Here is a 57,063-nt window from a genome sequence, read left to right as displayed (position 1 = left end):
GCCGAACCCCAGCCCTGATCGACGCGCAGCGAGGCGACGACATCGGGGAAGTTCGTGCCGAGCAGCGTCGAGGCGCCACCGGGGGAGACAACGCCGTTCTCGCGGCCACCGGTGCCGGTGATGCGGTCTTCGAGCGAGATCGTCGCCGAGAAGCCCGAACCGAAGGTAGCGGTGTAGGCCAACAGGTTGAGACGCGAGTCAGCCGTACGGACCGTCGAGAACGTCCAGTCGTTGGCGTAGAAGTCGAAGAACGACTGAGCGCGACCGGCGGTGATCGGGCCGAACTGGATGAAGGCCAGATCGAGGTTCGAAGCGGTCGAGTTGGAGGTCAGGCCACCGGCAGCGACAGCAGCGTTCGAACGACCAGCGCCCGGGGACACGATGCCCTGGTTGCCGCCGACCGTGCTGTTGTAGAAGCCGGAGCTGACGGTCAGCTCATAGCGGAAGAAGGTGCGCAGCGTGCCATAGGCAGTCGCGGTGCGGGCGTCGACGTTCAGACGACCGCGCGAGCGGGAGCCGTAGCCGTCGTTGGTGTCGCCGTAACGCGAACCGATGGTGTACTCAGCGCGAACACGACCACCGACGCGAAGGCAGGTGTCGGTGCCCGGGATGTAGAAGAAGCCCGCGCCGTAAGCGGAGCAAACGCGAACGTATTCGACCGGTGCGGCCTTCCGCGAAGGAAGGTCGGCGGCCTGTGCCCCGGCAACCGCGGCGATGCCGGCGGCGGAACCGAGGAGGAGGCTCTTTACGAGCTTCATTTGATAACCTCCAAAAGAGTTTCGAGACCCTCGGGCTTCGGCGTGTCCCTTGCCGGCGGCCCCAGGAGACCAAACCGGCGAACCCGCCTATCCCGGTCTTTCGCCCGCGTCCCCGAACCGTTCGGAGGCGAAGACGAAAAACAGCGACCGGGAACGTCCCGCCGCACAGTCACCATTACGAATGCCCGGCCGCCGATCAACCATGATCACGCCACAGTCCCCGCCGTTGACCCGCTTTGCCCCCCGGTGTTGCACCTCGGCCACGCTTTGAGGGTCGAACTTAAGAGAGCGTTAACCGCATAGGGCCGTTTGCAGACTTCCAGAGCCGCCTATCGGCCATTCCGGCTGCGAATCTGCGGCGTGATCTCGACGATCGAGTCGGAGCGTCAGTATTCCCACTCGGCCCCGACACCGACCGCGGCGCTGCCATCGGCATTGGTCTCGGCCTGGAGCTTCAGGCGGCGGGTCACGTCGATGCCGACGGAGACGCCGCTGTCCTCCGGCTTCGCGCCGGCCTTCACGCCAAGCGTGATGTTGTCGGTGAGCGCGCGCGAGACACCGACCGTCGGCCCGCCCGGCCCCATTTGGACATCGAGGTTGTCGACGCCGAGCGAGCGACGGATGCGCTCGAAGACATCGTCGCCGCCCGCGCCGGAGAACTGCGCCGCGGTCTGGGCAAGCTGCAGCGCCTGGAAGGGCGAGAGCGAGCCGGAAGCGCGGGCGAAGAGCAGGCGCGAGAGCACCTCGTCCGGGGGCAGCTCGGGCGAGGAGGAGAAGGTGAATTCCGGCGCCGACGCCTCGCCGGAGATGATGATCCGCGCGGTGACGTCGGCGGCGCGGGTCTCGGCGACGAAGTCGAGCGTCGGCATCACGTCGCCGGAGAAGGTGATGCGGCCACGGCTGAAGTCGAGGCGCTGGCTGGCGAGGCTGAGCCGCCCGCGCCGGAGATCGAAGCCACCGGTCAGCGCTGGCGCGGCAGAGGTGCCGCCGACGCGCAGATCGCCGCCGAGCTCGGCATCGATGCCGCGGCCACGAATGAAGACGCGCCCCGGTGCCGAGACGGCAATGTCGAGCACGGCATCGAAGGCCGGCGCACGGCCGCCCTTGCGCGCCGCGACGGCGCGAGCCTTGCGCTCGGCGGCGAGGCGAGCCGCAGCCTGTCCCTTGGCGTTGACGTGGCGGATGCCGTCGACCGGCCGCGAGCTCGACGGCAGGCGGTCCGGCACGGCGACCTCGATGGTCGCGACATCGACGCGCCCGGCGATTCGCGGCCGCTGCGCCAGCGGACCCGCCAGCTCGAGATTGAGATCGGTGACTGCCCTGACGAGACCGCTGTCGACGAGCTGGGCCCGCTTGCCCTCGATGCGAATCGTGCCGGGGAAGCCAGCCTCAGGATCGAGTTTGACATTGCCGCGGGCCGAGAGCGTGCCGCCGCCCGGTGTCTGCGCCGCAAAGCGCTCGATCACGAGTTCGGGCCCATTGGCCGCGACGCGCGCTTCGAGCCCGGTCAGCTTCACGCCCTGAAGAGCGTCGTTGAAGCTGCCGCCGGAGAGGGTCGCGCCGCCGGAGAAGCGCGGCGCAGCGAGCGTGCCGCCGGCGCGCAGGTCGAGCGCGAGCTGGCCGGTCAGCCGCCTGCCGTCGGCGGCGAGCTGGGTGTTGGCGAGCGCGGCATCGGCTCGGCCTTGAACAGAAAGGTCGAGCGCGCCGTCACCACCGAGCGGCGCGGTACCCTTGGCGGTCACGCTGACGAAGCGGCCGGCGTTCAGGCTGGCGTCGAGACTGGTCTGACGCCCATTGAGCGCGCCTTGTCCGGCGATCTCGATCGGCGGCAGGCCGGCGGAGCGGGTCTGGGGAGCGACGAGGCGGGCGATGCGGACGCGCCACGGGCCTGTCGGCGCTTCGGGCGTGCCCTTGATCGTCGCCTCGGCATCGAGCGTGCCGGAGAGATCGAGCGTCGGCGAAGCCAGGCGCGCGGCCGAGAGCGGCACGTTCTGCGCGGCGAAGCGCAGATCGAGCGCCCTGCCGGCCTCGCCATCGAGCGTGATCCGGCCGCCATCGAGCGCGATGGCAAGGTCGCGGATCGCGACGCCGCCATCGATCGCGGTGAAGCTCGCCGGCTTCGCCAGCGCGATCCGGCGGCCGTCGCGGGTGGCCGTGAAGCTGGCGAGATCGAAGCGCAAGGGATCGGCGACCGAGAGCCGGCCCTTGGAGGCCAGCGAGAAGCCGCGCGCCGTGGCGTCGAGGCTGATGTCGCTGGCGTCGGAGGCGCCGGTCGAGACCAGTCGGATCGCGCTCACCGGTTCACCGACGATGACAGCGCGGTCAATCTGGACATTGCCATTGATCAGCGGCTTGCGCAGCGCATCGGCGATGGCGACCGCGGCATCGAGCCGGTCAATCGAAAGACTAGGCGCAACAAGCTTCTGGGCGTTGGCCTTCAGATCGAGATTCTGGCCGCCATTGGGGCGCGTGAGCTTGAGATCGGCCTCGATGCGGCCACCCAGCTTTGTCAGCGCCAACGCCGAGAGATCGTCGAGATTGCGAGCGGCGAGCTTGAGAGTGCCGTCGGCGAGATTGGCGCCGTCGAGATCGAGCGTGCCGTTGAGGGCGGCCGACCCGATCGCGATGTCGAGCTGCGGCAGGCTCCAGCCGCCGCTGTCTCCCTTCGCGAATCGCAGGGTTCCCGTCGCCGGCTTGCCCTCGATCTCGCCGGACAGGCGCGCATCGCCGGACAGCATCCCTTGCAGATCGCGGAGATTGGCATCGAGTGCCAGACGCGGCACCGGCCGGCCGAGCGCGGTCGCATTGGTGATGCCCGCCTTCAGCCTGGCGTCGAGCTTGTCGAGCGGGCCGGTCAGCGTCGCATCGAAAGCGCCCTGCCCCGACAGTTTCGGATCGGCACGGCGCAGATCTGGAATCGCAATGTTGGCGCGCAGGCTCGACCCTTGCGCGGCGAGCGCGCCGTCGGCCGTCGCCGCGACATGGGTTCCGGCAATGCGCAGGCCGTTGACGATGAGGCCGCCGCTGCCCGGCACCCTGACCTCGCCGCCGAGCGTGAGCTTGCCGGCGAGCAGCCGGTCGAGCGCCTCCTGGCCGAGCGTCAGTGCTTCGGCCCCACCATCGAGCTTGACGGCGTAGAGTCGTTTCTTCGGCTCGGCGTCGACATCGGCGCTGACGGCGGCCGAGCCCTTGAGCGGGCGGCCGGCGAGCATGCTGAGCCGCGAGAGATCGGGCAACCGCGCCTGCACCTTGCCGAGGATGCGAGCCGGATCGAGACGGCCGGCATAGCCGAGCTCCGCTCCGCCGAAGCTGAGCCTCAACGTCTCGAACTCGCCGCCCCCGCCTTCTGAAGCGGTGCCGCGCAAGGTGAAGCGCAGGCGGTCGCCGATGAAGCGCGCGAGCCCGGGATCAGCGAGAGCGACCCCGGAGGCCTCGCCATCGGAGACCAGCACGGTGCGCGTCGCCGGATCGTTGAGGGCGCCGGTCGGCGTCGCGGTGAAGGTGAAGTCGAGCTTGCCGAGCTTACCGGCCGGAACGCTCGCGCCCTCCGCCTGCAGGCTGGCGTTGATACGCGGGCCGGCGGCCGGGCCCTTGATCGTCGCGTCGAAGGCGAGCTTGGCGATCTCGGCGCCGGAGGCGACGGTACGGCCCTCGGCATTGGGGCGGGCGGCGGCAGTGATCTTGAAATCGAGATTTTTGTCGGCGCCGTAGCGCCCGCTGACGTCGAGCCGGGCCAAGGCCGAGACCAGCGTCATCTGGTCGACGGAGACGGCTCCGCTATCGGGTAGACCGACAGTGCCGTCGAGCCGGGTCGAGCCCTCGAACACTGGCGCGACCGGCGGTGGCATCAGGCCGGCGATACGCGAATCGAGCGCGAGCAGGAGCAGCCTGCCTGCGCCTTGGCGGCTGAGATCGGCGGTGCCGTTGGCGCCGATGGTCGGGCCGGCGGTAAAGGCGAGCGTTGCGCGGAAACGATCGAGCGGGCCATCGCCGGTGAGGTCGAGCTTGACTGGCGGCCTATCTGGCAGGTCGGCGATGGTCGAGATCAGTCCGCCCGCCGGCTCGTCGAGCTTGAGCGCGAGCTGGAGCTGCGTCGACTGCGGCACGAAGCGCAGGTTGACGTCGAGCGTGCCGCCCATGTCGAGCCGGCGCCCGGCAAGCCGGAAATCGAGCCCCTCGTTCGGTGGGCCGAGGCGGGCCGCGCCGGTCGCCGAAAGCCTGGCGGGCGCGCCGATCACGGTCGGGCCCAGCGCCAGCTCACCGAGCTGGAAGGCCTCGATGATCACCTTGAGCGGCAATTCGGGCAGGATCGGCCCGGCATTGGCCTGCGCCGCGGCAGCGGCGGGATCCGGCAGCGGCTTGCGCAGGATCTCAAGCTTGCCGATCTCGAGCCGATTGACCTCAAGCCGGCGCAGCAGCAGCGCCGAGCGAGTCCAGACCAGCCGGGCGCGGTCGAGTCGCAGCCAGGGGCCATCGCGATCGGAAATGACGATGTCGCGGATGGTCGCGTCGGAGGAAAGCGCACCGTCGACCGCGCCGATCGAGACCTGGCTGCCATCAGTCGTGAGCGCCTTCGAGATCAAATCGGCGATGACGCCGCGATCGCCGGCGTTCTGCGCGAAACCGCCGAGGCCGGTGACCAGGACCAGCGCCGCGGCGATGACGAGCGCCGCGAGTCCGGCAAGAAGTCGAGAGATGCGGAGCGCGCCCATCAGAAGGCCTGCCCGATGCTGATATAGAGAGCGACCGGCTTGTCGCCCTTGCGCGGGTTGAGCGGGGCGGCGACGTCGACGCGGATCGGCCCGATCGGCGTGTAGTAGCGCAGGCCGAGGCCGGCGGCGTACTGCATCTTCTCCTTGAAGTTCGGGATCTGCGACTCGAAGGCCATGCCGGCGTCGAAGAACGGCACGATGCCGATGGTGTTGGTGATCTTGATGCGGGCCTCGACCGAGGCCTCGAACAGGCTGCGCCCCCCGGTCAGCCGATTGAGCGGGCCGAGTGGCGAGAGCGTGCGATAGGCATAGCCGCGTACCGAGCCACCGCCGCCGGCATAGAAGCGCCGTGTCGCCGGCACCTCGTCGAGGGCAGCGCCGGCGATCGAACCCAGCCCGATCCGGCCGGCGAGCACGTAGCGGGCATCCTCGTCGAGGGCGTAATAGCCGGAGACCGATGCTTTGCTCTGGATGAAGGGCGCGTCGCTGTCGCCGAAGGCGGCATAGGGCGTGACCGAGGCGGCGACCCTGATGCCGCGGGTCGGGTCGAGCTGGCTGTCGGTCGAATCGTAGCGCAGCGACAGCGGCACGCCGAGCAGCATGTAGTCGACCTGGCCGAGCACGTCGCTGGTCTGGCCACGCTCGGCCTCGATGCCGGCCTGGATCGAGAAGACGTCGCTGAAGCGGTGGCGGATGGTGGTGGTGATGTTGGCGTAGCGCGCCGTGTAGCCACCATAGCGGTTGGTGCCGACGCGCTCGCGCACGCCGCTCGCGTCGATCAGGAGGTCGTTGCGGCTGCCGCCGAGCGCCGGCTTCAGGAAGCTCGCCGAGAAGCGGGCGCCGAGATCGGTCGGCTCGAAATCGCCGAAGCGCTGGACCTTGGTGCCGTCGATGCGTGGCGCGAAGAAGACGGACGCTTCGAGCCGCAGGCGCTCGGCGCCGCCGAACAGGTTGCGGTGTTCCCAATAGGTCTTCACCGCCGGGCCATCGATCGTCGAATAGCGGGCGGAGAAGCCGAGCAGGCGCTTGGGCCGTTCGTTGACCTCGACGAAGATCGGCAGATTGCCGGCCTGGTCGAGCGTGGTGCTTTCGCGGATGCGCACCGAGCCGACGGCAGGGATCGTCGCGATCGACTTGCGCGTATCCGTCAGCGCCTTGGGCGAATAGGGCTCGCCCGGCTCGAGATAGATGAAGGAGCGGATCACCTCGGCCGGAATGTCGCCGGTCTCGGTGACCGAGACGTCGCCGAAGCCGGCGACGGGACCGGGATCGACCACGAGTGCGACGTCCATCGTCTTGGCGGCATGGTCGACGACCGGGCGGACCTCGACGACCCGGGCGAGCGGGCGGGACTTGCCACGCCAGTAATCGACCAGCGCGGCCTGAGCCGCCCGGATCGACGAGGAGGTCGCGGGCGCGCCGGGCACGAGGCCCGAGACCTTGCCAGGGTCGGGAATCACCGCGGTCGGATCGCGACGGGCGCCCGGAACGATGTCGACATTGCGCAGCGAAAAGAGCGGCCCGGGGTCGACCGTGACCACGACTGGCGCCGGGGCGCGGTTGCGATAGCGCTCCGCGGCCGGGGCGAGGCCCGGCGGTGGCTCGCCGGCCTGTGTCACCGCGACACCATCGACCGCGATCGCGACCTGCGCATTGAAATAACCCTGGGCCCAGAGCGCATCGATCAGCGGATTGATGTCGGCGGCGGCGCGGCGGGCCAGAGTCTCGCCGTCCGGTGGCGCATCCTCGCGCAGGCGATAGAGCAGAGAGGCGTCCTGCAGGCTACGCTTCAGCGCGCTGGCATCGGGCACATCGCCGAGCTCGAACTTGAGCTCGTAAGGAACTGTCGCCTCGCTGACCGGCGGCGGCTTGTCCTTGCTGCCGAAGAGATTGAAGACGTCGAGCGATGACAGGTCGAAGGCATGCGCAGGCGAGACATCACCGACAAGAATCGCCGCGAAAGCGCAGACGCCCCCGCCAGCTAGTCCGATCCCCCGCCTCCGCCATGACCGCATCAAACCTCCAACCCCACTCAACTAAAACGCAGCGAATGCGTTGATTTTGTGATCGCGCCTCCAATTGATCACAATTCGACGCTCGGGATTAGCGCACGTTCAACCGAAAACCTGAACGAACCGTTGGCCATCCGGACTTTACCGAACGACCAACGATCGGATCGCTGCCTGATCTCAGTCGCCCTGCTCGGCCAGCGCGAAGGAGATCGCCGTGACCGGGTCGAGACGGGCAATCACTGGCCCGACCGTCGGCGCAAGCACGCCGCCGCAGAGGCTGCCGGTGGTGATGATCTGGCCGGCCTTGAGCGGGCCGAGCGGCCCCTCGACCGGACGGTTGGCCCAGGCGAGCGCGGTGACCAGCGGGTCGCCATTGGCGTGCAGCGCCTGGCGCTCATAGAGCACGTCGCCGTCGAGCTCGACCGTGCAGGTCAGTGCCGGAACGTCGTCGAAGATGCTGAAAGGGACCTCGGGGCCGATGAGGTAGCCGCCATGGCCCATGGCGTCGGCGAGCCAGAGCGGGAACGGCACATTGGTCCAGTCGGCGATGCGGCTCTCGACGATCTCGATGCCGACAAGGGCGGCGTCGCAATGCTCGATCAACTCTTCGCGCGTGTAGGGCTGGCCGGGCCGCAGCGGCATGTCGCGCCCGAGCCGGATGGCGAGCTCGATCTCGACGCGCAGCTCGGCGCCGTGCACGCCGCGATAGGTGTCGCCGGATTTGAGCCAGGGGCCAGGCATCAGCCCAGCCATCGGCCGGCCGCCCTCGCCAAGCGAGACCTTCCAGCCGGCGAGCGGATAGCCCATGCCCTGGTTGACCTCGGCCTGCGCCGCGAAGCCGGCGTCGACATCGGCGGGAACCGGCAAGGTCGCGATATCGATCAGCTTGTGGCCACGGCGAGCGCCGATGAAGGCGCCAGCAAGAGTCTCGGTCGTCACAGCCATGGTCGTCTCGTCCCTGTCGCCATCGCGGCGGCTGCCCGCCGCCTCATGCTCTCTGGCTACAGCATCGACCGGCTTCCGGGAACCCGGAGATCGCGCGCCGATCATCGACAGCTGCGCATCTGCGCGCTATTTGCGGCTGGCGAGTACGACGCCGAACACGGCGACCGCCATGCCGACGAGCTGGATCGGCGTCAGGGTCTCGCCGAAAAGCAGCCAGGCTTCGACCGCAACGGCCGGCGGCACGAGATAGAGGAAGGTCGCGATGCGCGAGACCTGACCACGGCGGATCAGCACGAGATAGAGCCCGATTCCGCCGAGCGAGAGCGCCAGCACCGACCAGGCCAGCACCAGGCCCATGGTCAAGTTCCACTCGATCCGCATCGGCTCGAGCAAATAGGCGAAGGGCAGCGTGAACAGGAAGGCGGCGATGTATTGCACCGCCGTCACCGTACGCAGATCGCCCTCGACGATGCGCGCCTTCTGCCAGAACGAGCCGAAGGTGACGGCAAACATGCCGACGACGTTGACGATGATCGGCAGCGCCACCGCCTGCAGCGCCTCGGGCGCGACGCCGACCAGCTTCGGCTCCAGCACCAGCGCGATTCCGACGAAGCCGAAGACGATGCCGAGCCAGCGGATCGACGAGATGCGCTCGCGCATGATCATTGGCGCGAACAGCGCGGTGAGCACCGGCTGCAAACCGGCGATCAGCCCGGAAACGCCGGCCGGCAGCCCGTGACGCACCGCCCACCAGACGCCGCCGAGATAGACGGCGTGGAGCAGGATGCCAGCAATGGCGCAATCGATGATGGCGCGCCGGCTCTTCGGCCAGGGTGCACCAAGGGCGAAGGCCAATGCAGCGAGCGCAAGGCCGGCACAGGCGAAACGGACCGAAAGGAAGGTCAGCGCATCGGAATAGCGTGCCGAATAGCCGGCGACGATCCAGCCGCTCGACCAGAGGAAGACGAAGAGCACCGGCGACAGGCGCAGGAAGAGCGGGGAATCGAACATTGCGGCGACCTTCTAGGCGCCTGATAGGCTGGTTTCAGGCAGTTGTCGCCGCATGCGGACGCCTTGAGGGTATGTTCCGAACGCGACGAGGCCGATGAGGCCGCCTCTCTCCCCGGAACGGGGGAGAGATGGAGAGGGGCCAGCGCGACATCGAACCAGCGTCGGCGCGATGCCCCCTCCCAATCCTCCCCCGTTCCGGGAGAGGGCTCCCGCGCTCTTGCCGGGCAGAGGGAGACCTGATCCGGCTTGGCGGCGCACACCTCTTGCCACCGGCGGTGCAACCGCCACAATCACCGCCCTGCCTCGCCCGAGACCTGTATGTCGCTGCGCTCAGTCCCCGCCCTCGCCTTCGAGCGCTTCATCGCCCATGACGGCTGGGCGATCGCCAGCCACATCGCACTGTCGATGCTGATGTCGCTGTTCCCGTTCCTGATCCTGGTCACCGCGCTCGGCGGCTTCTTCGGCTCGCAGGCGGCGGCCGACGAAGCGGCGCAGTTGCTGCTCGAAGCCTGGCCGCGCGAGGTCGCCGAGCCGATCGCGCGCGAGGTCCGCTCGGTGCTGACCGCGGTGCGCAAGGACGCACTGACGCTCGGCGCGATCCTCGCCCTCTACTTCTCCTCCTCGGGGGTCGAGGCTGTCAGGATCGGGCTCAATCGCGCCTACGAGGCCTATGAATGGCGCAGTTGGTGGCGCACAAGGCTGGAATCGATCGCCTATGTGATCGGCGGCGCGGTCTTCATGCTCGCTTTCTCACTGCTGGTCGTGCTCGGCCCGCTGCTCTGGCGCGGCATCGTCGGCTTCGCCCCGGCCATCGCCCCGCTCGGCTTCATGCTCGCCTTCCTGCGCATCGCGGGCGCGACCGTGCTGGTGGTGCTGGCGCTCAGCGTCGCGCACAAGCTGCTGCCGGCGCGGGCGCCGCATATCGGCGCGATGTGGCCGGGCATCCTGACGACGCTGGTGGTCTGGCTCGTCGGCGGCATTGCCTTCGGCTGGTATCTCGATTCCTTCGCCGGCGCCTATGTCACCACCTATGCCGGCCTCGCCACCGCGATGATCGCGCTCGTCTTCCTGTATTGGCTGGCGGCGATCTTCCTCTATGGCGCCGAGCTCAACGCCGCGATCGCGCTGAGCCGGGCACCTGAGAAATCGCCGGGGGATGTGCTGGCCAAGCTGTGAACCATCGTCCACCGCCGCGGGTGCCGAGTGGCTGAAAGCGGTGGGGGACGCCTTGTTGTGAACGGCCGTTCAAGCCGGCCGATTGACTGCTCCAGCCCACGCGCAACCTATCGCGACGCCGCCGAGCGAGGCGGTCACCGATGAGGCTTCACCATGACATTCAAGCTTTCGGCGCTGCTCCTGGCGGGCAGCGTGCTGGCCAGCGCGGCTGCTTTCGCGCAGAGCGCCGACGACAAGAAATGGGTCAACCAGTGCCTGAGCGACAACAAGGACGCGAAGGTCGCGGCCAGCGTCGTCAACACCTACTGCACCTGCATGAACGGCAAGATGAGTGACAACGAGACCCGCTCGATCACGCAGTGGGAGAAGGCCAACCCGAATGCCCGCAAGGCCTGCGAGCAGGAAGCCGGCTGGAGCTGAGCAGGTCTGGAATTTGAGGCGGCCGGCCTAGGCCGGCCGCGCCGGACCTCAGCCGGCGGCGCGGCGCAGGACTGGTTCGAGCCTAGCCAATGCTCCGGGTATCTCGTCGGCCCCAATCGTCCCGAAGCCAAAGGCGAGCCCGGCCGATGCGGGCGCTCCGACGGCGTAGCGCTCGAGCCATTCGACCGCGACACCTGCCTCCGCCGCCGCATTTGCGACGGCCGCCCCCGACAGTCCGGACTTGAACCGAGCCGAGAGATGCAGCCCCGCCTCGGAGGCGACCGGCGTCAGCCAGGCGGCGAGATCGCCATTCAAAGCCGTTAGAAGCGCCGCGCGGCGCTCGCCGTAGAGCCGGCGCATCCGGCGGACATGACGGGCGAGATGGCCCTCGGCGATGAAGGCTGCGAGCGCGCCCTGATCGGTGAGCGGGACGTGCCAGTCGACCGCCTGCCTGGCGGCGAGCAGCGCGGCCCTCGCCCAGTCCGGAACGACGGCAAAGCCGAGCCGGAGGCCGGGAAACAGCGTCTTCGAGAAGGTTCCGACATAGAAGACGAGCCCATCGCGATCGAGGGTCTGCAAGGCATCGAGTGGGCGGCCGCCATAGCGGAACTCGCTGTCGTAATCATCCTCGACGACGACCGCGCCGCTCGCCTTGGCGAAACCGAGCAGCGCCAGACGCCTCGGCAGTGACATCGCCACGCCGAGCGGGAACTGATGCGAGGGCGAGACGCAGACGATGTTCGCCTCTGCCGGCAGCGCCTCGACGACGAGTCCGTCATCGTCGACCGGCACGGGCACGATCCGCGCGCCTGCCGCAGCGAAAGCGAGGCGCAGCGGCGGATAGCCGGGATTCTCGACCGCGACGACCGTCCGGCCGGGCGTCACCAGAATCCGCGCGATCAGGTCGAAAGCCTGCTGCGCGCCGGCGGTCACGACGACGTCGCCGGCCTGCGCCGCCACGGCGCGGGTGAAGGAGACATGGGCGGCGATGGCCGCGCGCAGATCGAGGCGGCCTGCCGGCTCGCCATAACCCTCGCCGCGCCGGGCAACAGCACGCAAGGCGCGTGCATGCAGGCGTTGCCAGATGGCGAGCGGCATCATCCGGATATCGGGCGTGCCAAGGCGAAGGTCGAAGCGGACCGGCCGCTCCGGCCCGGCCGTCGGCATGGTGCCGGGCCGGCGCCAATACGCGGCGAGGCGACCATCGACCTTGTCCTCCGCAGCGGCTGGCCGACGGGGGGCCCGGAGTGGACGCAAGGGCGCGACATAGATGCCGGAGCCCGCTTTGGCCTCGACGTAGCCTTCGGCCAGCAGCATGTCGTAGGCCGCGAGCACGGTATTGCGCGACAGGCAGAGCGCCTCGGCCAGGACGCGTGTCGCCGGCAGGCGCAAACCGGCCGCAAGGCGGCCGTCGCGAATGGCGGCGGCGAGCTGACGGTGCAGCGCCTCGCGCCGGCCTGTCTTGGGGATCGCCAGCGCGATCCCAAGAATTGGTACCATCGATATTCTCGAAACCGGAACTTCAATGGTACCAGAATGAGTCGCATGGTCGAGCCTCGTCACGGAGGCGACGATGAGTGTCCAGATGTCCCAGGCGCTGCCCGGCCAACCCTCTCCTGCCCTGCCCGGCAGCACCACGCTGCTGCTCGGGCAGATGCTGCTCTGCTCCTGCCTGTGGGGCTCGTCCTTCCTGCTGATGAAACTGATCGGCGCGGAGATTTCGCCGCTGGCGCTGACCGCGCTGCGCGGCCTGATGGGCGCGGCGCTGCTCGGGCTCTGGCTCGGCTTGCGCGGCGAGACCGTGCTGCCGCAAGGCCGCGAATGGCGCGACTGGGCCGTGCTCGGCCTGCTGCAGGGCGCAATTCCGAACACGCTGACCGCCTATGCACTGACGCAGATCACCGCGTCGCTGACCTCGCTGATCCAGGCCTGCACGCCACTGATCGTCGCGATGCTGGCGCATCTGCTGTTCGCCGACGAGCGCCTGTCGGCGAAGCGGGCGCTCGGCGTGCTGATCGGTTTCTCGGGCATGGCGATCCTGCTCGGTCCCGCCGCCTTCGCCACGGGGTCGCCGAGCGCCATGGGCACGCTCGCCATGGCGGCGACTGCGCTGAGCTATGCGCTCGGAAACCTCTATGTCCGCGGCATCCCGAAGGTTGAGCCGGCGCGGCTGGCGCTCGGCCAGCAGGTCTTTTCGGGATTGCCGACGCTTGTCCTCGTGCTCGGCCTCTCCGGCCCGGCCGCCTTTGCCGCGGCGCCCGGCCTCGCTCTGCCGCTGCTGGCGCTCGGCATCTTCGCCACCGCGCTGCCGATCCTGCTCTACATGATGATCCTGCGCAGCGCCGGACCGGTGCTCGGCTCGATGAACGGCTATCTCGTGCCGTTCTGGACGATCCTGATGGGCGTCACCCTGCTCGGCGAAAGCGTCGGCCTGCGCGAGATCACCGGTGGCCTCGTGGTGCTGACCGGCCTCGTCATCGTCTCGCTGACGCGGCGGCCGACGCCAGCCGTCAAGGCGTGAGCGCAGCGAGGCCGTCGCGGTAGCGGCGGCTGCCCACATAGCTCTCGCCGGTATCCATTTCGACGTCGAAATCGCCCGAGGGCCGGCCGGCGATGCGCCGGATGCGGCTCCGATTGACCAGCCGGGTCCGGTGGATGCGGGCGAAGCCCAGCCGGCGCAGGCGCTCCTCCTCGGCCTGCAGCGTGGCGCGGATCAGGTGGCGCTTGCCGCTCTCCAGGCAGTATTCGACATAGTTTCCGGCCGAGACCACGGCAACGATCTCGGCCGGTTCTAGCCGCAGATTGATCGTGCCGTCGCGCAGCCAGAAGCCTGAGGCGACAGGTTTCGCATCGGCGGCGATCCTGTGCGGCGTCGGACGCCGCGCCCACAGTTCGGCGAGCCAGAACAACCCTGCCAGCAGCAGATAAACGAGAATGTCCTTGCGCAGCTCGTAGAGCAGATTCCCGGGCGAGAGACCAAAGCTGTAGTCGCCGGCTCCCGCGATCCAGTAGCCGAGCTTGCGCAGCAGAATCATGCCGGCGACGTGCAGGGCCGAGAAGGCCAACGCGGCGACAGCATGGAGCGCGATCAACGCCGCTGGACCGAACGGCTTCGTCAACGAGGCCAGAACCAGCCGGCGCACCAGCGGGGCAAGCGCCACGATGACGACGCCGCTCGACGCCTCCCAGAGGAAGGGCTGCCAGAAGGGCACCGCGCGGCCGTAACGTGTGAGATCGTGCAGGGTCGAGAAGGCGTTGACGGCGCAGGTCGCGGCCGTTCCGGCAGCGATCAGGAGATACAGCGTCCACGCCGGAAGGCCGCGGGCGGCGCGTTGGAGCGCCGATGCCTCGCCATTCGTCACGGCATCGCCGCCGCTCGTCCCGGCCCTCTGGCTTTCGTCACGCAGCATCGGCTGCTCGTCCCGCACCGTCTCGACCTCGACCAGGCCATGCTGGCCTGCTCAGGGCGAGCAAGGGATAGCCGCCATGCCTGCGCAAACCAACCATTCCCCGCCACAGATTGCTGAACGCCGGCTCGATCTCGACTGGATCAGGATCGGCGCCTTCGGGCTGCTGATCCTCTACCATGTCGGCATGCTCTACGTGTCATGGGGCTTCCATGTGAAGAGCGCCCATAGGCTGCGCGAGCTCGAGCCATTGATGCTCCTGCTCAACCCCTGGCGGATGGCGCTGCTCTTCCTGGTCTCGGGCGCCGCGACCCGGTTCATGCTGGGCAAATACGAGATCGGGGCATTCGCACGGCGGCGCTCGGCCCGGCTGCTGATCCCCCTCGCCTTCGGCATGCTGGCGGTGGTGCCGCCGCAATCCTGGGCGGAAGTCGTCGAAAAACTCGGTTTTTCCGGCAGCTATCTCGACTTCTGGCTGCGCCATTATCTCGCCTTCGACCAGGGCTTCTGCCCGATCGAGAACGGCCGGCAGGCCTGCATCATCCTGCCGACCTGGAACCATCTCTGGTTCGTCGCCTATCTCTTTCTCTACACTATGGCGCTCGCCGGGCTGGTCGCGCTCGCGCCTAGCCTCGCCGCGCGTGGCAAGCGGCTGCTGGAGCGGTCTCTGCCCGGTGTTCTGCTTTTGCTCGGGCCGGCGCTGCTGCTCGGCCTCAACCGCTTCCTGATCTTTCCTGTTGCGCCGCCGAGCCACATCGTCGTCGGCGACTGGTACCAGCACGTCCTCTACGGCTTTTGCTTCCTGTTCGGCTTCCTCGCCGCGCGCTCGCAAGTGCTGGCCGAGCGAACCGAGCGGCTGCGCTGGCTCGCACTCGCCCTCGCCATCGCAGCCTTCCTGGCCATGCTCTGGCTGCGGGCCCAGCCTCCCGGCGATCTGCGCCGTCTCGCCGGGCCATTCGTCTACGGCCTCGACCAATGGTGCTGGATCGTCGCCATCCTCGGCTTTGCCCGCCGGCACCTCTCGCGGCGCGACGGGCCGGCCCGTCGTTACCTCGTCGAGGCGGTGTTCTGCTGGTACCTCGTCCACCAGAGCGCGATCATCCTCGCCGCGCACTGGCTGAAGCCGCTCGCCCTGCCGGCCGGGCAGGAAGCGTCGCTGGTCATCGCGATCACAGCACTGAGCTGCTTCGCGAGCTACGAGATCGCCCGGCGCATCGGCTGGCTCCGGCCGCTGTTCGGAATCGCGACGGGCAGGCGCAAGCGCCCGTCCGTTTCCCGGCGTCAGCCTTCCAGCGCCTCGGCTACGTCCTCATAGGTGCGCAGGCCGGTGCGCGGGGCGTAGACCAGCACGGCCATGTTGCCAGGCGCATGCTCATTCTTCCACATCTTGTGGTGGGCGAGCGGGATCTTGTCCCAGGGGAAGACCTCGGACATGCAGGGGTCGACGCGGCGGTCGATGACGAACTGGTTGGCGGCGCTCGCCTGCTTGAGATGGGCGAAATGCGAGCCCTGCACGCGCTTCTGGCGCATCCAGACATAGCGGGCGTCGAAGGTGATGTTGAAGCCCGAGGTGCCAGCGCAGAAGACGACCATGCCGCCGCGCTTGGCGACGAGACAGGAAACCGGGAAGGTCGCCTCGCCCGGATGCTCGAAGACGATGTCGACATCCTTCTTGCCGGTGATGTCCCAGATCGCCTTGCCGAACTTGCGGGCTTCCTTGGTCCAGTCGTTGTATTCGGGCGAGTTGACCGTGGGCATCTGGCCCCAGCAGTTGAAATCCTTGCGGTTGATTACGCCCTTGGCGCCGAGGCCGAGCACGTAGTCGCGCTTGCTCTCGTCCGAGATCACGCCGATGGCGTTGGCGCCCGAGGCGGCGCAGAGCTGCACGCCAAAGACGCCGAGGCCGCCCGAGGCGCCCCAGATCAAGACGTTGTCGCCCGGCTTGATCGTATGCGGGGCGTGGCCGAACAGCATGCGGTAGGCGGTCGCCAGGGTCAGCGTGTAGCAGGCCGATTCCTCCCAGGAGAGGTGCTTCGGCTTCAGCATCAATTGGCGCGACTGCACCCGGCAGAACTGCGCGAAGGAGCCGTCCGGCGTCTCATAGCCCCAGATGCGCTGGGAGGAGGAGAACATCGGGTCGCCGCCATTGCACTCCTCGTCGTCGCCATCGTCCTGGTTGCAGTGGACGATGACCTCGTCGCCGACCTTCCAGCGCTTCACCTTGGAGCCGACGGCCCAGACGATGCCCGAGGCATCGGAGCCGGCGATGTGCAACGAGCCCTTATGGACGTCGAAAGGCGAGATCGGCTGACCGAGCCCGGCCCAGATGCCGTTGTAGTTGACGCCGCCGGCCATCACGAGCAGCAGCACCTCCTCTTCGCCGATCGACCAGGTCGGCACCACCTCGACCTGGAAACTGTCCTGTGGCGGACCATGGCGCTCGCGGCGGATCGTCCAGGCGTACATGCTGGCCGGGACATGGCCGAGCGGCGGCAGCTCGCCGAGCTCGTAAAGATCCTTCAATGCGGGCTTCGCAACAGGCTGCGGCTTCGACATTCGCTCTCTCCCTTTTCGCCACGCCTCATCTGGTGGCGTTACAGGCATCATGCAGACCATTGCTGCGCTGCGCCATAGTTCTATCGAATTATGCTGCAGCGCAAAAACAAGAGGAAAAGGCTGCGCCCGGCATCCCCTTGCCTGACGACAAGGTAGCGCCGATACAGCCGCAATGGACATGATTCGTGAGCTTCACGGCACAAATGTGCTGATCTGCGCCGAAGACGGCCCCCCGCTCGCGAGCGAGCGCGACGCCAACGATTTCCTTGGCGCCGCCTGGGCGGCCGAAGCAACGATGGTGGCGATCCCCGTCGCGCGGCTCGATCCCGCCTTCTTCCAGCTCGCGACGCGGCTCGCCGGCGAGGTCGCGCAGAAATTCGTCAATTATCGCGTCCGCTTGGCCATCGTCGGCGACATCTCGGCCCGTTGCGCGCAGAGCAAGGCCCTGCGCGACTTCGTCTATGAGAGCAATCGGGGGCAGACGCTCTGGTTCGTCGAGGATCTCGCAGCCCTCGACGCCCGGCTCGCGGCCTGAGGGCGATCAGGCCGGACGGCTCGCCGCCAGCATGTAGTTGACGTCGAGATCTCGCGAGCGCGACCAGCGATCGGCGAGCGGGTTGTAGGCGACGCCCTCGCGGGCGAAGACCGAGAGACCGCCGGTCTCGATCGCGGCTTCCAACTCGTCGGGCGTCACGAACTTCTCCCAGTCATGGGTGCCGCGCGGCAGCCAGCGCAGGACGTATTCGGCGCCGACTATGGCGAGCGCGTAGGATTTCAGCGTGCGGTTCAGCGTCGCCATCACGAGCAGGCCGCCCGGCTTCACCGCCGCGCAGCAGGAGGCGACGAAGGCATCGACATCGGCGACATGCTCGACCACCTCCATGGCGAGCACGATGTCGAACCGTGCGCCCGAGGCCACGACCGCCTCGATCGTCTCTTCGCGATAGTCGACGTCGACGCCGGCCTTCTGCGCATGTGCTCGCGCCACCGCGATATTGGTCGTTGCCGGGTCGAGCCCCGTCACCTGAGCTCCCAGCCGCGCCAGCGGCTCGGAGAGCACGCCACCGCCGCAGCCGATATCGACGATGCTCAGATCCTTCAGGGCCTGCAGCGATTTCGGATCGCGACCCTGCCGCTCGCAGACGAGGTCGCGGATGAAGGCAAGCCTGACAGGATTGAACTTGTGCAGCACCGCCATCGGCCCCTTCGGGTCCCACCAGCTTTTCGCCAGCGCATCGAAGCGCGCGACCTCGGCGGGGTCGATGGTGGAACCTTCGCGTGCCGCTGCCGTCATCGCCCTTGATATCCCGTTTACGCGTGTCTCGAACGCGGCCGCATTGACACTTTCGGTGCTGCCCGTCATCTACACCCGCCCTTCGCCTGGCGCGAGGGCGCTATTTGTCCCGGCACCGCGCCGGGTCCGTTGCTGAGAGCTCTTGGACGTCATGGCCCGTCTGGTGATGAAATTCGGCGGCACTTCGGTCGCCACTGTCGAGCGCATCAAGAACGCGGCCCGTCACGTCAAACGCGAATTCGACGCCGGCAACCAGGTCGCGGTCGTGGTCTCGGCGATGTCGGGCAAGACCAACGAGCTGGTCGCCTGGGCCAAGGAAGCTTCGGCCCTGCACGATCCGGCTGAGTACGACGTCGTCGTCGCCTCGGGCGAGCAGGTCACCTCCGGGTTGATGGCGATCGTGCTGCAGGAGATGGGCCTCCCCGCCCGCTCCTGGCAGGGCTGGCAGATCCCGCTCTACGGCTCGGACGCGCATGGTTCGGCGCGCATCGAGGGCGTCGACGGTGCCGGCATCCTCGCCGGCTTCGACCGCAACCGCGAAATCGCCGTCTGCTCCGGCTTCCAGGGCGTCAACCCGCGCAGCCACCGAATCGTCACGCTCGGCCGCGGCGGCTCGGACACCAGCGCGGTCGCGCTCGCCGCCGGCCTCAAGGCCGATCGCTGCGACATCTACACCGATGTCGACGGCGTCTATACGACCGATCCCCGCGTCGTGCCGAAGGCGCGGCGCATGGACAAGGTCTCGTTCGAAGAGATGCTGGAGATGGCCTCCCTCGGCTCGAAGGTGCTGCAGGTGCGCTCGGTCGAGATCGCCATGGTCCAGCGCGTGCCGACCTATGTGCGCTCTTCCTTCGACGACCCCGACAATCCCAATCCCGGCACCCTCATCTGCGACGAGGACGACATCGTGGAACAGCAGATCGTCACCGGCATCGCGTTCTCGCGCGACGAAGCCCAGATCACGCTCCGGCGCGTCGCCGACCAGCCCGGCGTCGCCGCGGCGATCTTCGGACCGCTGGCCGACGCCAACATCAATGTCGACATGATCATCCAGGTCGTCTCTGACGACCAGGCGACCACCGACATCACTTTCACCGTGCCGACCGCCGATTACGAGCGCGCCAAGGGCCTGCTCGAATCGAAGCATGACACCATCGCCTACCAGGACATCCAGGGCGCGACCGACGTGGTGAAGATCTCGGCGATCGGCGTCGGCATGCGCAGCCATGCCGGTGTCGCGGCGCGCGCCTTCCGGGCGCTGGCCGAGAAGGGCATCAACATCCGCGCCATCACCACCTCCGAGATCAAGTTCTCGGTGCTGATCGATGCCGCCTATACCGAACTCGCGGTCCGCACCCTGCACTCGCTCTACGGGCTCGACGCGGCCTGAGTTTTATGGCGGCGCGTGCGTCATCGCCTCGTCAGCGCCGCCATATGGTCACGAAATGACCTGATCGCTTCCAGCCTCTGATCCCATTTTTAGGGTCAAATTGCTTCCTCATCCGCAACCGATGGAAGGAAGCTCCCATGCGCATGATCACGATCGCCGTCGCAAGCGCCGCCACTATTCTGGCCGGCGCCGCCAATGCCCAGGCACCAGCGACGGAGCGCCCTGCGGTCCAGCCGCCCGCGACGTCGCAAGAGGCTCCAGCCTCTGCACCGACGATCACGTCTGTGAAGGTCGTCGCGCTCGACGAACTGCCGGAGAACACCAAGGCGCAGGTGAACCAGCTCGTGGCCACGCGCACCGCGGACGAGCTCGAGAAGCTGCGCCAGGCGATCGAGAAGGCGCCCGCCGTGAAGTCCGCCGTCGAGGCGAAGGGCTTCTCGTCACGCGATGTCGTGCTGGCGCAGGTGAACAATGAGGGCGAGCTGACGATCGTGACGCGAAAGGCCGGCTGACCGGATTCGGCTCTAGATCATGCGATTTCACGCGGAATCACACCGTCATCCTGGACAAGCGGCGAAGCCGCGCAGATCCAGGATCCATCGTAAGGTACCGAACCCTACGATGGATCCCGGGACGCCCTTTAGGCGCCCAGGATGACGATGGTGGTTCCGTGTAAAGTCCACACGTTCTAGGTCCAGAACGGCTTCGTCGCCTCGAATGTGCGCCAGCGCTTCTTGAGTGTGCGGCCGGCCTCGATGGTGTGGCGGGACTGCCAGCCATGCACAGCGCCGGCGGCGAACTGGAGTTCCGGCCCGGTCGCCTTGCCCTTGCGCAGATCAGCGAGCAGGTCCTGCGTCGTCGCCGCGTCATTGGCGAGGCCGAGCGCGTCCTGCAAACGCGACAGCCGGGCGAGGTATTTACGCGTTAGCGAGCCGTCGTGAAGCGGCAGGAAGAACTCGGCGGTATAGCGCAGCTTCTTCAGCGCGAGCCGCAACTCGTGGCGCGCCTCGGGATGGAGGCTGCCAAAGCCGCGGCCGCGCTTCAGCGCCTTGCGATGGGTCTGTTCCAGCACCCGCCCCGCGAAATTGGCCGCCGGCTCGGCCAGCACTGTCATGGTCTCGCTGGCGAGCCCGCTCCGCCAACCGCGGCGCTCGATCAAGGCACCGAACGAGAGAAGGAAGCGGCTCGTGCGCGCATCCGCCAGACGCTCCTCGACAGCGGCATAGCTCCTGGCCTGAAACGGTTCGGCTGCCGTCCGAAGCACCGACAGTCCCGCATCGTCGAGGCCCTCGGCCTCTATATCCGGCACCGTCTGGGTGATGAAGACGTCCCAGTTGCGGGCCGGCCCGAGGACATGGCCGAGGCGCTTCGCTTCCTGTCCGATCGGCACCAGCGCCGGCGATGCGACCTCGCGCTTGAAGATCGCGAGTGCCGAGCGCAGGCGGCGCAGCGAGACCCGCAGCTGATGCACTGCTTCCGGCCCCGAGCGCGCGGCGACGGGCGCGAGATTGCCGAGCAGTTGCGTATAGGTGTTGCCGAGGATCGCGGCGATCGCCGCGTCGGCATTGTCCTGCTCGGCGATCTCGACGGGCTTGGCCTTGACCGCCCGCGGCAGGCGCGAGAAGGCGAGACCATAGCCGCGTGCCGATTTGCTGCGCGTCTCTACCTGCAGCGGCACAATATCGAGCATGGCGAGCCCGAACTCGTAGAGCACCGCCGCCTCGCCTTCTTTCAGCTCAAGCTCGACCTCACTCACCGGCAGGCTGTTCTCGCCGGCCTCGATCGTGCCGTCGTCGAAAGCGATCTCGAGCAGCGCGCCGGCATAATCGAGCCGGCGGACGCGTCGCCTGATGCGCGTGGCGAAGACCGGCGCGAGCTGGCCGGCCGCGAGGCTGGCGAGCGGTTCGCCGATCTCGGCGAGCGGCAGCAAGGCGAGATCGAGCGCTCCGTCCGGCAGCGCGACCTCCCATTCGTCGCGCACCAGCGGACCGCCCGAACCGGAGCGCTTCAGGGTCTGGACATGGCGCTTGCCGCTGCGGCGCACGCGCAGCGACAGGCCGTTGCGGTCGAGCAGGCGGTCTGCCGTGTCGTAATAGACCGCGTCGAGCCGGCGCGTGACGCCCTGGTTGCGGGCATGGCGAGCGATCAAATCCGCGCCGCGCAATGTCTCCAGCGCTTCCGGCGAAGCGGACAGCTTGAGCTCGATCTCGCGCGGCGGCGGCTTCAGCGGCGCGGCAGGCGCTCCGTCATCGGGCTGGGCGACATCCTCTCTCGGCACGGCGTCCAAGGCTTCTCTCCACTGGGCAGTGCGTGAGCCCGGACAGTAGCGTCGCCGGCAGCAGCTTGTCACCACTTCGCCCGGAGACGATGCCCCGGGCGAAGTGGTGCGGCGTCAGAGAGCCCGCCGGATCGCGGTCTCGACGGGCGAATATGCCGCGTCCTCCCGGTCGAGGCGAAGCGGCTCGCGCGGCAGCAGAGGCGGCTGCGCCATGAAGCGCGGCGTCATGCCACGATGCGGCTGCGCGGAATGCACCAGGAAAGGATGGCAGAGATAGACCGTGCCGGCCTCCCCCGTTGCCAGCACCTCATCGCGCCCGGCGCTGCTGGCGAAGCCATCGGCAGCGAGATCGCGCAGCGACAGCCCGGCCTCGCCCGCCGGCGCGAGCTGCCGGGCGATATCACGATGCGAGCCTGCCCTGATGCGCGTCGGCGCATCGTCTTCGCCGACATCGGAGAACAGGAAGAGCATCAGCAGCGCCCTGCCCTTCGAGGCGAGATTGACTCGCCAGTTCATGAAGTCGGGATCGTCGAAACCGAAGCTGACATCGACATGCCAGCCGGCATCACCCGGATCCTCCGGCGAGGGAAAGCGCACCGGAAAGGTGCCCATCGCGCGGCACGGCAGCCAGCGCCCGGCACCGACGAGTTGGTCGAAGGCAGAATGCAGGCGTGGCGTGTTTGCCGCCGCGACGAAAGGCGCGTCGCTGTACATACCGAGCCGGTTCACCGGCTTCGTCCAGCTGGCGGGATCGCTCGGATCGCAGCCGAGATCGCGCCAGAGGATGGCGCGAGCCTCGTCGGCGAGCGCCGACGAAAAGGCATGGTCGAGCCGAACGAAGCCGTGCTCGACGAAATGGGCGATCTGCGCGTCGTCGAGGACGCGCGCACCAAATTCAGGGTGAGCCATTGAGGTTGAGTCTTTCGATATCGGCCAGCCGAAGCGCCCGCCGCGCGGGCAGGCTGGCAAGGGACCCTCGAACGCAAAAAAGCGTCCGTTTGCAGACCGGAGCGCGAAATACGCGTCAGGTCCGCAGGAAGGTCAGGCGAGATCGAAGACGGCGAACATCATCATGGTGCACATAGTATCGCAGCCGTCAGCGGTGCGATCAACCCGCGAGACATCACTTGAGCCGAAAGGCGCGCTGGCCAAGCCAGCCGCCGCGCTGCCACCATGCGGCCCTCCCGGATTCGGGCCCGGATACTGAATGCGGATCGCCATCCTCTCCGACATCCATGCCAACCGCGAGGCGTTCGAGGCGGTGCTGGCGGCTGTGCGCCGCCTCGAGCCCGACCGGCTGGTGCTGCTCGGCGACATCGTCGGCTACGGCCCCGAGCCAGGCTTCTGCGTCGATGCGGCGCGGGAGCTCGTCGCTGCCGGCGCCATCTCGATCCGCGGCAATCATGACGAAGCCGCCGTGCACGGTCCCTCCGGCATGACGCCGAACGCCCATGAGGCGGCGCTCTGGACCAGGGCACAGCTCAGCGCCGAACAGAGCGCCTTCCTGGGCGATCTACCGCTGGCGGCAGAGCTCGACGGCACGCTCTTCGTCCACGCCAGCGCCCGCGATCCCGCCGCCTGGCACTATGTCCGCGACCTCAAAAGCGCCGATGCCTGCCTCGCAGCGACGGAGGCGCGGACGGTGGTCTGCGGCCACACCCATCTGCCGACGATCTTCTACGCCAGGGCCGGGCGCGAGCCGGTGGCGTTCATCCCGCTGCGCAACGTGGCGGCGCCGCTCTCGGCCGTGCACCGGCATGTCGTCGTGGTCGGCGCCGTCGGCCAGCCGCGCGACGGCGATCCGGCCGCCTGCTTTGCCCTGCTCGATACGCAGGCGCGCGAGGTCACCATGGTGCGCGTGCCCTATGACACGCAGGAAACCGCGCGGAAGATCAAGGCGGCCGGCCTGCCGGACTGGCTCGGCCTGCGCCTGCAGATCGGCAGATAGGGGGCAAGATGGAACGGCCTGGGATCGGCTCGGTGATCGACGGTTTCACGCTCGGCGAGCGGCTGAAAGCCGGCGGCATGGCGACGCTCTGGCGCGCCACCCACCCGGATCATGCCGGCCCGCTGGTGCTGAAGATTCCGGTGCTCGATCCTGGCGCCGACGTCTCGGCGATCGTCGGCTACGAGACCGAGGTGCTGATCCACAAGCGCCTGTCCGGCCCGCATGTGCCGCGCTTTGTCGCGTCCGGCGATCTCGCCCGCATTCCCTTCATCGCCATGGGCTTCGTCCCCGGCGAGAGCCTGGCCGAGCGGATCAAGCAGGCGCCGCTGCCTTTCGCCGAGGTCCAGCGCATTGGCATCGCGATCGCGGTGGCGCTCGCCGATCTGCATCGCCAGAACGTTGTCCATCTCGACCTCAAGCCCGAGAACGTGGTCCTGACAGAGTCGGGCACAGTGCTGCTCGATTTCGGCCTCGCCCGCCATGCCGAACTGCCGGACCTGCTCGGCGAAGAAAGCCGCGAGCCGATGGGGACGGCGGCCTATATCGCGCCGGAACAGGTGCTGGGCGAACGCTCCGACCCGGCGAGCGATCTCTTCGCGCTCGGCTGCATCCTCTACCAGATGGCGTCGGGCGAGGAGCCGTTCGGCCGGCCGAAGACCGTGCCCGGCATGAAGCGGCGGCTCTATCACGCGCCCAAACCCTTGCGCGCCGTCAACGAGCAGGCGCCGGCCTGGCTCGAAGCGATCATATCCCGCTGCCTCGAGGTCGATCGCGGCCGGCGCTATGCCGATGCCGGCAAGCTCGCCTTCGACCTGCGCCATCCCGAGCAGGTCACCGTTTCGCGCAAGCGCCGGACCGCCGAGGAGCGCGGCCTCGGCAAGCGGCTGGTCGACCTGTTCCAGAAGCGCGACGAAGCCGAGGTCACCGGCGCGCCGACGGTGGCACGGCGCAAGGCCGGGCCCTCGATCGTGCTCTCCGCCGTCGATCTCTCGGAAGGGCCGGATGCGCTCGCCGCGGCGATCCTGGCCGAGACCAGCCGGCTGCTCGCGGCACGGCCGGATTCCTCGCTCGCCTGCCTCACGGTGCTCAGGACGGAGATCATCGGCGAGACCAGGACCGTCGATGCCGAGGGCCGCTCGCTCTATATCGGCCGGCTGGTGGCGCTGAAGGACTGGGCGCGGCCGCTGCATCTGCCCGAGGACCGGGTCAGCTACCATGTCATCGAGGCGGTCAGCCCGGCCGACGCGGTCCTGCGCTATGCCGAGCATAACGACATCGACCATATCGTGCTCGGCGCCCGCTCCTCCTCGCCGTTACGGCGCCATCTCGGCAGTGTCTCGACCAAGGTCGTGGCGGAGGCACTGTGCTCGGTTTCGGTGGTCCGGGTGAAGGGCGGCAGCGAGGAGTGAGCCAACACGCGTTGACCTCCCCGCCTCTGCCTCCGAATATGCCGGCCATGCCGGCCACCCCCTCCGCCCCGCCCGAATTCGATCCCGCCCGGCTCGATGCCTTCCTGCGCTCCGCGCTGCCCGGGCGAGCCGACGGACCCATGGCGATCGAACGGATCAGCGGCGGCCAGTCGAACCCGACCTTCTTCGTCTCCTATCCCGATGCCGGCACGCGGCTCGTCCTGCGCAAGAAGCCGCCGGGGCCGTTGTTGCCCTCGGCTCATGCCGTCGAGCGTGAATACCGCATCCTCAAGGCGCTCGCCGGCTCGGCCGTGCCGGTCCCGCCGGTGCTGCTGCTGCATGAGGCGGACGACGTCGTCGGCACGCCGTTCTACCTGATGGAGCGGCTCGACGGCCGTGTCTTCCACGACACCGCCTTGCCCGGTGCGAAGCCTGACGAGCGCCGAGCCATGTACTTCGCCATGGCCGAGGCGCTGGCGGCGCTGCACGGCTTCGACTGGCAGGGCGCCGGCCTCGCCGATTTCGGCAAGCCCGGCAATTACTATGCCCGGCAGCTCACGCGCTGGGGCCGGCAATGGCGCGAAACGAAGACGCGCGACATCCCCGCGATCGACCGGTTGATCGACTGGCTCGGCAGCAATCTCGACGAGACGCCGGAGACCAGCATCGTCCATGGCGATTTCCGCCTGGGCAACCTGATGTTCGCGCCGAACGAGCCGCGCATCGTCGCGGTGCTCGACTGGGAGCTCTCGACGCTCGGCCACCCGCTCTCCGATGTCGCCTTCTCCTGCCTGCCCTGGCATTCGACGCCGGACATGTATGCCGGCATCGTCGGGCTCGATCGCGAGGCGCTCGGCATCCCGACGCAAGACGAATACATCGCCCGCTATTGCGCCGCCGCCGGCGGGGCGCTGGGGCCGGGCCTCTTCCACCTCGCCTTCTCGCTGTTCCGCTTCGCCGTCATCCTCGACGGCATCGCAGCGCGGGCGAAGACAGGGAACGCCGCCGCCGAGAATGCGGTGGCGGTCGGCGCGATGGCGGAGAGTTTTGCGTTGCGGGCGGAAGCGTTGGTCGAGGGCGCGGAGTGAAGGGCGCGGGGAACCCGTTTCCCGAGTGGTTTCCTCTGCGACACCAAATTGAGGCGCGGGAACCCCTCCCCCTTGTGGGGAGGGGCAGGGGTGGGGGGCGGAAAGTCGGAGCTCCTTGCCGCGAGACCGGCCGATCCGCTTGCTACAGACAACCGCGCACCCGGTCGTTCGCCCCCATCCCCATACCCTTCCCCACAAGGGGGGAAGGGAGGAGCCTCGCCTTGCATTTTGCAGAGGTATCCATCCGGGAGAAGGGTTCCCCGAGCATGACGCCCTGGACTAGAGGAGAGCACCATGGATTTCGCCTATTCGGCCAGGGTCGAGGAACTGCGCGCCAGCTTACAGGCCTTCATGGATGCCCACGTCCAGCCGGCCGACGCCGCCTGGAAGCACGAGGTCGAGGCCGGACGCTATCCGAGCGCGCTGATCGACGGCCTCAAGGCCAAGGCGAAGGCCGAGGGGCTCTGGAACCTCTTCCTGCCGGCACTGAAACCGGACGAGCCCGGCACGCGGCTGAGCAACCTCGAATACGCCCCGCTCGCCGAGATCATGGGCCGGATCTACTGGTCGTCGGAGGTGTTCAACTGCAACGCCCCCGACACCGGCAACATGGAAATCCTGCACATGTTCGCGACGCAAGAGCAGCGCGAACGCTGGCTGAACCCGCTGCTCAACGGCGAGATCCGCTCCTGCGTCGGGATCACCGAGCCCGGCGTCGCCTCCTCCGACCCGACCAACCTGCAGACCACGATCATCCGCGACGGCGACCATTACGTCGTCAACGGCCGCAAATGGTGGACGACCGGTGCGCTGCACCCGAAGGTCAGGTTCTGCATCGTCATGGGCCTGTCCGATCCGCGCCCCGAGGCCGATCCGCACAAGCGCCACAGCATGATCATCGTGCCGATGGATTCGCCCGGCCTCAGCGTGATGCGCAACCTGCCGCTGCTGAACCATTATTCGCTCGAGGGCCACACCGAGACCGACTTCACTGAGGTCAGGGTGCCGGCGGCAAACCTGCTCGGTGAGGAGGGCGCAGGGTTCGCCCTGGCGCAGGCGCGGCTCGGGCCGGGGCGCATCCACCATTGCATGCGCTCGATCGGCCAATGCGAGGTCGCGCTCGAACTGATGGTCGAACGCGCGCTGGAGCGAAAGGCCTTCGGCCGCAACCTTTCCGACTACGCCAATGTCCAGGACTGGATCGCGGAGGGCCGCATGGAGATCGACCAGGCCCGCCTGCTCTGCCTGCGCGCCGCCTGGATGATGGACAAATACGGCAACAAGGCCGCGCGCACCGAGGTCTCGGCGATCAAGGTCGCGGCGACGCGGCTGCAGACCAAGATCGCCGACCGGGCGATGCAGGTTTTTGGCGCCGGCGGGCTCTCCAACGATACCCCGCTCGCCTTCATCTACAGCTGGGGCCGGGCCCTGCGCTTCATCGACGGGCCGGACGAGGTCCACCTGCGCACCATCGCCCGCGCCGAGATCAGGAAGCGCAAGGAGAGCAACCGCAGCACCTTCGCGGAACAGGGCGTGCTGCGGCCGTATGTGAAGGGGTAGCGGCAGCCACTCCGATCGACCGATCGCAGGCTCTCAATCGGCCGCGACAGGCGGTCCGGCGAGCTGAACCGCAACCGTGCCGAACCAGCGCGTCTCGACCTCGAAGCGCAAGGGCAGCGGAAATTCGCCGCCCTCGCGCAGCGCGATCAGGACCGAGCCCTTCAAAGGCCGCATCGCCGCCTCGCGATCATCGTCATGCCGGAAGCCGGCGATCGTCCGGACGGTGAAGCCGCAGCGCAGCGCGCGACCATTCAGGGCGCCCTGGTCGCTCACCTGCACCTTCGCCGACGAGGTCATGACCGCGAGCGAGCGGCGGCGGCCGTCATAGATCGCCGTCGAGCCGTCGCAGCCTTCAGTCTCCGCCACCTTCCTGAGCATGCCGGCGACGCCGGAGAGCGAGTCGACCGTGCCGCGGATCAGCTCGGCCGGAACGGCCTCGCGGTCCTCGTTCGACGGCTCCTGCCGCCGGATCGTCGGCACGCCGCGCGGATAGTGCAATTCGCTGACATAGGCCCGGCCCCGCCATGAGCCGTTCGCAGCATAGAGCCGCGGTTCGGGACCGCTGCGGCCCCAGCGGCCTTCCACCTTGCCGGATTGCTCGGCAGCCCCGACGAGCTGGGCCGCCCGGTAGGGCCGCGTGCGGATCTCGATGCGATAGCCGGCGCGATCCAGCATCGAGGTCACCTCGATCTCGCCCAGCGAGACCCCGCCCAGCACCGTGACGTCGTAGCGAAGGCGCATCTCGCGCGCCGAGGCGGCCGAGGGCGCGGCGCAGGCGAACGCGCCGGCGATCAGGGCGCCTGCCGCGATGGCCCTTGGGCGGGCCTGTCTCGATGCGATGCCGGTCAAGGAAGGGCCCTCCCGCCGCGCTCGGGCATCAGCGCCGTCGTTGGAGAGGCTGCGTAGCCCCGCAGCCCCTCGGCGTCGTCGCTGTCGAAGTCGCGCCCGAGCATCCGCATCATCCCGCACGAGACCGGCTGGTCCCCTTCCCTCAGCGTGACCGCCCGGTGTCACAGGGCCATGGCCGAGGCGATGTGCCGTTGTAGCGCGGACGACGAGAGCCCCGCCATGCACGAAGGCGCGACGCGTTGCAGACGCAGATCTGGCGGTGCAGGGCGTCAGTGCCGGCGGGCTCTCCAACGACAATAACGCCTCGACAGTCAGTCTCGTCGGAAGACCATTTGGCGCTCCAACGCTAGGCTTGAACGTCTACGGGCGGTGCGTCAATCTTTTGGTTTGTCCCAATGCCAGCGGCGTGGCACCCGCACAGGCATTAGCTTTTGACCAGGCATCGTGCCACCGGCCATGTCGAGACGATGCATCTTGTAGCGCGCGACTAGACGCTCGGTTTGAAGGTGCTTGATATGGGAGTAGATCTCGCCCTCGGCGTGCTGCGCGCGAAGGGCGTTTCGGTGATTGATGAAGTCGCGCCCGGCAATGAAAATATTCGGCAGCTCCTTCTTCCACGACATAAGAAGCAGTCGTTTCGGACTTAAGGGGAATGAGACTTCGACATCCTTGTCCTTAAAGCCGAACTCCTGACGGCGAACCGAACCAGTGAGAACGACGCGGCAGACCGGTTGGTCAGACGTGATCAGGAACCCATTGGCGGGTTCGGCGATCGTCCATGTCATATCGTGGATCAGAGGCGTGATCAGTTTCGCATTCTCGAAAATATCGAGCGTGCGATGCTTGGGCATGAGCATTTCATACCCGCTCGGATCAAGCATGCCTGCTTTGAGCGCAGCTCGCTCCTCAGTCGACAGGGTCTTGTTTTCCTCAGCCTCGAACTTGCGGATGAAAGTATCGAACGCGCCGAGGTGATTGGCCGTCATAAAGGTTCTGAGCTGGAGGAACCTGCTCTGCATCTCAGCCGCCATACGACGAGCAGGCCGTGTCCTGAAATACATGGTTGCCAGGAATCCGGCGAACGCGACACGCTCAGCGCCTCTTGGTATTTCGGCGCGTAGGAGCTTGCGATAGGGTTCTTCCGCACTGCTTTCGACCCTCGATAGCGTCTGCTCAACCCAAGTATCGTGAGTTCCGTCCTCGTTTTCGTATGAATAGAAGTGGCGTTCAACGCCGATAGCATCGGGCATCCCCGAGCGCGGTTCACCGCCCTTTTGAGGTAGGTCCAGACGTGACCGTGTGGATTGGTGCCGGCGAAACGATGAAGATGCATCACAGGAATAATGTGCTGCATCACCGTTACGGGGGGCTTTTTGGTCTTCTCCATCTCTTATTCTTCATGCCACTGTGCGCGGCGCATCTAGCTGATCACGATAGGCGTTGTAGCTGGTGCTTCACGCCAACTTTGCGACACCGGGAACGCTACACCAAATAGCATCATCGTTGCAGCCAGCCCAAGACAACCGAAGCCCCACCATGCACTCGGGCATGACGGGGCTGTGGCTGAGGCAGATGCCGACAGGATCGCGGGCCACCCCGCAACCCTGCCGCCCCCTACCCTAAGCCGCCTCGGCGAGGTGCTCCTTCCCCTCCTCCCCATGCTGCCGCAGCGGCTTGTTGCCCGAGAGCTTGCGCATCAGCACGTAGAAGACCGGCGTCAGGAAGATGCCGAAGGCGGTGACGCCGATCATGCCGGCGAAGACCGCGATGCCCATGGCCTGGCGCATCTCGGCGCCCGCCCCGGTCGAGAGCACGAGGGGCACCACGCCCATGACGAAGGCGAGCGAGGTCATCAGGATCGGCCGCAGGCGCAGGCGGCTGGCCTCGATCGCGGCCTCGACCGGCGTGCGGCCCTCGAATTCGAGCTCGCGCGCGAATTCGACGATCAGGATGGCGTTCTTGGCCGATAGTCCGACCAGGACGACGAGGCCGATCTGGGTGAAGACGTTGTTGTCGCCGCCGCTCCACCAGACGCCGGCCATCGCCGCCATCAGGCCCATCGGGATGATCAAGAGGATCGCGACCGGCAGGGTCAGGCTCTCGTACTGCGCCGCCAGCACCAGGAAGACGAGCAGGATCGCAACCGGGAAGACGAGCATGGCGGAGTTGCCGGCCAGGATCTCCTGATAGGTCAGCTCGGTCCATTCGAAGGCGAAGCCCTTGGGCAAAGTCTCCGCGGCGATGCGCTCGACCGCATCCTGCGCCTGGCCCGAGGAGAAGCCCGGGGCCGGGCCGGCATTGATGTCGGCGCTGAGGAAGCCGTTATAGCGCATCGCCCGTTCGGGGCCGGAATCGGTGCGGACATTGAGCACGGCCGAGAGCGGCACCATCTCGCCCGAGTTCGAGCGGACCTTGAGTTTGCCGATGTCCTCCTGATAGGCGCGGTAAGGCGCATCGGCCTGGACGCGCACCGTGTAGGTGCGGCCGAACTTGTTGAAGTCGTTCACATAGGACGAGCCGAGATAGATCTGCAGCGTCTCGAAGACATCGGTGACGGGAACGCCGAGCTGGCGCGCCTTGGTGCGATCGATGTCGGCATAGAGCTGCGGCACGTTGACCTGGAAGCTCGAGAACATGCCGGCGAGCTCGGGCGCCACGGCCGCCTTGGCCATGAAGGCCTTGGTCGCCTCGTCGAGCGCCTTGTAGCCGAGGCCGGCGCGGTCCTCGATCTGCAGCTTGAAGCCGCCGATGGTGCCGAGGCCCTGGACGGGCGGCGGCGGGAACATCGCGATGAACGCCTCCTTGATGCCGGCGAACTCCTTGTTGAGCTGCATGGCGATGGCGTTGCCCGAGAGCTCGGGCGTCTTGCGCTGGTCGAACGGCTTTAAGGCCACGAAGACGATGCCGGCATTGGACGAGTTGGTGAAGCCGTTGATCGACAGGCCCGGAAACGAGATCGCGTTCTCGACGCCGGGATGCTTCAGGGCGATCGCGTCCATCTTGCGGATGACGTCCTCGGTGCGGTCGAGCGTCGCCGCGTCGGGAAGCTGCGCGAAGCCGACGAGGTACTGCTTGTCCTGGCCCGGCACGAAGCCCGACGGCACCTTCTGGAAGAGCACGACGGTCAGGCCGACGAGGCCGGCATAGACCACGAGCATCACCGTCTTGCGGCCGAGGATGCGGGTGACGCCGCCGCCATAGGCCTCCGAGGAGCGGTTGAAGAAGCGGTTGAAGCCGCGGAAGAACCAGCCGAACAGGAAATCCATGCCGCGGGTCAGCGCATCCTTGGGGGCGTCATGGCCACGCAGCAGCAATGCGGCCAGCGCCGGCGACAAGGTCAGCGAGTTGATCGCCGAGATCACCGTCGAGATCGCGATGGTGAGCGCGAACTGGCGATAGAACTGGCCGGTCAGGCCGCTGATGAAGGCGAGCGGCACGAAGACCGCGACGAGGACGAGCGCGATCGCGATGATCGGCCCTGAGACCTCGCGCATCGCCTTGTAGGTCGCTTCCCGGGGCGAGAGCCCGTTCTCGATGTTGCGCTCGACATTCTCGACCACGACGATGGCGTCGTCGACGACGATGCCGATCGCCAGCACGAGGCCGAACAGCGAGAGCGCGTTGATCGAGAAGCCGAGCAGGTACATCACCGCGAAGGTGCCGACGACCGAGATCGGCACGGCGACCAGCGGGATGATCGAGGCGCGCCAGGTCTGCAAGAAGACGATGACGACGAGCACGACCAGCGCGATCGCCTCGAGCAGCGTGGTGATCACCGCCTTGATCGAGGCGCGCACGAACTGGGTTGTGTCGTAGACGATCGAGTAGTCGACGCCTTCCGGCATGTTCTGCTTGATCTCGCGCATCGTCTCCTGGACGCGGTCGGCGATGGCGATGGCGTTCGAGTTCGGCGCCTGGAAGATCGGCACCGCGACGGCCGACTTGCCGTTGAGCAGCGAGCGCAGCGCATAGTCGGCGGCGCCGAGCTCGATGCGGGAGACGTCCTTCAGGCGGACGACGGCGCCGCTCGCGGCGGTCTTGACGATGATCTCGCCGAACTCCTCCTCGCTGGCGAGGCGGCCCTGCGCGTTCACCGAGAGCTGCAGGTCGAGCCCCGGCCCGCTCGGCGAGGCGCCAATGACGCCGGCCGCGGCCTGGACGTTCTGGGCGCGGATCTCGCGGACGATGTCGGAGGGCGAGAGGGCGTGCTCGGCGACCTTCTGCGGGTCGAGCCAGACGCGCATCGAATAGTCGCCCGAGCCGAAGAGCTGGACCTGGCCGACGCCGTCGATGCGCGCCAGCCGGTCCTTGACGTTGAGGACGGCGTAGTTGCGCAGATAGGTCATGTCGTAGCGACCGTTCGGCGAAGTGATGTGCACCACCATCGTCAGGTCCGGCGAGCTCTTGATGGTGGTGACGCCGAGGCGGCGCACCTCCTCGGGCAGGCGAGGTTCAGCCTGGCTGACGCGGTTCTGGACCAGCTGCTGGGCCTTGTCCGGGTCGGTGCCGAGCTTGAAGGTGACGTTCAGCGTCATCACGCCGTCGGTCGTCGCCTGGCTCGACATGTAGAGCATGCCTTCGACGCCGTTGATCTGCTCCTCGATCGGCGTCGCCACGGTCTCGGCGATGACGCGCGGGTTGGCGCCGGGATATTGCGCGCGCACCACCACGGTCGGCGGCACGACCTCGGGATATTCCGAGATCGGCAGGGCCCTGAGCGCCAGCAGGCCGGCGAGGAAGATCAGGACGGAGAGGACGCCGGCGAAGATCGGCCGGTCGATGAAGAACTTCGAGAGGTTCATTTGGGTGCCCCTTCAAGGCGGCGGCCCCGCCGGTCCCGAAGCGGCCGGCGGAGCGGGAAATGGATATCAGGTACCACGCCGTCATTCCGGGGCTTCGCGCAGCGAAGAGCCCGGAACCCAGAACCGACGCGTCTGCGAACAGAGGCGCGGGATCGGGCCATTCAACACGGAGCCGACATCGGCTCTGGGTTCCGGGCTCAGGCCTTCGGCCTGCCCCGGAAAGACGGCAGTGGCTCAGCGCTGCGCGAGCTCGGTCGTGGACTTCTTCAGCTCGGAACGCTCGGCCATCGGCACCTGCTCGGGCGCGACGGTGGCGCCCGGGCGGATGCGCTGCAGGCCGTTGACGACGATCTGCTCGCCGGCCTCCAGTCCGCTGGTGACGATGCGCAGGCCCTCGGCGGCGGTGCCGAGGGTAACCTCGCGCCATTGCGCCTTGTGGTCCTTGCCGACGACGAAGACGAACTTCTTGTTCTGGTCGGTGCCGACGGCGCGCTCGTTGATGACCAGCGCCGGCTCGGACTTGGCCTGGCCCATGCGCAGGCGCACGAACTGGCCGGGCATCAGCGCGCCGTCCTGGTTGTCGAAGATCGCCCGGACGCGGACCGTGCCGGTTGCGGCATCGATGCCGTTGTCGACGAAGTTGAGATGGCCGGAGACCGGCGCAGCCTCGTTCGCCGCGGTCGTCATCTGCACCGGGATGCGCTTGAGGTCGCGCGGCTTGCCAGCTTCAGCCGGCAGGGTCGCCAGCGCCTTGAGCAGCGAGCCTTCGTCGGCGTTGAAGCCGGCATAGACCGGATCGACCGAGACGAGTGTGGTCAGCAGCGGCGCATTGGCCCCGGCGGCGACGAGATTGCCGACGGTGACCTCGAGCCGGCCGATACGGCCGCCGATCGGGGCGCGGATCTGGGTGTAGTCCAGGTTCAGCCTGGCCGACTGCAGGGCGGCGCGGATCGCACGCTCGTTCGCCTGCGCCTCGCGCAGTGCATTCAGCCTGGTGTCGAGGTCGCGCTGCGAGACGTTATGCGTCGACATCAGCTTCTGGCCGCGCTCGTGCTCGCCCGCGGCGAGCGCAACGCGCGCCCTCGGCGGCGAGCAACTGCGCCTGGGCCCGCTCGAACTCGGCCTGGTAGGGCGCCTGGTCGATACTGACGAGCAGGTCGCCCTGCTTGACCAGCGCGCCTTGCGAAAAATGCACCTGCTCGACCACGCCGGAGACGCGCGAGCGGATCTCGACGCGCTCGATCGCCTCGAGCCGGCCGGAGAACTCGGCCCAGGCGACCAGCGCGCGTTGCTCGACCAGCGCGACGGAAACCGGCGTGGCTGGCGGTGCGGCGGGGGCGGTATCGCCCTGCGCCTTGCCCGAGCCATTGACGGCGACGGCCAGCGCCGCGAGCGAGACGCCGGCGGCGAGAGTGACGCCCAACAGGACGTGACGGATCGTTCCCTGAATCATGGGTTCATTCCTTGTTCGGAAGAGAAAAATCGAAAGGCGGGGCGGCAGCAGCGCGCTAGGGCGGAGCGGTCGCGGTGAAGAACTCGCTGATGTGATGACAGGCCGCGCAGAGGCAGGAGCCGTCGCACGGGCCCTCGGCGAAAGCGTCCGGCCAGCGGCTCGGCGCGCCGACGACGCGGATGGTGGTATCGACACCGGCCGCCTTCAGCCGGCCGGCATAAGTGATGCTCTCGTCGCGCAGCAGGTCGTCCTCGGCCGTGACGATCAGGGCCGGGGCAAGACCGGAGAGCCGCGCGGCATTGACCGGCGTGGCGTAGGGGTGTGCCGCCTTCTCCGGCGAGCCGAGATAGGCATGCCAGCCATCGGCCCAGCGGCAGCCGACCGGCCCGGCCGCGGCGTTGCGGAAGGAATAGGTGCCGAGGCAGGAATCGAGCATCGGCGAGAACAGGATCTGGCCGGCGAGCGCCGGTCCATGCCGGTCGCGCGCCATCATGGCGAGCGCCGCGGCGAGATTGCCGCCGGCCTCCTCGCCCGCCACATAGAGCGGTGCGTGCTTGCCGACCCAGCGCGCCCTGTCGTGGGCGATCTTCTCCAGTGCCGCATAGGTCGCCTCGAGCGCCTGCGGAAACGGATTGGCGGGAGCCAGCGGATAAGGCAGCGAGATCACGATCGAGCCGGCCTCCGCCAGCGTGGTCGCGACAGCTTCGCCCGAGGCAAGAGTGCCGCTGTCGAAGGTGCCGCCATGCAGATGGACGACGAGGCCGGCCTCGTCCGGCACGGCCGCCGGAGCATAGAGCCGGCCGGCGAGCTTCTCGCGCCCGGCCTGCACGCTCTGCTCGCGCCAGAAGACGGCGCGGCGATAGCGGCTTTCGGGGGTGGAGGGAGCGAGCATGACGGTGGCGACTGACGAATGTTGCGGTGCATCACGATTTAGGTGATGCTGTTCCCTTAATAAACCGCCGATCTGCTCCTACATTATTTCTGTACGGAAACAATCGCTGCATCGTCCGAGGATTGCGATGGACCAGCTCACTGCCATGCGCGCCTTCGTGCGCGTCGTCGAAGTCGGCACCTTCACCCGTGCGGCGCAGCTACTCGACCTGCCGAAGCCGACCGTGACCAAGCTGATCCAGCAGCTCGAGGGGCATTTGCGGGCGCAATTGCTCAACCGCACGACGCGGCGCGTCACCGTGACCATGGACGGCGCCGCCTATTACGAGCGGGCGCTGCGCGTCCTCGGCGAGATCGACGAGCTCGACCAGAGCATGACCTCGTCGCAGGCGCGTCCGAGCGGGCGCCTGCGCATCGATGTCAGCGTGCCGCTCGCGACCGACATCATCCTGCCGGCGCTGCCGCAATTCCTGGCGCGCTATCCCGAGATCCAGGTCGATATGGGGCTGTCCGATCGGCCTGCCGATCTGGTTGGCGAGAATCTCGACCTCGCCGTGCGGGCGGGTGCGATCGACGATCAGAGCCTGATCGCCCGCCGCATCGGCCAGATGATGCTGATCACCTGCGCGACGCCGGACTATCTGGCCAAGCACGGCACGCCCCGGCATCCGCGCGACCTGGAGAATGGCCATCTCGCCGTCGGCTATCGGCGGGCTGGCACCAGCCGCATCCTGCCCTTCACCTTCGCCGGCACCAGCGAGACCATCGAGATCCACGGCAACTATGTCATCTCGCTGAACGAGGGCACCGGCTATCTCGCCGCCGGGCTTGCGGGGATGGGCGTCATGCAGGTGCCGACTTTCATGGCGCAGGCACACATCGCCTCCGGACGGCTCGTGCCGGTCCTGACCGACTGGTGCACCGCGCCGAAGCCACTTCACATCATCTACCCGCCCAACCGGCACCTTTCGAACAAGGTGCGGGTCTTCGTCGACTGGCTGGCGGAGATCTTTGCCGCGAACGACCTGCTCCAGCGCAAGCCGGACCTGCCCATCGCCCACGACGTTGCGGCATGAGCCGGGCGCGGGGTTTCTTCGGCTCCGGAATGCGCTAACCAGACGGGCGCAGCTTTCGCCGCGCGCCCGTCCACCAGCCAGGTCCGTCCGATGTCCCGCAGCGTTCGCGACAAGCTCGAAACCAATCTCGCCCGCATCGGTGACGGCGCCCCGGTGTTCACCAAGCTCCTGCTCGATACGGCGCGGGCCGAGGCCGACGCCGCCGACCGCCGGCGCGAGGCCGGCCTCGAGCTCAGCCCGCTCGACGGCACCATCGTCTCGGTCAAGGACCTGCTCGACGTGAAGGGCGTCACGACCTGGGCCGGATCCAGCGCGCTCAAGGGCGCAGCTCCGGCGGCTCAGGACGCACCGTCGGTGGCGCGGCTGCGCCGGGCCGGCGCGGTGATCATCGGCAAGACCAACATGACCGAGTTCGCCTTCTCCGGCATCGGCCTCAACACCACCTTCGGCACGCCGGGCAGCGCGCTCGACAAGGCGCGCATCCCCGGCGGCTCCTCCTCCGGCGCGGCGGTCTCGGTGGCGGAAGGCACGTCGGAGCTGACCGTCGGCACCGATACCGGCGGCTCCTGCCGCATCCCCGCCGCCTTCAACGGCATCACCGGGATGAAGCCGACGCACAACACGGTTCCGGCCGAGGGCTGCTTCCCGCTGGCGCCGAGCCTCGACTCGATCGGCCCGCTGGCCAAGGACGTCGCCGGTTGCGCGCGCCTGCTGTCGGTGCTGGCCGACCGGCCCTTCGCGCTCGAAGACGGCATCTCCGCCGGCCGCATCCGGCTCGGCGTGGCGCGTGGCGGCTTCCTGGCCGAGGCCGATCCCTCCGTCGCCAGGGCCTATGAGGCGGCGATCGAGCGCGTGACGCGGCTCGGCATCGCGGTCGAGCCGGTCGATTTCGACGGGCTCTACAAGGAGATGTTCGCGATCGGCCCGGTGCCGCTCGTCACGGTCGAGGCCTCTGCGGTGCATCGCGACCTGATGGCCAGCAAGGGCGACGCCTATGACCGGCGCGTCGCGGCGCGCATCGCCATCGGCGTGCCCTGCAAGGCGGCCGACTACATCATCGCCATGGAGAGGCGCCGGGCGCTGATCGGAAGGCTCGCCGCCCTGCTCGACGGCCTCGACGGTTTCCTCGCGCCGACCGTGCCGATCGAGGCGCCGACGATCGCCGCGATGGAGGCCGACGACGAGGCCTTCCACACGGCCAACCGCCTGATCCTGCGCAACCCGGCCTTCGGCAACCTGTTCGACCTGTGCTCGATCTCGCTGCCGATGCCGCTCGGCGACAAGCTGTCGGGCGGGCTGATGCTGAGCGCCGTCGCCGGGCGCGACCGGCAATTGCTCAACCTCGCCAGGCTGATCGAGCCGGCCGCGGTCGGCTGAGCGCGGCTCCGGCTCAGCCCCTCACCTCGCCGAGCGACCAGGGCAGTTCCTCGCCGCCGCGGAAGACGACGACGTCCTCTTCGCCGACAGCGATGGCGGGCGAGACCCGGCAGGGCCGCTTCTCCAGCGTGACCGTGCCCTCGTTCAGCGGCAGGCCGTAAAAGCGCGCACCGTTCTCCGCGGCGAAGGCTTCGAAATGGGCAAGTGCGCCCTCCTCGTCGAAGACCTGGACATAGGTCTGCAGGGCGGTTGCGCCGCCGAAGACGCCAGCCGAGCAGCATTCGGCCTGCTTGGCGCCGCGCAGATGCGGGGCGGTGTCGGTGCCGACGAAGAAATTGCCGTCGCCGGCGGTCACCGCCTTGCGCAGAGCAAGGCGATGGCGCTCGCGCTTGGCGACCGGCAGGCAGTAGAGATGCGGCCGGAGGCCGCCCTGGAAGATCGACGTGCGGTTGATGATCAGGTGGTGCGGCGTGACCGTGCCCGCGGCGCGACCGGCATGGGCCCGTACCAGATCGACGGTCTCGGCGGTGGTGACGTGCTCGACCACGACCTTCAGGCCCTGATGCCGCTTCAGGAGCGGCAGCATCTCGGTTTCCATGAATACCGCCTCGCGGTCGAAGATGTCGACAGCGGGATCGGTCGCCTCGCCATGGACGAGAACCGGCATGCCGATCTTCTCCATCCGCTCCAGCACCGGGGCGAGCTTTGGAATACTGGTGACGCCGTGATGGGCGTTGGTGGTGGCGCCGGCCGGATAAAGCTTGGCGGCGGCCCAGACGCCGGCCCTGAAGCCGCGCTCAATCTCGTCGGGTTGAGTCGTATCGGTGAGATAGCAGGTCATCAGCGGGGTGAAGTCGCTGCCCTCCGGCCGCGCCGCGAGGATGCGCTCGCGATAGGCGCTCGCGGCATCGACTGAGGTCACCGGCGGCATCAGGTTCGGCATGATGATGCCGCGCTTGAACTGTGCCGCAGTGAAAGGCAGCACCGCCTTCAGCATGGCGCCGTCGCGCAAATGGACGTGCCAGTCGTCCGGACGGCGGATCGTCAGCGTCTCGAAGGTGCCGGCTGCCTTGGCTTCAGTGCTGCCGAAGAGTTCCGTGACGCTCATGCCCTGCCCCTGTGCTTCTCGCCCGCCTTGCGAATCCGAAGGCGAGCCGGCTCTTCCATAACCGCCCTGCCCGGGCTGCGCGAGCACCCCTGTGCAATCATCTCGGGGACAGTGCGCAGCGGGGATTGACCTTCACCGGCAACCTGTCGAGAAGGGGCCGTTTGCGAATTTGATCCGAGCCGCGCCAACGCCTGCAAACGGCGAAGGATGGCGCGCGCTGGCCCTGGAGAACGAGACCATGTCGAATCTTTACATGCCGGTCGACCGGGAGACCATCGCGCTCGAAGCGGCCAAGATGCTGCTCGAGATCAAGGCGGTCCACTTCTACAGCGACAAGCCCTTCATCTTCACCTCCGGCTGGGCGAGCCCGGTCTATATCGACTGCCGCAAGATCATCTCGTTCCCGCGTTTGCGCTCCTCGTTGATCGACTTCGCGGCGACGACGATCGTGCGCGATATCGGCTATGAATCGATCGACATCGTCGCCGGCGGCGAGACAGCCGGCATCCCCTTCGCCGCCTGGATTTCCGACCGGCTGTCGCTGCCGATGCAGTATGTCCGCAAGAAGCCCAAGGGCTTCGGCCGCAACGCCCAGATCGAGGGCGAGGTGGTCGAGGGCGCGCGCACGCTGCTGGTCGAGGATCTCGCCACCGATGGCGGCAGCAAGGTCAATTTCTGCAAGGCCCTGCGCGACGCTGGCGCCAAGGTCGATCACTGCTTCGTGCTGTTCTACTACGACATCTTCCCGCAAGGCCGCGAGATGATGAAGGAGATCGGCGTCGGCCTGCACTATCTCACCACCTGGTGGGACGTGCTCAAGGTCGCCAAGGCGAGCGGCCATTTCGAGCCGAAAGTGCTGGCCGAGGTCGAGAGCTTCCTGAACGAGCCGGCCAAGTGGTCGGCCGCCCATGGCGGAATCTCGGACTTCAACCAGGCCAAGACCGGCTGAGGATTATCAGGCCGGCCGCGCTCAATTGGCGCGGCCGGCATCTCCATGCACTTTCAGCCGGCACGCAGGACCCGGAAGCGCTCGGGTGCGGCCGGATCGCGAGCGACGACCTGGATCGGCGGCCAGACCCATTGCCAGACGCTGATCCCCGGCGTGCGCGAGAAGCGGATTGGTCCGCGAGCGCCTTCGACTGCAACGCGCGACCAGGCGCCGGCAATACCCTCACGATCCGTGCCGTGAGATCGCAAGAGATCGGCGAGGACGACGATCGTGTCATAGCCCTCGAAGGCGACGAAGGACGGCGCACCGGCCAGCCTGTCACGCAGCGCCACCTCGACTCGCGCGCCAAGCGGGGTGAGCTGTTCCGGCAGGTAGCGCAGGAACGGGATTCCGGTGCCTTCCTCGCCCAGCAATGCCAACCATTCGGCGAATTCCGGTTGCCCGGCCGGCGCGCCGATCGTGATCCCGGCTAGGCGTTTGTCGGTACGGACGGCCTTGACGATCGGCACCGCCGGCTCCGGGTGGCCGACCAGAAGCAGCAGGGCCGTCGCGCCGTTGTCTGCGAGGGCGTTGCACAGCGCCGCGGGCGTGAGCGAACCCATGTCGAGATCGATGAGCGTGCCGCCGCGTGGCGCGAGATGGTCCCTCAGAATACCGGTTCCCGAGGCCCAGTAGACGCTCGGCACGGTGGCGACGGCGATCCGCCGGTGCCCCGCACCGAGCAGGAAATCGGCGTAGAGCCGCCAGCCGCGGGACTGCGCCGGGGCGATGCGCGCGACCCAATCGGTAGGCTGCTCGGTGAGCGCATCGAGCACCGCCGACGAGCACAGGAACGGCAGGCGCAGAGCATCGGCCCTGGCCGCGGCAGCGCGGGCAACAACACTGTGGTACTCCCCCGCCAGGGCTGCCACGCCGAGGCCAGCCAGTTCATCGACGGCGGCCGTCGCCTTTTGCTGATCGGCCGCAGTGTCCCGGACCAGCAGCTCGATTGGTCTTCCGGCGATCCCGCCGGCGCCGTTGACGTCGGACACGGCCAATTCGAGCCCGGCGAGCAGATGCTGGCCTGCCTCGACCCAGCCGGGCCGCGACAATGGGGCGAGAGCGCCGATCCGGAGGGGTGTTTCACTCATGGGCGGGCGTCTCTCGGGCGACGATTCGGTCGCAATATTGCGCGGGTCGCACCGGTGAATGTCAGTGGTGCAGGCGCAGCCGGAGCGAGACTATCCCGCATGGGCACCCGATGAAGTCATGCGCTGTCCGGCTGTAGAATCCTGAGAATCCGGGCAAGTTCGTCCAGATCGCCTTGCGCCAGCCGGGCCATCTCCGCCGGCGGCCGGTGATAGGCCGCCATCAGCTCCTGGATCGTCGTTCTGCCTTTCGGCGTCGCCCGGACCAGCTTCACTCGCCGGTCGGCAGCGGAAGCGATCCGCTCGGCGAGGCCCGCGCGCTCGAGCCTGTCGACCAGCCAGGTCGCGGTCGACGGGTCGCAGGCCCACTCCTTCGCCAGCGTGCCCATCGGCTTGTCGCCCGCGACGAGCGTGAACAATGCGCGGGAATCGTTTGGCGTCAGCCCCCGCTCCTGCTGGGCATGCAGGCGCTCGGGCGCCGAGCGCATCAGGAAGGCGAACATCAGCCGCCAGGCTTCGACGGCACGGTCGGCCTCGTTATCGGATGATTGCGTCATGTCCCTGCCCGCAGGATTCCGTTCGGCAGCATTATTTGACATATCTGATATTTTGGCTACTCAAATTATATTACCCCTCGCTGCACATCGCAGGAGACGACCGATGACCAGCCGGAGCACGCTCCTCACCTTTCTCACCGTCGAGATCCTGCTGTTTGCCGGAGCCTCGCTGATCCATGCCGGTATTCCGATCGCTGGTTCCGAGCATGTTCAGGCCATGACGGCCGAAGGCGTGATCGCAGCGGTGCTGACGCTCGGTCTCGCCATCGGCGGGCTGCGGCCAGCCGCGGCGCGGACCACAGCCCTCGCGGTTCAAGGCTTCGCGCTGCTCGGCACGCTGGTCGGCGTCTTCACCATCGCGGTCGGCGTCGGGCCGCAGACGCCGGCGGACAAGGCCTTCCATGGCGTCCTGCTGGTGCTGCTCGTGGCCGGCCTGGTTGCGGCCTGGCGAGCGCGGCGCGCTTAGAATTTCGGTGGCCGGCGCGCGAAGAAAGCGTTGATGCCCTCTAGGAAATCTGCGGTGCCGGCATTGGCGACGAAGGCACGCTTCTCCAGCTCAAGCTGCGCGTCGAACGAGCCATGCGTCGCAGCCTGGACCAGCGCCTTGCTCGCCCCTTGCGCGCCAAAGCTGCCGCGGGCGAGCTTCTCCGCCATGGTGCGCGTGGCCTCCATCAGCTCGCCAGGCGGCACGATGCGGTTGACGAGGCCGAGCTGGAGCGCGCTCTCGGCATTCACCGCCTCGTTGAGCAGAACGAATTCCAGCGCCCGGCGCGGGCCGAGCAATTGCGTCAGCGTCCAGGTGGTGCCCCCATCGGGGCTGGTGCCGAGCTTGGTATAAGCCGAGAGGAAGCTCGCATCCTGCGCCGCCACAACGAGGTCGCAGGCGAAGGCGAGCCCGACGCCGCCGCCGGCGACCGGCCCCTGCACCGCGGCGATCACCGGCTGCGGCATCGCCTTGATCAGGCGCATCAGCGTGTGGAAGCGATCGATCAGCAGCGTCGCGGTCTGCGGCGCTCCGGGCAGATCGGCCTGGAAGCGGGCAAGGTCTCCGCCCGCCATGAAGGAGCGCCCTGCCCCGGCGAGAATGACGGCGCGGATGGTCTGATCTGCGGCGAGCCCGGAGAAGGCCGCCACCAGCGCGTCGGCCATCGCCTCGTCGAGCACGTTGAGCACCTTGGGACGGTTCATGGTCACGGTGAGGACCGGGCCCTGCCGCTGCGTGATCACCACCTCGCCTGCCGGATCGCTCATCGTCTCATCCTCATCCCGTCTGCGCCGCGAGCCTCAGCCCGGCGCCCTCGCATCGTCGATGACCTTGCCATCGTTGGGCAATGTCCCCGGCGCGACCAGCTCGATCGTACCGCCCAGCTTGAAGACCTCGCGGACGGAGGCTTTCACCGCCTCCACCAGGCCCGCCCCCGACGCGGCGGCCTCGGCCTTGAAGCACATCGCATCAGTCTCGCCGGCGCGCGTAACCACCAGCCGGCAGCGGCCGAGCTCGGCATGGCGGGCGGCGACTGCCGCGACCTGCTCGGGCCGGACGAACATGCCCTTGACCTTGGCCGACTGATCGGCCCGGCCGAGCCAGCCGCGAATGCGCTGATTGGTGCGCCCGCAGGGCGATGGCCCCGGCAGCGTCGCAGTGAGATCGCCGACGGCGAAGCGGATCAGCGGCTTCCTGGGGTCAAGGATGGTCACCGCGATCTCGCCGACCTCGCCTTCCGCCACCGGCTGGCCGGTGCCGGGCCGCAGGATCTCGACGATGATGTCCTCGTTGAGGACGAGGCCTTCGCGGGCCGGCGTCTCATAGGCGATGATGCCGCATTCGGCCGTGGCGTAGCATTGATAGGGGTCGATGCCGCGCTCGCGGAACTCGGCCTGCAGCGACGGCGGGAAGGCGGCGCCGGAGACCACCGCCCGCTTCAGCGAGGAGAGATCGCGCCCGCGCGCCGCACCGAGATCGAGCAGGATCTTGAGGAAATCCGGCACGCCGGCATAGAGCGTCGGCCGGTAGGCCTCGATCAGGTCGAGCTGGGCATCGCTATTGCCGGGCCCGGCCGGGATCACGGCGCAGCCGATCACGCGCGCGCCGGCATCGAAGCACCAGGCGCCGGGCGTCAGGTGATAGGAGAAGGTGTTGAGCACGATGTCACGCCAGCCGGCGCCAGTCGCCGCCAGCGCGCGGGCGACCCGCCAGGGATCGTCGTCATGGCCCTCGGGCTCGAAGATCGGCCCCGGCGACATCATCAAACGGCGATAATCGCTGGGACGGCCCGGCAGCAGCCCGCCGAAAGGCGGCTTCAGGCGCTGACTCGCCGGCAGGTCCGATTTGCGAAGCACCGGCAGGCGGGCGAGCGCCGCGCGGTCGGTGACCGTCCCGGGATCGACACCGCGCAGACACCGGCGCCAGGCCGGCAGCCGCTGCGCCGCCGCGATCACTTGCGGCAATCGGCTGAAGAGATCGGCTTCGCGGCGTGCCGGCGCACGCGTCTCCAGCCGGTCGTAATGCTTGGCCATCTCGCTGCCTCAGGCGAGCCAGCGCTTGCGGCGCCGATAGTGCTTGACCGCGTGATAGTCGACCTTCTGGTGGCCGCCGAGATAGGCGTCGGCGACGTCGGGATTGGCGCTCAGTACCGCAGCCTCGCCGCTCATCAGGATGCGGCCGTTCTCGATCAGGTAGCCGTATTGGGCGATCTCCAGCGCCGCCGTCGCGTTCTGCTCGACCAGCAGCACGGCGACGCCGTCGCGCTCGTTGACGCTCCGGATGATGTCGAAGATCTCGTCGACGAGGAAGGGCGCAAGGCCGAGGCTGGGCTCGTCGAGCATCAAGAGTCGCGGCTCGGTCATCAAGGCGCGCGCGATCGCCAGCATCTGCTGCTCACCGCCGGAGAGATAGCCGGCCTCGGCTTTGGCGCGCTGGGCGAGGCGCGGGAAGGTCTCGAACATCCGGTCGATCAGCGCTGTGACATGACCGCGCTCGCGATGCATGGTCGCCGCGGCGATCAGGTTCTCCTTCGGCGTCAGATGGCCGAAGACGCGCCGGCCTTCGAGCACATGGACGATGCCGAGGCGCACGCGATCGGGCGGATCGACCGCGAGGATCGAGCGGCCCTCGAAGCTGATCTCGCCGCGGGTGACCGCGCCGCGTTCGGGCTTGAGCAGGCCCGAGATCGATTTCAGCACGGTGCTCTTGCCGGCACCATTGGCGCCAAGCACGGCGACGAGACCCTTCTCGGGCACCTCGATCGAGACGCCGCGCACCGCGAGGAAGACCTGATCGTAGACGATCTCGATATTGTTCAGTGCCAGCAGCGTCATCGGCCCGATCCGAAAAGGGGCGGCGCGGAGGGCCCGCGCCGCCTTGGCCCCGTCATTTCCCGGACTTCTTGAACTCTTCCGAGTTCTTGCGGATCTCCTCCCAGACCACGTCCTGGTTGGCCGAGTACCAGTCGGTGATCGGCACGAACCTGGCGCCGTCCCAGCGCGCGATCCGGCCCATGCCGCCGCCCTGGTGGTCGTCCTTGGTGATCGTGGTCGGCGGCAGGAGGCCGTCAGCGGTGAAGTTGGTGATCGAGCGCAGCCCCTCATTGAGCCAGGGGCCGGTGACCGGGCCGTTCGGCGCCTTCTCGGCCGCCTTGCGGACGCCCTCGACCATCAGCGTCGCCATCTGGACGCCGTAGTTGTAGTAGGCCGTGCCGACCTTGTTTTCCGGGCCAGCGCCTTTGCCCTTGCCTATGACGTCGGCGAGGATGTCCTTGATGACCTTGGGCTCGCGCCCGCCGACGCAGGGCTCGACCTTCATCACGCCCTTGGCCGCCTCGCGCCCGACCACGTCCATGTCGGATTCCGAGAGCCAGACGCTGCCCGAGACCCGGTCCATCGGCAGTCCGTTGCGGATCGCCTCGGTCAACGCAACGGTCTGGCCGACGCCGGCGCCCCAGAAGATCACGAAATCGGGCCTGGCGCGGCGCACCTGCGGCCAGATCGCCGACTGGTCGTTGCCGGGCGGCGTATAGGGGAAGGCGGTCAACTCATAGCCTTCCTTCTTGGCGAGCACATTCAGGATCGGCAGCGGCTCCTTGCCGAAGGGCGTGTCGATATGGACGAAGACGATCTTCTTGCCCTTGAGGCTGCCCTTCTCGGTCTTCTTGAACTGCTCGATGATCAGGCCGGCCTGGGTCCAGTAGTTGATCGAGAGCGGCAGCACATAGGGGAAGGCGCTGCCATCGGCCGCGTCGCTGCGGCCGGAATAGGCAGTGATCATGTTGATCTTGTCTTCGAGCGCGCGCGGCACCAGAGCCCGTGCCACCGGCGTCGAGAGCGGGTCGATCAGCACGGCGCCCTCGCGCTTGCCGCGCTCATAGGCCTCGATGGCGCGCGGCAGGTCGTTGGCGTGGTCGGTGATGTCGGCGACGATCTTGTAGCCACCGACGCCGCCGCGATCGTTGACCAAAGTGAAGTAGTCGCGCTGGCCCTGGTTATACTCCGAGGTGACGAAGGTGTAGATGCGGGTGAAGTCCTGCGGCAGCGTGAAGCGGACGATCTTCTCCTGGGCGAAGACCTGGACCGGCAGGGCGAGCGGCGCGGCCAGCGCAGCCGAGCCGGCGATGAAAGAACGGCGATCGAGCGACATCCTGTTTCCTCCAGCCCTGTCGTTGATTGAGGCACCGTCACCGCTGGGCATGGCGGAACGGCCAGACGAGCAAGTAGTTGCGGAAATTGGCGTAGATCTTGGCGAGGCCGAGCGGCTCGTAGAGCAGGAAGCCGATCACCAGCGCGCCATAAGCCATCAGCGGCAGATGCGCGCGCAGGTCGATCGGCAGGGACAGGCCGAATGTGCCCGCCGTGAAGCCGAGCAGGTTGTTGAGCAGGATCGGTGCGAACAGGATCAGCGCCGTGCCGAAGAACGGGCCGAGCACGCTGCCGAGGCCGCCGACGATGATCATCGCCAGGATCTGGATCGAGAGCTCGATGTGGAACTGGTCGGGCGAGATCGCCCGCAGATAGGTCACGGCCAGCACCGAGCCGACGACGCCGCCGATGAAGGACGAGACCCAGAAGGCGAGCAGCTTGTAGCGGAAGGTCGAGATGCCGAGGATCTGCGCGGCGTAGTCCTTCTCGCGCAGCGCCGCCAGCGCCCGGCCGAAGCTGGTGCGCCTGACGTTCAGCATGAACAGCGTGATGACGAAGCAGACGCCGAGCGCGAGATAATAGGTCGGCACCTCGCCCTGCAGGGGAATGCCGAGGAAGCTCACGGGCGGCACCTGCAGCGTCGCCAGCGAGCCGCCGCTGATCACCGACGAGTGCGAGATGACGAAGTCGACGACGTACTGCATGGCGAGCGTCGCCATCGCGAGGTAGATGCCCTTCATGCGCAGGGCCGCGCCGCCAAACATCGTGCCGATGGTCGCGCTGAGCAGGCCGCCGGCGATCATCGCGATCTCGAGCGGTACGCCGAGACGCACCAGATGCACCGAGCCATAGGCGCCGATGCCCATCACCGCGCCATAGCCGAGATGGATCTGGCCGGACCAGCCCATCAGCAGGTTGAGGCCGAGTGCAGCCGAGGTCCAGATCAGCCAGGGCAGCAGGTAGCCGGAGACGTAAAGCCGGTCGAACAGGAACGGCGCCGCCAGCAGGATGGCGAGGACCGCGATGATCAGGCCTCGGTCGAAGCCGAGCGGAAAGAGCTGGCGCTCGTCCTGATAGCGCGTGTGGCGGATCCCGGCGCGACGATAGAACACGGCGTCAGACCCTCTCGATATGGTGACGGCCGAACAGGCCGTGCGGCTTGAGCAGGAGCGTCACCAGGATGATCACGGCGGCGACGACATCGCGGGAGCCGCCGCCGACGAGCGGATCGAGCACGCCGGTGGCAAGGCTCTCGGCCACGCCGACGATGACGCCGGCGATCAGCACGCCCGGGATCGAGTCGAGCCCGCCGAGGATCGCGATGGCGAGCGCCTTGATCAGCAGGAGCGAGAGTGACCAGTCGACGCCCTGGGTGCTGCCCCAGAGCACACCGGCGGCGGTGGCAGAGACCGCTGCCAGGCCCCAGGCGACGGCGATCGCACGCTCGACCCTGATGCCTACCGACCAGGAGGCGGTCTGGTCATCGGCGACGGCCCGCATCACCACGCCGAAGCGCGAATTGAAGAAGAACAGCGAGAGCAGGATCAGCAGCAGCGAGATCGAGCCGCCGATCATCGTGGAGCGGTTGAGCAGGAGTTCGCCGACGAAGAGCGGCTGCTGCGGCATGCCGATGTCGAGGCGCTTGACCGCAGCGCCGAAGACACCGGGAAGGACGCCGCGCAACATGATCTCGACGCCGAGCGTCAGCATGATCGTCATGATCACCGGCTGGCCGATCATCCGGCGCAGCGCGATGCGCTCCATCAGCAGGCCGAAGCCGAACATGGTGACGAGCGCAACGGGGATCGCCAGCCAGATCGGCAAGCCGACCAGGGTCGCGAGCGCCCAGGTGACGTAGCCGCCGGTCATGGCGATCGCGCCCTGGGCGAGATTGGCGGTGCCGGAGGTCTTGTAGATCAGCACGATGCCGAGCGAGACCAGCGCGTACATCAGGCCGACGAAGACGCCGTTGGTCGAGAGTTCCGCGAGCAGGATCCAGTCCATCAGGCGACGACCTCACTGATCTTGAGCGTCCGCCGGATCATGCCGTGCTCGCCGTTCTCATAGGTGATGATGGCCTCGAACACGCTCTCCTTGAGCCCGCCATAGAGCGCCGCGATCAACGAGGCGTAGGTGGTCTCGATGGTGTTGCGGCGCAGCTTGCGGGTGCGGGTGATTTCGCCGTCGTCGGCGTCGAAGTCCTTGTGCAGGTTGACGAAGCGGCGGATGCGCAGCCCGTCCGGCTGGGTGCCGTTGACGTGCCTGACCACCTGGCCGATCAGCCCTTGCACCTCGGTTCCTTGCGAGAGCTCGGCATAGGAGGTGTAGGAGATGCCGCGCTCCTCGGCCCAATGGCCGACCGCGTCGAAATCGATGCAGATGATCGCGGTGAGCTCTCCGCGCCCGGCGCCTATCACCGCGACATTGCGGATATAGGGGCTGAACTTCAGCCGGTTCTCGATGAAGTTCGGGATGTAACGCTCGCCGGAGGCGGTGCGCACGACTTCGCTGACACGGCCGAGCACGACGAGTTGGCCGTCCTCGTCGATGCGCCCGGCATCGCCGGTGTGCAGCCAGCCATCGACCAGCGCCTTGGCGCTGCTTTCGGGATCGTCATAATAGCCGTCGACCACCGAGGTCGAGCGCACCAGGATCTCGCCGCTCTCGTCGATGCGGATCTCGCTGCCCTCCATCGGGCGACCGACCGTGTGGAGCTTGACCTGGCCTTCGGTCTGCGCCGCCGTCAGCGCGCAGGTCTCGGTCTGGCCGTAGAACTGCTTCAGCTTGATGCCGAGCGCCCGGAAGAACAGGAAGGTGTCCTCGCCAAGCGCCTCGCCGCCGGTGAAGGCGCGCTCGGCGCGGTCCAATCCGAGATGATCGCGCAGCGGCGCATAGACCAGGACGTTGCCGACCGCGTCGAGCAGCCTCTCCTTCAGCGTCAGCGTGCCACCTTTGAGCCGCTTGCGCTCGAAGGCGACGGCGCGCTCCATCGTCGTCTCGAACAGCCAGCGCTTGAACGGCGTCGAGTTCTTCATGCCGACCTGGACGCGGGTCAGCATCTGGTCCCAGGCGCGCGGCGCGGCGAGATAGAAGGTCGGCGAGACCTCGCGCAGGTCGCGCATCACCGTCTCCTGGCGCTCCGGGATGTTGATCGTCGCCGCCATCATCATGCCGGCGCCCAGCGTGAAGACGAAATCGCCGACCCAGGCCGTCGGCAGATAGGCGTAGAGCTCCTCGTGCTGGTGGAAATAGCCGCTGCGGCCGGCATTGAGCAGCCCGCCGGTCACATTGCGATGGCGCAGCGGGATGCCCTTGGGCAGACCGGTCGTGCCCGACGAGTGCAGCAGCACGGAGATGTCGTCGGCCTGCGGCACCTGGACGAAGCGCGCGAGGAGCTCCGGCTCGCGGGCCAATCGCTCGCGCCCCTTCGCCACGAGAGCATCGAGCGACATCAGTCCGGGCAGATCGTAGCCGTCGAGCCCGCGCTCGTCGTCGTAGAGGATGGTGGCGACGCGCCCGGTCGCCGCCCTGAGCTCCAGCAGCTTGTCGACCTGCTCCTGATCTTCGGCGACGCCGACGGGCGGCGCCCCATGCAGGGTCGCGGCGATCAGCTCTTCCAGCGGCACATCCGGGAAGACCGGCGACGCGAAGGCCCGCAGCATGTTGGCGGCGAGCATGGCGTAATAGAGCCGCGGGCGGTTGTCGCCGATCACGGTCATCGCGGCGCCGGCCACCAGCCCGGCCTCCTCGAGCCCGGCGGCCATGGCGGCAATCTCGTCGAAGACCTCGCGCCAGTTCTGCTCTTGCCAGATGCCATAGCGACGCTCGCGGAAGGCGACGCGATCGCCGAATTCAGCGGCGTTGCGGGCGAGCGCCGCGATCAAGGTCGCCGGCGTGCCGTCCGCCGCGACGGGCCAGCGCCCGCTCTCACGGTCGATGCCGAGCGCCGCCATCATGCCGCGCTCCCCGCCTGATGGCGCTTGGCGGCGCGCTCGCCGAGATAGGCGCTGACCACGCTCGGATGCGAGATCGCCGCCTGCGGCTCGCCCTCCGAGATCACCTCGCCATAGCTCAGCACGACGACGCGGTCGCAGATCGAGGTGACCACGTCCATATGGTGCTCGATGATCAGGATGGTGACGCCGCGCGCTTCCTGCGCATCGAGGATGAAGCGGGCGATGTACTCCTTCTCCTCCTGATTCATGCCGGCCATCGGCTCGTCCAGGATCAGGAGACGCGGCTCGGCAACCAGCGCCCGCGCCAGCTCGACGCGCTTCTGCAGACCGAGCGGGATGACCTCGACCGGCTCGTCGCGAATGTCCTGGAGCTGCATGAACTCGATGACTTCTTCGACGACTCGGCGATGGGCCAGTTCCTCGCGCTCCGCCCACCACCAGTAGAACAGCGCCCCGAGCGCGCTCGGCTTCATGTGGGTGTGGCGGCCGATCAGGATGTTGTCGAGAACGCTCATGCCCTTGAACAGGGCAAGGTTCTGGAAGGTGCGGGCGACGCCGCGGGCGGCGATGCGATGCGGCTTCAGCGCGGTGATGTCCTCGCCGAACAGGGTCACCTGCCCGGCATTGGGCGGGTAGAAGCCGGTGATCACGTTGACCATCGTGGTCTTGCCGGAGCCGTTCGGGCCGACCAGGCCGAGAATTTCGCCCTTGCGGACGTCAAGAGACACGCCCTTCAGCGCACGCAGGCCGCCAAAGCTGCGCTCGATCCCGGTACAGGAGAGCGCGACTGGAGCGTCGGCCACGCTCGCCGGAAGGCGATATTGAGCGTCATTCATCCGAAGCGCCCGCCATCCGGACGCCGCGACCGACGAACAATCACTGCCACAGCATTTTCGGGCATCCAGCGCACACGCGGCACCGCCGGATGAACGGCGTCTTCTCCCACGATGTCCTCCCCTGCTGCGCTGCTTTGTTGTCTGTCTAAGCGTCAGCTCAATGCAGCTAATGAATACAATTCATCTTGTACTGTCAACTCTCCTGGGACCCTGTTTCAGCGCCATTGGCAGCTGCGATTTTTCGCACCGACCGGCGCCGCAACGCGCCATCGCCCGCCCGGATGAGCGACCAATGAACCGGACTCAGCCGACCGCCGCCTCGACAGCAGCCCGACATGACAGTTGCGACGCACCGGCCAGGGCCATCTCGTATTCATCGGCCAGCCGCCGGCAGAGCTCGCCCGCGCCAGGCAGATCGCGGATCGCGCCGACGCCCTGCCCCGCCGCCCAGATGTCGCGCCAGGCCTTGGCCTCGGCTGTGCCGAAATCGTAGCTCGCCGGCTTGCTGAGATCGTCGGGATCGCGCCCGGCCGCCACGATACTCGGGCGCAGGAAATTGCCGTGCACGCCGCTGATCGCCGGGGTGTAGACGATGTCGGCGGCAGAGGCGCCGAGCAGCATGCCCCGCAGCGCCTCCGGCGCCAGGCTCTCTTGCGTCGCCATGAAACGGGTGCCGAGATAGGCCATATCGGCGCCCGCCATCATGGCGGCCGCGACCTGCGCGCCATTGCTCAGCGCCCCGCCGAGCACGAGCATGCCATCGAAGATGCGGCGGATATCGGCCAGCGCCGCGAAGGGATTGAGCGGCCCGGCATGACCGCCGGCGCCGGCCGAGACGGCGATCAGCCCGTCGACGCCGGCTTCGGCCGCCTTGGCGGCGAAGGCGAGTGTCGTCACGTCGTGGAAAACCAGACCACCATAGCCCTGCACCGCCTTGATCAGATCGCGGTTGAGGCCGAGCGAGGTGATGACCAGCGGCACCTTGCGCTCGACGACGACGGCAAGATCGGCGTCCAGCCGCGGATTGCTGCGATGAACCACGAGATTGACGCCGAACGGCGCCATGTCGCCCCTGCCATCGAGCCGTCCAGCGATCTCGTCGAGCCAGTCGGCGAAGCCTGCCGTCGTGCGCTGGTTGAGGGCCGGAAAGCTGCCGACAACGCCATTGCGGCAACAGGAGACGACGAGGTCCGGCCCCGAGATCAGGAACATCGGCGCAGCGATGACGGGAACGCGCAGGCGCCCGGCGAAAGCGGCAGGCAACGGCAATGAACCCTCCCCTAAAGAACGCGCGCGACTCCGCGCGGGCGTTCGCCCTGCAAGGCGCCGCTTGCGGCTGCGCTCTTGCCTGGAATGCGCCGATGATGAATGATATTTATTAGCGCCACCGTCCCGCCCGGACGCTCCGGCAGCCGGAAAGCGACCGCAGCGCGCCCGCGCTTCGTGTCGACAAGGATCATCGATGCCGCCCCGCAGCGCCCTGAAGCGACAGGTCAACCGGCTCCCGCCCGAGCGCCGCATCTCCGACATCATGGCCGCGGCCAAGCAGGTCTTCGTCGAGAAGGGCTACAGCGACGCGCTGATCACCGACATCGCGCTGCGCGCCGGCGTGGTCGAGGGCAGCATCTACCGCTTCTTCGCCAACAAGCGCGAATTGCTGGTCAAGGTCGTCGAGCACTGGTTCGAGGAGATGCTGCGCGACGATGCCGAGCAGTTCGCCGCGGTGCGCGGCAGCTGGAACCAGATCCGCTTCATCGTCTACACCCACCTCACCTCGATCCACCGCGACCCGGCGCTGTCGCGCCTGATGTTCCAGGAGATCCGGCCGGCGCCCGACTATCGTGGCTCGCATCTGTTCGAGCTGAACCGCGCCTACACCAATCGCCTGGTCGACGTGGTCAAGGTCGGCATCGCCGCCGGCGATCTGCGGCCCGAGACCTCGCCGAGCCTGGTGCGCGACCTCGTCTTCGGCTGCATCGAGCATCGCACCTGGGCCTTCCTGCGTGGCGAAGGCGATTTCGACCCGGCCGAGATGGCTGACGCAATCACCAATCTGGTGCATCACGGCCTGGCGCTCGACAGCGAGGCGGCTTCCCCGATGGAGAGCGTGGTCGCCCGGCTGGAGACGGCGACGGCCCGGCTTGAGGCTGCGGCAGGGATCGGTCCAGCGAAGTCCCCTTCTCGACGCAGCTGAGAGCCCATTCAAAAGTTCAGCCCTCATCCTGAGGAGCGCTCGTAGAGCGCGTCTCGAAGGATGGTCCAGGAGGTTCCGGAACCATCTGGAGCATCTTTCGAGACGCTGCTTCGCAACTCCTCAGGATGAGGGCTGAGGTCATGGGCCACTGCTGCCCGGGCCATCGAAGAATTCGGGGCGCGGGATCGTCCAGGTCTCGCCCCAGAGCTGTCCGCCGCCGGCGACGTTGAGCACCTCGCCCGTGACATAGGCCGCCGCCGGTCCGCAGAGATAGGCGCAGGCCTCCGCCACCTCCCAGGTCGTCGCCGTGCGCATCATCGGGTTGGAGCGCGGATAGGCCTTGACCACCTGCGGATCGTAGACGCGCCAGCCCGGCGTCTCGATCGCGCCCGGCGCGATGCAGTTCACCCTGATGTCGAGCGGCGCCCATTCCACCGCCAGCGCCTGAGTCAGACCGACCACGCCGGCGCGCGCCGCGATCGTATGCGCGACGCCGTGCAGCCCCTGGCGCGTCACCACCACGATCGAGACGATGCTGCCCGGCCGCTTCGCACCGCGCCAGCGGCGGGCCGCTTCCTGCATCATGTACCAGGTGCCGTTGAGGTTGGTGTCGACGACTGCATTCCAGCCCTTCGTCGAGAAGTCGATCGCGGCCTGCGGGAACTGGCCGCCGGCGCTGTTGACGAGGATGTCGATGCCGCCGAACTCGGCCGCGATCCAGTCGTGCAGCGCCGTGATCGTCGCGGGATCGCGAACATTCACAGTCTTCGCAGCCGCCTGCAGCCCGGCGGCGCGCATCGCCTGCGCGGCCGTCTCCAGCTTGGCCTCGTCGCGCCCGGCGATGATCACCTGCGCGCCAAGCCGACCGAGCAGCCAGGCGGTGGCGCGACCGATGCCGCCGGCGCCGCCGGAGATCAGGACGGCGCGCCCGGCGAAGGCGTCCGCCGCATAGACCGTCGGCAGCCTAGCGAGGTCGGCGTCTTCCAGCCCGAGTTCGCGGGGCTCGACCTCAGCCATGGCGCTCCATCCCTTTCAGCAATTCGCCGGCGATGATCATCTTGCGGACCTCGGTGGTGCCGGCGCCGATCTCGAGCAGCTTGGTGCTGCGGAAGAGCCGGTTGATCTCCGATTCCCAGATATAGCCGGCGCCGCCATGGACCTGCACGGCCTTGTCGAGCACATCGTGGCAGGCCTGCGCCGCATACATCACCGAGGCTGCGGTCAATCGGTGGATGTCGCCGCGCCCGCCGCCGCCGACTTCGAGCGGGCCCGCCTCTGCCAGCGTGCGATAGCTGAAGCTGCGCATGGTCTCGACCAGCACATACATCTCGGCCAGCATCGACTGGACCATCTGGAAGGAGCCGATCGGCTTGCCGAACTGCTTGCGCGTCTTGGCGTAGTCGATCGAGAGCTCGAGCGCCCGCTCGGAAATGCCGAGACAGAGCGGCGAGATCATCGCGCGCTCGAGATCGAGCCCGCTCATCACGATGGCGACACCCTGGTTCTCAGCCCCGACCAGATTGGCGGCCGGGACGCGGCAATCCTCGAACAGCAGTTCGCCGGTCTGGCTGCCGCGATAGCCCATCTTCACCAGCTTCTGCGCCACCTTGAAGCCGGGGAAATCCTTTTCGACGATGAAGGCCGAGATGCCATGGGCGCCGCGCTCCTTGTCGGTCTTGGCATAGACCAGCAGCACATCGGCGACCGGGCCGTTGGTGATGAAGATCTTGCTGCCGTTGAGGATGTAGTGATCGCCCTCGCGGCGCGCCGTGGTCCGCATCGAGCCGAGCGCATCCGACCCCGCCCCCGGCTCGGTCAGGCCGAGCGCGCCGACGGTTTTCCCTGAGCAGAGATCGGGCAAGTAGCGACGCCGCTGTTCCTCATTGCCGTTGCGATAGATGTTGTTGGCGCAGAGGTTGTCATGCGCGACGACCGAGAGCGCCATGGCGTGGTTCCAGCGGCTGAAACCCTGCAGGACCAGCCCGGCCTGAAGCAGGTCGAGCCCGGCTCCGCCATATTGCTCGGGGATCGTCGCGCCGAGAAAGCCGCTCTCGCCGATATGGCGGAAGCCCTCCTCCGGCCACCACTCCTCGTCGTCCATGCGCTGCGACAGCGGATAGAGCTCGGCCCGGGCATAGCGGTCGGCGCCGTCGAGGATCGCATTCTGCTCCTCGTCGAGGCCGAAGGCATTGGCGCGGTTGCTACCGTTCACGGCGTTCACGTCGATCTCCTCCCTCGCCCTCACGCAGCAGCGCAGGCAGCGAGCCGTTCGGCTCGATTGATCTTATTGAGCGTATTTCATCAGCGGCGATCGCGACTGTCAACGCAAGCCAATGCGGTAAAATCGAACAATCCGTTTGCGTGCCATTCGGCGTAGTTTGATCGGAGGATGACTATTGACACAGCAAATGAATTGAAATCATTTATTACTCAAAGGCTCCCTCAGCGAGCCGCGCAGGGATGGAACCGTGAGCGAAGAGGTCATCACCCGACGCGAAGGCGCGGCGCTGGTCGTCACGATCAATCGCGAGAACCGCCGCAACGCCCTGAACGAGGCGGTTGCCGCGGGAATCGTCGCCGCGCTCGATGCGGCCGAAGCCAACCCTGAGGTCCGCGCCATCATCCTGACCGGAGCCGGCGGCAAGGCCTTCTGCGCCGGCGGCGACCTCAAGCCGAATGCGGACGGAACGCCCTTCACCATCGAGGCTGCCGATCCCCGCCATTACGTCGCCGGCCTGCTGCGCCGGATGGATGCCTGCCGACTGCCGCTGGTGGCGCGGGTCAACGGCCATGCGCTCGCCGGCGGCTTCGGCCTAATCTGCGCCTGCGATCTGGTGGTGGCGCGCGCCGACGTCCTGCTCGGCGTGACCGAGGTCAAGGTCGGGCTCTTCCCGATGATGATCCTGCCCTATCTGATGCGCGTGCTGCCCTATCGGCGGCTGATGGAGCTCTGCCTCACCGGCGAGACCATCAAAGCGGGCGATTCCGAAGCCGCTGCGATCGTCAACTACGCCGTGCCGGCTGACGAGCTCGATGCAAAGACGGACTGGCTGGTCGGCCGCCTTACCGACAAGTCCCCAACCGGCATCCGCTTGGGCAAGCAGAGCCTCGCCAAGATCAGGGAGATGTCGACCGACGCGGCGCTCGAATACGCCCAGTTCATGCTGGCGAACATGGCCCGCACCGAGGATGCGCGCGAGGGCTTTGCCGCCTTCGCCGAGAAGCGTCCGCCGGCCTGGACCGGGCGGTGAGCGCCATGCGCGAGAGCATCCGCATCGGCTGTGGCGCCGGC

Annotated in this window: 48 protein-coding genes and 1 pseudogene (2 of these 49 running past the window's edge); 18 read left to right on the top strand and 31 right to left on the bottom strand. The window is 67.7% G+C overall.

The annotated features are described in order from the left end of the window. The 5 genes from QO058_RS26770 to QO058_RS26750 form a co-directional block, all read right to left on the bottom strand. Positions 1 to 758, bottom strand: the 5' portion of a protein-coding gene (locus QO058_RS26770; RefSeq protein WP_284169255.1) for a porin. The gene continues 424 nt to the left of window position 1, outside the view; 758 of the gene's 1,182 nt are visible here — the first part of the coding sequence; the start codon lies at positions 756 to 758; the stop codon falls past the left edge of the window. A 386-nt stretch (positions 759 to 1,144) separates the two neighbouring features. After that, complete coding sequence (locus QO058_RS26765; RefSeq protein WP_284169254.1) at positions 1,145 to 5,470, bottom strand: translocation/assembly module TamB domain-containing protein; 4,326 nt, start codon at positions 5,468 to 5,470, stop codon at positions 1,145 to 1,147. Next, positions 5,470 to 7,485 (bottom strand): autotransporter assembly complex protein TamA, encoded by a 2,016-nt coding sequence (locus tag QO058_RS26760; RefSeq protein WP_284169252.1) that lies wholly within the window; start codon positions 7,483 to 7,485, stop codon positions 5,470 to 5,472. The genes QO058_RS26765 and QO058_RS26760 overlap by 1 nt, the downstream gene beginning before the upstream one ends. Before the next feature lie 174 nt (positions 7,486 to 7,659). Continuing rightward, positions 7,660 to 8,427 carry a fumarylacetoacetate hydrolase family protein gene (locus tag QO058_RS26755; RefSeq protein ID WP_284169251.1) on the bottom strand — a complete coding sequence of 256 codons (768 nt, stop codon included), beginning with the start codon at positions 8,425 to 8,427 and terminating at the stop codon, positions 7,660 to 7,662. Positions 8,428 to 8,553: 126 nt separating this feature from the next. Then, the gene (locus QO058_RS26750; RefSeq protein WP_284169250.1) at positions 8,554 to 9,438 is read right to left on the bottom strand and encodes a DMT family transporter; all 885 of its coding nucleotides are present in this window, start codon (positions 9,436 to 9,438) and stop codon (positions 8,554 to 8,556) included. A gap of 318 nt (positions 9,439 to 9,756) precedes the next feature. On the opposite strand from QO058_RS26750, the gene QO058_RS26745 reads away from it, so the two are divergent. After that, complete coding sequence (locus tag QO058_RS26745; RefSeq protein WP_284169249.1) at positions 9,757 to 10,614, top strand: YihY/virulence factor BrkB family protein; 858 nt, start codon at positions 9,757 to 9,759, stop codon at positions 10,612 to 10,614. A gap of 153 nt (positions 10,615 to 10,767) precedes the next feature. Continuing rightward, positions 10,768 to 11,034, top strand: a complete 267-nt coding sequence (locus QO058_RS26740; protein ID WP_284169247.1) for a hypothetical protein — start codon at positions 10,768 to 10,770, stop codon at positions 11,032 to 11,034. Between the two features lie 48 nt (positions 11,035 to 11,082). On the opposite strand, the gene pdxR is transcribed toward QO058_RS26740, so the two are convergent. Further along, on the bottom strand, positions 11,083 to 12,534 hold the full coding sequence (gene pdxR, locus QO058_RS26735; RefSeq protein WP_284169245.1) for a MocR-like pyridoxine biosynthesis transcription factor PdxR: 1,452 nt from the start codon (positions 12,532 to 12,534) through the stop codon (positions 11,083 to 11,085). Positions 12,535 to 12,607: 73 nt separating this feature from the next. Between pdxR and QO058_RS26730 the strand changes: the two genes are divergently transcribed. Further along, the gene (locus QO058_RS26730) at positions 12,608 to 13,555 is read left to right on the top strand and encodes a DMT family transporter (protein WP_284169243.1); all 948 of its coding nucleotides are present in this window, start codon (positions 12,608 to 12,610) and stop codon (positions 13,553 to 13,555) included. Here QO058_RS26730 and QO058_RS26725 read toward each other — a convergent pair. Continuing rightward, positions 13,545 to 14,444: a LytTR family DNA-binding domain-containing protein gene (locus QO058_RS26725; protein ID WP_284169242.1), complete on the bottom strand. Its 900-nt coding sequence runs from the start codon at positions 14,442 to 14,444 to the stop codon at positions 13,545 to 13,547. The two genes, QO058_RS26730 and QO058_RS26725, sit on opposite strands and share 11 nt — an antisense overlap. Before the next feature lie 76 nt (positions 14,445 to 14,520). Between QO058_RS26725 and QO058_RS26720 the strand changes: the two genes are divergently transcribed. Beyond that, complete coding sequence (locus QO058_RS26720) at positions 14,521 to 15,756, top strand: acyltransferase family protein (RefSeq protein WP_284169241.1); 1,236 nt, start codon at positions 14,521 to 14,523, stop codon at positions 15,754 to 15,756. Here the strand turns inward: QO058_RS26720 and ccrA are convergent. Beyond that, the gene (gene ccrA, locus QO058_RS26715) at positions 15,723 to 16,997 is read right to left on the bottom strand and encodes a crotonyl-CoA carboxylase/reductase (RefSeq protein ID WP_284169240.1); all 1,275 of its coding nucleotides are present in this window, start codon (positions 16,995 to 16,997) and stop codon (positions 15,723 to 15,725) included. The two genes, QO058_RS26720 and ccrA, sit on opposite strands and share 34 nt — an antisense overlap. Positions 16,998 to 17,169: 172 nt before the next feature. Between ccrA and QO058_RS26710 the strand changes: the two genes are divergently transcribed. Then, positions 17,170 to 17,532: a DUF4180 domain-containing protein gene (locus QO058_RS26710; RefSeq protein WP_284169239.1), complete on the top strand. Its 363-nt coding sequence runs from the start codon at positions 17,170 to 17,172 to the stop codon at positions 17,530 to 17,532. Between the two features lie 6 nt (positions 17,533 to 17,538). Here QO058_RS26710 and ubiG read toward each other — a convergent pair whose 3' ends face one another. After that, positions 17,539 to 18,291, bottom strand: a complete 753-nt coding sequence (ubiG, locus tag QO058_RS26705; protein ID WP_284169238.1) for a bifunctional 2-polyprenyl-6-hydroxyphenol methylase/3-demethylubiquinol 3-O-methyltransferase UbiG — start codon at positions 18,289 to 18,291, stop codon at positions 17,539 to 17,541. Between the two features lie 151 nt (positions 18,292 to 18,442). Here ubiG and QO058_RS26700 point away from each other — a divergent pair, with 151 nt between their 5' ends. Beyond that, positions 18,443 to 19,681: an aspartate kinase gene (locus tag QO058_RS26700; RefSeq protein ID WP_284169237.1), complete on the top strand. Its 1,239-nt coding sequence runs from the start codon at positions 18,443 to 18,445 to the stop codon at positions 19,679 to 19,681. 137 nt (positions 19,682 to 19,818) lie between these two features. Further along, a complete protein-coding gene (locus tag QO058_RS26695; protein WP_284169236.1) occupies positions 19,819 to 20,193 on the top strand; it encodes a hypothetical protein in 375 nt (124 codons plus the stop codon). A 176-nt stretch (positions 20,194 to 20,369) separates the two neighbouring features. Here QO058_RS26695 and QO058_RS26690 read toward each other — a convergent pair whose 3' ends face one another. Both QO058_RS26690 and QO058_RS26685 read right to left on the bottom strand, forming a co-directional pair. Next, complete coding sequence (locus tag QO058_RS26690; RefSeq protein ID WP_284173034.1) at positions 20,370 to 21,959, bottom strand: CYTH and CHAD domain-containing protein; 1,590 nt, start codon at positions 21,957 to 21,959, stop codon at positions 20,370 to 20,372. Between the two features lie 114 nt (positions 21,960 to 22,073). Continuing rightward, on the bottom strand, positions 22,074 to 22,868 hold the full coding sequence (locus QO058_RS26685; protein ID WP_284169235.1) for a phytanoyl-CoA dioxygenase family protein: 795 nt from the start codon (positions 22,866 to 22,868) through the stop codon (positions 22,074 to 22,076). A gap of 298 nt (positions 22,869 to 23,166) precedes the next feature. Here QO058_RS26685 and QO058_RS26680 point away from each other — a divergent pair, with 298 nt between their 5' ends. The 4 genes from QO058_RS26680 to QO058_RS26665 all read left to right on the top strand — a co-directional run bounded on the left by QO058_RS26680 (position 23,167) and on the right by QO058_RS26665 (position 27,964). Beyond that, the gene (locus tag QO058_RS26680; RefSeq protein WP_284169234.1) at positions 23,167 to 23,907 is read left to right on the top strand and encodes a metallophosphoesterase family protein; all 741 of its coding nucleotides are present in this window, start codon (positions 23,167 to 23,169) and stop codon (positions 23,905 to 23,907) included. An 8-nt stretch (positions 23,908 to 23,915) separates the two neighbouring features. Continuing rightward, positions 23,916 to 25,316 (top strand): bifunctional serine/threonine-protein kinase/universal stress protein, encoded by a 1,401-nt coding sequence (locus QO058_RS26675; protein WP_284169233.1) that lies wholly within the window; start codon positions 23,916 to 23,918, stop codon positions 25,314 to 25,316. Positions 25,317 to 25,363: 47 nt separating this feature from the next. Beyond that, on the top strand, positions 25,364 to 26,404 hold the full coding sequence (locus QO058_RS26670) for a phosphotransferase family protein (RefSeq protein WP_284169232.1): 1,041 nt from the start codon (positions 25,364 to 25,366) through the stop codon (positions 26,402 to 26,404). A 294-nt stretch (positions 26,405 to 26,698) separates the two neighbouring features. Beyond that, entirely contained in the window at positions 26,699 to 27,964 is a 1,266-nt protein-coding gene (locus QO058_RS26665) for an acyl-CoA dehydrogenase family protein (protein ID WP_284169231.1), read from the top strand. A gap of 33 nt (positions 27,965 to 27,997) precedes the next feature. Here QO058_RS26665 and QO058_RS26660 read toward each other — a convergent pair whose 3' ends face one another. The 5 genes and pseudogenes from QO058_RS26660 to QO058_RS26640 form a co-directional block, all read right to left on the bottom strand. Then, positions 27,998 to 28,813, bottom strand: coding sequence for a DUF3108 domain-containing protein (locus QO058_RS26660; protein WP_284169230.1), 816 nt, complete (start codon positions 28,811 to 28,813; stop codon positions 27,998 to 28,000). A gap of 374 nt (positions 28,814 to 29,187) precedes the next feature. Continuing rightward, the gene (locus QO058_RS26655) at positions 29,188 to 30,102 is read right to left on the bottom strand and encodes a DUF4238 domain-containing protein (protein WP_284173033.1); all 915 of its coding nucleotides are present in this window, start codon (positions 30,100 to 30,102) and stop codon (positions 29,188 to 29,190) included. 330 nt (positions 30,103 to 30,432) lie between these two features. Then, positions 30,433 to 33,615 carry an efflux RND transporter permease subunit gene (locus QO058_RS26650; RefSeq protein ID WP_284169229.1) on the bottom strand — a complete coding sequence of 1,061 codons (3,183 nt, stop codon included), beginning with the start codon at positions 33,613 to 33,615 and terminating at the stop codon, positions 30,433 to 30,435. Between the two features lie 234 nt (positions 33,616 to 33,849). Beyond that, a pseudogene (locus QO058_RS26645) lies at positions 33,850 to 35,068 on the bottom strand (efflux RND transporter periplasmic adaptor subunit). 55 nt (positions 35,069 to 35,123) lie between these two features. Further along, positions 35,124 to 35,960 carry an alpha/beta hydrolase fold domain-containing protein gene (locus QO058_RS26640; RefSeq protein WP_284169228.1) on the bottom strand — a complete coding sequence of 279 codons (837 nt, stop codon included), beginning with the start codon at positions 35,958 to 35,960 and terminating at the stop codon, positions 35,124 to 35,126. A gap of 127 nt (positions 35,961 to 36,087) precedes the next feature. On the opposite strand from QO058_RS26640, the gene QO058_RS26635 reads away from it, so the two are divergent. Further along, complete coding sequence (locus tag QO058_RS26635; RefSeq protein WP_284169227.1) at positions 36,088 to 37,035, top strand: LysR family transcriptional regulator; 948 nt, start codon at positions 36,088 to 36,090, stop codon at positions 37,033 to 37,035. Between the two features lie 90 nt (positions 37,036 to 37,125). Continuing rightward, entirely contained in the window at positions 37,126 to 38,412 is a 1,287-nt protein-coding gene (locus QO058_RS26630; protein WP_284169226.1) for an amidase, read from the top strand. Positions 38,413 to 38,425: 13 nt separating this feature from the next. Here the strand turns inward: QO058_RS26630 and pyrC are convergent, their stop codons facing one another. Then, on the bottom strand, positions 38,426 to 39,520 hold the full coding sequence (pyrC, locus tag QO058_RS26625) for a dihydroorotase (protein WP_284169225.1): 1,095 nt from the start codon (positions 39,518 to 39,520) through the stop codon (positions 38,426 to 38,428). 238 nt (positions 39,521 to 39,758) lie between these two features. On the opposite strand from pyrC, the gene QO058_RS26620 reads away from it, so the two are divergent. Continuing rightward, entirely contained in the window at positions 39,759 to 40,469 is a 711-nt protein-coding gene (locus tag QO058_RS26620) for an orotate phosphoribosyltransferase (protein WP_284169224.1), read from the top strand. Between the two features lie 53 nt (positions 40,470 to 40,522). Here the strand turns inward: QO058_RS26620 and QO058_RS26615 are convergent, their stop codons facing one another. Beyond that, complete coding sequence (locus tag QO058_RS26615) at positions 40,523 to 41,599, bottom strand: ABC transporter substrate-binding protein (protein WP_284169223.1); 1,077 nt, start codon at positions 41,597 to 41,599, stop codon at positions 40,523 to 40,525. Between the two features lie 116 nt (positions 41,600 to 41,715). Further along, complete coding sequence (locus QO058_RS26610; protein ID WP_284169222.1) at positions 41,716 to 42,153, bottom strand: MarR family winged helix-turn-helix transcriptional regulator; 438 nt, start codon at positions 42,151 to 42,153, stop codon at positions 41,716 to 41,718. 103 nt (positions 42,154 to 42,256) lie between these two features. Here QO058_RS26610 and QO058_RS26605 point away from each other — a divergent pair, with 103 nt between their 5' ends. Continuing rightward, positions 42,257 to 42,619: a hypothetical protein gene (locus QO058_RS26605; RefSeq protein ID WP_284169221.1), complete on the top strand. Its 363-nt coding sequence runs from the start codon at positions 42,257 to 42,259 to the stop codon at positions 42,617 to 42,619. Here QO058_RS26605 and QO058_RS26600 read toward each other — a convergent pair. The 10 genes from QO058_RS26600 to QO058_RS26555 all read right to left on the bottom strand — a co-directional run bounded on the left by QO058_RS26600 (position 42,616) and on the right by QO058_RS26555 (position 53,037). Beyond that, positions 42,616 to 43,404: an enoyl-CoA hydratase/isomerase family protein gene (locus QO058_RS26600; RefSeq protein ID WP_284169220.1), complete on the bottom strand. Its 789-nt coding sequence runs from the start codon at positions 43,402 to 43,404 to the stop codon at positions 42,616 to 42,618. The genes QO058_RS26605 and QO058_RS26600 overlap by 4 nt on opposite strands. Before the next feature lie 33 nt (positions 43,405 to 43,437). Then, positions 43,438 to 44,670: a phenylacetate--CoA ligase family protein gene (locus QO058_RS26595; RefSeq protein WP_284169219.1), complete on the bottom strand. Its 1,233-nt coding sequence runs from the start codon at positions 44,668 to 44,670 to the stop codon at positions 43,438 to 43,440. Positions 44,671 to 44,679: 9 nt separating this feature from the next. After that, on the bottom strand, positions 44,680 to 45,471 hold the full coding sequence (locus QO058_RS26590; RefSeq protein ID WP_284169218.1) for an ABC transporter ATP-binding protein: 792 nt from the start codon (positions 45,469 to 45,471) through the stop codon (positions 44,680 to 44,682). A gap of 52 nt (positions 45,472 to 45,523) precedes the next feature. Further along, positions 45,524 to 46,786, bottom strand: coding sequence for an ABC transporter substrate-binding protein (locus QO058_RS26585; protein WP_284169217.1), 1,263 nt, complete (start codon positions 46,784 to 46,786; stop codon positions 45,524 to 45,526). 37 nt (positions 46,787 to 46,823) lie between these two features. Continuing rightward, entirely contained in the window at positions 46,824 to 47,897 is a 1,074-nt protein-coding gene (locus QO058_RS26580; RefSeq protein WP_284169216.1) for a branched-chain amino acid ABC transporter permease, read from the bottom strand. A gap of 4 nt (positions 47,898 to 47,901) precedes the next feature. Continuing rightward, entirely contained in the window at positions 47,902 to 48,789 is an 888-nt protein-coding gene (locus QO058_RS26575) for a branched-chain amino acid ABC transporter permease (RefSeq protein WP_284169215.1), read from the bottom strand. After that, positions 48,789 to 50,741, bottom strand: a complete 1,953-nt coding sequence (locus QO058_RS26570; RefSeq protein ID WP_284169214.1) for an AMP-dependent synthetase/ligase — start codon at positions 50,739 to 50,741, stop codon at positions 48,789 to 48,791. The genes QO058_RS26575 and QO058_RS26570 overlap by 1 nt, the downstream gene beginning before the upstream one ends. Beyond that, positions 50,738 to 51,577, bottom strand: a complete 840-nt coding sequence (locus tag QO058_RS26565; RefSeq protein WP_284169213.1) for an ABC transporter ATP-binding protein — start codon at positions 51,575 to 51,577, stop codon at positions 50,738 to 50,740. Before QO058_RS26565 ends, QO058_RS26570 begins: the two co-directional genes overlap by 4 nt. A 303-nt stretch (positions 51,578 to 51,880) precedes the next feature. Further along, positions 51,881 to 52,846 (bottom strand): NAD(P)H-dependent flavin oxidoreductase, encoded by a 966-nt coding sequence (locus QO058_RS26560; RefSeq protein ID WP_284169212.1) that lies wholly within the window; start codon positions 52,844 to 52,846, stop codon positions 51,881 to 51,883. Positions 52,847 to 52,857: 11 nt separating this feature from the next. Next, positions 52,858 to 53,037, bottom strand: a complete 180-nt coding sequence (locus QO058_RS26555) for a hypothetical protein (protein ID WP_284169211.1) — start codon at positions 53,035 to 53,037, stop codon at positions 52,858 to 52,860. Positions 53,038 to 53,039: 2 nt separating this feature from the next. Between QO058_RS26555 and QO058_RS26550 the strand changes: the two genes are divergently transcribed. Further along, a complete protein-coding gene (locus QO058_RS26550) occupies positions 53,040 to 53,771 on the top strand; it encodes a TetR/AcrR family transcriptional regulator (protein ID WP_284169210.1) in 732 nt (243 codons plus the stop codon). A gap of 138 nt (positions 53,772 to 53,909) precedes the next feature. Here QO058_RS26550 and QO058_RS26545 read toward each other — a convergent pair whose 3' ends face one another. Then, a complete protein-coding gene (locus QO058_RS26545) occupies positions 53,910 to 54,788 on the bottom strand; it encodes an SDR family oxidoreductase (protein ID WP_284169209.1) in 879 nt (292 codons plus the stop codon). Continuing rightward, on the bottom strand, positions 54,781 to 55,992 hold the full coding sequence (locus QO058_RS26540) for an acyl-CoA dehydrogenase family protein (protein ID WP_284169208.1): 1,212 nt from the start codon (positions 55,990 to 55,992) through the stop codon (positions 54,781 to 54,783). Before QO058_RS26540 ends, QO058_RS26545 begins: the two co-directional genes overlap by 8 nt. A gap of 247 nt (positions 55,993 to 56,239) precedes the next feature. Between QO058_RS26540 and QO058_RS26535 the strand changes: the two genes are divergently transcribed. Together QO058_RS26535 and QO058_RS26530 are read left to right on the top strand one after the other, a co-directional pair. Continuing rightward, on the top strand, positions 56,240 to 57,022 hold the full coding sequence (locus QO058_RS26535; protein ID WP_284169206.1) for an enoyl-CoA hydratase-related protein: 783 nt from the start codon (positions 56,240 to 56,242) through the stop codon (positions 57,020 to 57,022). Positions 57,023 to 57,027: 5 nt separating this feature from the next. Then, on the top strand, positions 57,028 to 57,063 hold the 5' portion of the coding sequence (locus QO058_RS26530; RefSeq protein ID WP_284169205.1) for an acyclic terpene utilization AtuA family protein. It continues 1,788 nt past the right edge of the window; only the first 36 of its 1,824 coding nucleotides appear in the window; it begins with the start codon at positions 57,028 to 57,030; its stop codon lies off the right edge, out of view.

The organism is Bosea vestrisii (genome assembly GCF_030144325.1).
Lineage (GTDB): Bacteria > Pseudomonadota > Alphaproteobacteria > Rhizobiales > Beijerinckiaceae > Allobosea > Allobosea vestrisii_A.
Note: the sequence above shows the minus strand (reverse complement) of the source record. Positions and strands in the feature narration are given on the sequence as shown.

Excerpts from the sequence above, each read along its gene's own strand:
- QO058_RS26700 (WP_284169237.1), top strand. The coding sequence starts at position 18,443 with ATGGCCCGTCTGGTGATGAAATTCGGCGGCACTTCGGTCGCCACTGTC.
- ubiG (WP_284169238.1), bottom strand. The coding sequence starts at position 18,291 with ATGACGGCAGCGGCACGCGAAGGTTCCACCATCGACCCCGCCGAGGTC.
- QO058_RS26675 (WP_284169233.1), top strand. The coding sequence starts at position 23,916 with ATGGAACGGCCTGGGATCGGCTCGGTGATCGACGGTTTCACGCTCGGC.
- QO058_RS26615 (WP_284169223.1), bottom strand. The coding sequence starts at position 41,599 with ATGAGTGAAACACCCCTCCGGATCGGCGCTCTCGCCCCATTGTCGCGG.
- QO058_RS26650 (WP_284169229.1), bottom strand. The coding sequence starts at position 33,615 with ATGAACCTCTCGAAGTTCTTCATCGACCGGCCGATCTTCGCCGGCGTC.
- QO058_RS26640 (WP_284169228.1), bottom strand. The coding sequence starts at position 35,960 with ATGCTCGCTCCCTCCACCCCCGAAAGCCGCTATCGCCGCGCCGTCTTC.
- QO058_RS26750 (WP_284169250.1), bottom strand. The coding sequence starts at position 9,438 with ATGTTCGATTCCCCGCTCTTCCTGCGCCTGTCGCCGGTGCTCTTCGTC.
- QO058_RS26635 (WP_284169227.1), top strand. The coding sequence starts at position 36,088 with ATGGACCAGCTCACTGCCATGCGCGCCTTCGTGCGCGTCGTCGAAGTC.
- QO058_RS26555 (WP_284169211.1), bottom strand. The coding sequence starts at position 53,037 with ATGATCCTTGTCGACACGAAGCGCGGGCGCGCTGCGGTCGCTTTCCGG.
- QO058_RS26670 (WP_284169232.1), top strand. The coding sequence starts at position 25,364 with ATGCCGGCCACCCCCTCCGCCCCGCCCGAATTCGATCCCGCCCGGCTC.
- QO058_RS26710 (WP_284169239.1), top strand. The coding sequence starts at position 17,170 with ATGGACATGATTCGTGAGCTTCACGGCACAAATGTGCTGATCTGCGCC.
- QO058_RS26760 (WP_284169252.1), bottom strand. The coding sequence starts at position 7,485 with ATGCGGTCATGGCGGAGGCGGGGGATCGGACTAGCTGGCGGGGGCGTC.
- QO058_RS26585 (WP_284169217.1), bottom strand. The coding sequence starts at position 46,786 with ATGTCGCTCGATCGCCGTTCTTTCATCGCCGGCTCGGCTGCGCTGGCC.
- QO058_RS26720 (WP_284169241.1), top strand. The coding sequence starts at position 14,521 with ATGCCTGCGCAAACCAACCATTCCCCGCCACAGATTGCTGAACGCCGG.
- QO058_RS26620 (WP_284169224.1), top strand. The coding sequence starts at position 39,759 with ATGTCGAATCTTTACATGCCGGTCGACCGGGAGACCATCGCGCTCGAA.
- QO058_RS26590 (WP_284169218.1), bottom strand. The coding sequence starts at position 45,471 with ATGACGCTGCTGGCACTGAACAATATCGAGATCGTCTACGATCAGGTC.
- QO058_RS26725 (WP_284169242.1), bottom strand. The coding sequence starts at position 14,444 with ATGCTGCGTGACGAAAGCCAGAGGGCCGGGACGAGCGGCGGCGATGCC.
- QO058_RS26765 (WP_284169254.1), bottom strand. The coding sequence starts at position 5,470 with ATGGGCGCGCTCCGCATCTCTCGACTTCTTGCCGGACTCGCGGCGCTC.
- QO058_RS26595 (WP_284169219.1), bottom strand. The coding sequence starts at position 44,670 with ATGGCCAAGCATTACGACCGGCTGGAGACGCGTGCGCCGGCACGCCGC.
- QO058_RS26545 (WP_284169209.1), bottom strand. The coding sequence starts at position 54,788 with ATGGCTGAGGTCGAGCCCCGCGAACTCGGGCTGGAAGACGCCGACCTC.
- QO058_RS26680 (WP_284169234.1), top strand. The coding sequence starts at position 23,167 with ATGCGGATCGCCATCCTCTCCGACATCCATGCCAACCGCGAGGCGTTC.
- QO058_RS26565 (WP_284169213.1), bottom strand. The coding sequence starts at position 51,577 with ATGAATGACGCTCAATATCGCCTTCCGGCGAGCGTGGCCGACGCTCCA.
- pyrC (WP_284169225.1), bottom strand. The coding sequence starts at position 39,520 with ATGAGCGTCACGGAACTCTTCGGCAGCACTGAAGCCAAGGCAGCCGGC.
- QO058_RS26665 (WP_284169231.1), top strand. The coding sequence starts at position 26,699 with ATGGATTTCGCCTATTCGGCCAGGGTCGAGGAACTGCGCGCCAGCTTA.
- QO058_RS26630 (WP_284169226.1), top strand. The coding sequence starts at position 37,126 with ATGTCCCGCAGCGTTCGCGACAAGCTCGAAACCAATCTCGCCCGCATC.
- ccrA (WP_284169240.1), bottom strand. The coding sequence starts at position 16,997 with ATGTCGAAGCCGCAGCCTGTTGCGAAGCCCGCATTGAAGGATCTTTAC.
- QO058_RS26740 (WP_284169247.1), top strand. The coding sequence starts at position 10,768 with ATGACATTCAAGCTTTCGGCGCTGCTCCTGGCGGGCAGCGTGCTGGCC.
- QO058_RS26745 (WP_284169249.1), top strand. The coding sequence starts at position 9,757 with ATGTCGCTGCGCTCAGTCCCCGCCCTCGCCTTCGAGCGCTTCATCGCC.
- QO058_RS26695 (WP_284169236.1), top strand. The coding sequence starts at position 19,819 with ATGCGCATGATCACGATCGCCGTCGCAAGCGCCGCCACTATTCTGGCC.
- QO058_RS26575 (WP_284169215.1), bottom strand. The coding sequence starts at position 48,789 with ATGGACTGGATCCTGCTCGCGGAACTCTCGACCAACGGCGTCTTCGTC.
- QO058_RS26755 (WP_284169251.1), bottom strand. The coding sequence starts at position 8,427 with ATGGCTGTGACGACCGAGACTCTTGCTGGCGCCTTCATCGGCGCTCGC.
- QO058_RS26570 (WP_284169214.1), bottom strand. The coding sequence starts at position 50,741 with ATGATGGCGGCGCTCGGCATCGACCGTGAGAGCGGGCGCTGGCCCGTC.
- QO058_RS26610 (WP_284169222.1), bottom strand. The coding sequence starts at position 42,153 with ATGACGCAATCATCCGATAACGAGGCCGACCGTGCCGTCGAAGCCTGG.
- QO058_RS26600 (WP_284169220.1), bottom strand. The coding sequence starts at position 43,404 with ATGAGCGATCCGGCAGGCGAGGTGGTGATCACGCAGCGGCAGGGCCCG.
- QO058_RS26730 (WP_284169243.1), top strand. The coding sequence starts at position 12,608 with ATGAGTGTCCAGATGTCCCAGGCGCTGCCCGGCCAACCCTCTCCTGCC.
- QO058_RS26685 (WP_284169235.1), bottom strand. The coding sequence starts at position 22,868 with ATGGCTCACCCTGAATTTGGTGCGCGCGTCCTCGACGACGCGCAGATC.
- QO058_RS26550 (WP_284169210.1), top strand. The coding sequence starts at position 53,040 with ATGCCGCCCCGCAGCGCCCTGAAGCGACAGGTCAACCGGCTCCCGCCC.
- QO058_RS26605 (WP_284169221.1), top strand. The coding sequence starts at position 42,257 with ATGACCAGCCGGAGCACGCTCCTCACCTTTCTCACCGTCGAGATCCTG.
- pdxR (WP_284169245.1), bottom strand. The coding sequence starts at position 12,534 with ATGGTACCAATTCTTGGGATCGCGCTGGCGATCCCCAAGACAGGCCGG.